The organism is Brevibacterium sp. 'Marine' (assembly GCF_012844365.1).
Classification (GTDB): domain Bacteria; phylum Actinomycetota; class Actinomycetes; order Actinomycetales; family Brevibacteriaceae; genus Brevibacterium.
The window spans coordinates 3,278,738-3,332,693 of record NZ_CP051626.1 but is presented as its reverse complement, the minus strand read 5'-3'; the positions used below and the strand labels follow the sequence as shown (position 1 = coordinate 3,332,693).

The following is a 53,956-nucleotide window of genomic DNA, read 5'->3' as shown; positions in this document are numbered from 1 at the left end:
GGCCGGAATGAGATAGTGCTTCGACGACCCCGCCGTGGCGATGACGCCGACGACCTTGTCGAGGAAGGCGCTCGTCGGCAGCAGATCGAAGACGTTCTTCAGTGCCGCCGGGATCGACGCCTGGAAGATCGGGGTGCCGATGATCATCGCATCAGCGGCCATGAGCTCCCTGGCCACCCGTCCGGTGTCACCGGTGTACTCGGTGAAGTGCCGCCCGTCGGCGAAGATCATGTCCGCCTCGGCGAGGTCGATGACGCTCACCTCGATGGTGGGGTCGTAGGCGGCGACCGCCTCGGCGAGGTGATCGATCACGGTCCGGGTCTTCGTTCCGACGTTCGACCCGGACAGCAGAACCAGCTTCATGACAGGGCCTCCTCGGCGGAGTCGAAAGCGGAGCCGGCGGAGTCGGATGCGGAGCCGACAGTGCCGAACGCGGATCCGGTGGATTCAGCCTCCGAAACCGCGGGCGCGGCAGCGGTGTACTTCTTCACGGCGGGGAGGATCTCGGTACCGATGATCTCGATCTGGTTCATCACGTCCGCATACGCCATCCCGCCGAAGTCGACCTGTGCGAGGTAGCGCTGATGACCGAAGACCTCATGCTGGTGGAGGATCTTCTCGATGATCTGCTGCGGGCTGCCGATGTTCGCGATGGATGCCGGGTCGACGCTCTGCGCGAAGTGCTGCTTGGGCATGCCCTGTCCGTTCGTGCGCTTCATCCCCTCGTTGATGTGCGGATACATCGTCCGCAGCGCCTCCTGCGAAGTCTCCGCCGCGTGGAAGAAACCGGCCGTGGCGATCGGCAGGGTCGCCGGATCGAATCCGGCATGAGCGGCCGCGCGACGGTAGGCATCGACGGTGCCCTTGAACACCGAGGTGGTCCCGCCGAGGTGGGCCATGACCATGGGAACCCCGGCCAGTCCCGCCTTCACCGCGCTCGCCGGTGCCCCGCCGACGGCGCGCCAGATGCGCAGCGCCTGCCCGGTGGGGCGGGGGAGGACCTCGGCGTCGTTGAGCGGTGCCCGGAACTGACCCGACCAGGTCACCTGCTGCTCGCGGTTGATTGTCAGCAGCAGATCGAGCTTCTCCTCATACAGCTCTTCGTAGTCGCGCAGATCGTAGCCGAGGAGTTCGAACAGGCCGACCCGGGAGGCGCGACCGGCGACGAGTTCGGCGCGGCCGCCGGAGATGAGGTCGATCGTTGCGAAGTTCTCGAACACGCGGACCGGATCCGAGGTCGACAGGATCGTCGAGGAGCTGCCGATCCGGATGGTGTCCGTGGCTTGGGCGATGGCGCCGAGGATGACGGCATGGGCCTGCGAGGCGAAGAACTCCTGATGGCTCTCGCCGAGGCTGACGAAGTCGAGTCCTGCTGCCTCGGCGGCTTGGGCATAGCCGATGAACTCGTGGATGCGCTGGCCTGCGTCGACACGTGATCCGTCGTGCGGATCAGGCAGATGATCGCCGAGGCTGTAGACCCCGAACTGCAGTCCCTGACCCCGGTCGAGACCGAATTCGTGCATATAGTTCGGGTGCGGTGACGGCTGGGAATCAGCCGTTCCGGAGGGGCGGTGCGGGGTGGTGTTCAGGTGCGCGGACTCGCTCAAGGTGTCTCCTCGTGACGGCGACGGAAATGTCATTTGCCATGTCAACTGAGACCACCTTGGGATTATTCCCGCGGATTCTCACCGCGCTTCCGACTGGCGTCGTAGAGCTTCTTCATGAGCGCGTGCAGCTGCACCTTCTCGCCTTCGGTGAGAGCATCGTTGAACAGAGATGACTGCTGCTGAAGCTGGGAGGGGAACGCGCGCTCGAGGAGGTCGCGGCCCTTGGGTGTCAGCGAGATGTGTTTGGTCTTCCAGTCCTGTTCGCGGGAGATCAGGCCCTCGGACTCGAGGCGGACGAGCATGCGGGAGATCCCGCCGCCGCTGACGGTCAGTCCTGCGGCGAGTTCGGACTGGGTGATGGGTTCGAAATTCCGGATATGGGCAAGGGCTTCGAACTGAGCGACGGTGAGCCCGAATTGGCGCAGGTGCTGGTTCGAGAGCTGGTTGCTGTTCTGGACGAAGCGAGCCATGCGCAGCCAGATGAGCGTGCTCAGGTCGAGGTCGTCCATCGTGACTCCTTCTCTTCACTGCGCATGGGCTGCTGACGTAGTTGTCGACGCGCTTCGTCCTCACATTACCTGTGTGCGTGTGATGAGGCGCGCACGCCTGTGCGGCCTGGAATGCAAACGGTGGCCACATTCGGACGCTTGCCGGTGGAGGAAAGTGTCCGAACGTGACCACCGTTTGGCCGAGGTGAGAAACTTCCGGCCAGCGGCTCAGGCGTCAGCGGCCACGGCACGAGAGGCGCTCGAGCGCTTGCGCCCCTTGCCTGCCTTGCCGGCGAAGAGGACGCGGTCGACGCTCAGACGGCCGGGACCTGCGGCGGCGATCAGCAGAGCGCCGGCGGCCAGCGCCGCAACGAGCTCCCAGCCTCCCTGATCGACGAACGGGGTGGGAGTGAGATGGACGATGATCAGGGCGCCGATGACGTCTGCTGCCAGCAGGAATCCGACGAGAGGAGTGAGCGCGCCGAGGATGAGCAGCGCTCCGCCGATGAGTTCGATGAACGTGGCAACCGGGGCCGCAATATCGGCCATCGGCACTCCCATCTGCGCAAACGAATCGCTGGTCCCGGCGATGGTCCACTCATTGAACTTCTGCCACCCGTGGGCGATGAAGATCGCGCCGAGGCCGATCCGGGCGATGAGGGTGATGATGTCGCGGGCAGAGGTCGGCAGTCCGGTCGTTGCGTACACGGTGATCTCCAAGATTGGTTGAAAGTGCAATCACACGGTATGTGCCGAACATGGCAAGACGCTGAATACCTTCAGTCCGAGTGTGGTCATTGCGCTGGCCATCCCTGACCGGAGTGGGACAATAGAGGCAAAGACTGTGCCTCGCGGGTGAGCGCAGAGACCGCGAGCAGGCGCACGTACCGGATGTGCTGCCCACGGGCGCAATTGGAATTGAACTGGGAAGAGGGCAAATAGGTGAGCGAAGAGAACGGTGAACTCCTCGGAGCGGGACGCAAGGCTGCGGTCATCATCGCCTCCACCTCGGCGGCCAGGGGAGAGGCCGCGGACACGACGGGTCCGATCCTCGTCGATTGGCTGCGCGGCCGCGGTTATGAGACGCCCGATGCCATCGTCGTCCGCGACGGCGAACCCGTCGGTGACGCACTCAAGCAACTCCTCGTCGACACTCCGGAAGCCGACCGTCCTCGCATCATCGTCACCAGCGGCGGTACCGGGCTCGCTCCCGACGATCGCACTCCGGAGTTCACTGCCGAACTCCTCGAACGCCAGTCCCCGGGCCTCATCTATGCGATGTGGCGCAAGGGTCTCGAATCAACATCCTCGGCGGTGATGAGCCGCGGAGTCGCGGGAGTGCGGGGACGCAGCTTCGTCATCAACTTCCCCGGTTCGAAGGGCGGGGTCAAGGACGGAATCACCGTCATCGACGACCTCCTCGAACACATTCAGACCTCCGTCGAGGACACCACCGACCACGGTCCGCGGGTCTGAGAGAGGAACGCGAACATGCCGATGCGCAAGGCCGTGCGAGCCCGGGTCTATAAGTTCGATGCCACCGGTGAGATCTCGGCCGGCCCGGATTCCCTGGCTGGGGAGGAGCCGCTGGAGATCCAACTCAACGGTGAGCAGTACACCGTGACCATGCGCACCGCCGGGCACGACGTGGAACTCATCGCCGGCTACCTGCTGTCCGAGGCGGTCGTGACCTCGATGGACGATATCGAAGAGGTCAACTTCTCCGCCGGACTCGCCCCCGACGGCAGCCGGAACTACAACGTGGCCCAGGTGCGCCTGGCTCCTGGGATCTGGAATCCCGAGACGGCGCCGGCCCGCAACGTCTACACCTCATCGTCGTGCGGAATCTGCGGAACCGCGGCCGCCGATGCCGTGACGAAGACCTCCGCGTTCCCTCTCATCCCCGCTGCCTTTCATGTCGAGGACCAAGGAGAATACGAGTTCCCTCGGCTGCTCTCCGCGGCTCGGATCGGTGAGCTGCCCGATCGACTGCGGCAGACGCAGGAGATCTTCGACAAGACCGGCGGAGTCCATGCCGCTGCGCTCTTCGCCGTCGGAGACGATCCGAACGCAGAACCCGAACTGCTCGTCGGTCGTGAGGACGTCGGCCGGCACAATGCCGTTGACAAGGTCATCGGCTGGGCCATGGCCAACCGCGGCCTGCCATTGCGGTCGACAGTCCTGCAGGTGTCTGCGCGGGCATCGTTCGAGCTCGTCCAGAAGTGCGCGATGGCCGGCATCCCGATGATGTCCGCCGTCAGCGCCCCCTCGGCGATGGCCGTCGACTACGGCAAGGACGTCGGCGTGAGTGTGATCGGCTTCAACCGCAAGGGCAAGTTCAACGCGTATTCGTACCCGGAGCGGGTGGCCTGACCTCGCCGAAGCGATTGCCTGTAAGAATGGCTTGTCCCGTCCCAGTTGGAGCTCTTTGCCAGTCGCGTTGACTCGGCACGCAAGGCTTCGTCGCCCGACTCAGAAATATTGTGTGCGATCAATGCTTCCGAAGAATTCTCGCTGCCCCATGCGAGTGTTCCAGATCCGAATTCCCTTAAGGCTGGGTCGAATCTCCTTGCTGCGCCTGTATTCGTCTTTAGCGAACCATGAAGCCGTCTCCACTCTGGCTTGTCCGTAGTGGAGTACTTCGTCGATAGCGTGAGAAAGATCCGTATCTTGAGTGCAGAGGATGACGAGGTCAATGTCATCTTCAAGGGAGCGCCTCACAAGACCCAATGCGCACAGTACGTCTACGCCCTTTTCCTCACGCTTGGCAATGAGGAAATTTCCCTGTCCATCGGTGGCCCTGGTGCCATCATCCGCATATTTGTAGGTGTATTTAAGAGGGCGGTGAGTAACGTGAATCGATGGGTCCCGCTCCCACTGTGATTTATGGGCAAGGTTTCGACCATAGAAATCTGGGTCGTGTTTGGCGTTGGGAAGACCTCGATAGACGTCGACTTCTGTGAGAACAGCTTCTGACCAGTCCCTGATGATGGAGTTTCGCCGCTGCGACATTGCGGCTCCTGGATGTAAAAAAGCCTCGCCAGTCCCGGAGGACGGCGAGGAGCTATGTCGATGAGTATTGCACGAAGGTTTCAAAGTGTAAAGCGGTGGGAGAAATTGCCAACGACTGCGGCCGTTCATAACGATCCACCAAGTGCGCATCGTCGAGAGGCGTGGGGGATATCGATCTCTCGGTCTACTCGCCGAGGCGCCCCTGTCGTTCCAGTGCTAGATTCGCTGGCATGGACATCAATGCCGATTCCGCCCGGGCCGACTGCGAAACTGCGACCCCTTCCGCCCACCCCTTGACCATCGCGCAGGCGCGCACCGAATGGGACGTGCAGACGGCCTTCCTCGACTCCTGCTCATACGGTCCGCCGCCTCGGCGCGGGTGGGAGGCGATGCAGCGATCCCTCGACCAATGGCGGGTCGGCAGCGTGCCTTGGCCGCGGTGGGCGGAATCGGTCGACACCAGTCGCGAACTCTTCGGCCGCCTCGTCGGTGTTCCCGCAGATCAGGTGGCCACCGGGGCGGCCGTGTCCCAGCTGCTCGCCCCAATCGCCACGGCACTTCCCGACGGTGCGGAGGTCCTCATCCCCGACATCGAATTCACCTCCGGGGTCTACCCATTCGCCGTCCACGCCGACCGCGGCGTGCGGGTGCGCACCGCGCCGCTTGACACCCTCGCCGAGGCGGTCGACGAGTCCACGACGCTCGTGTCCGTCTCCGCCGCTCAGTCGGCAACCGGCGAGGTCGCCGATATCCCGGCGATCACTCAGCGCGCCCGCGAGGTCGGGGCCCTGACTGTCCTCGACGGGACACAGGCGGCTGGATGGCTGCCGCTGGACGCCGCCGACGTCGACTTCCTCGCTGTCGCCGCCTACAAATGGCTGTGCGCCCCACGCGGGACGGCGTTCCTCACAATGCCGTCGCTGTTGGGAGCCGCGCACGATGACCAACCACGGCGCGCAGCGTTCTTCGACCGACTCAAGCCTCTGGCAGCGGGCTGGTTCGCAGCCGGGGGAGCGGCCAGCTACGGGATGCCGATGCATCTGGCCGACGGTGCCCGCGCGTTCGACATCTCACCGGCTTGGCACTCGTGGGTCGGCACGGCGCCCGCGCTCGAACTGCTGCTCGACGTCGGAGTCGACCAGATCCACACTCACGACCTCGCTTTGGCCAACCGTTTCAGAACCGGGCTCGGCCTAGCGGAGTCGAATTCGGCGATCGTCTCGATCGGCCTGGACATCGCTGACCGGTCCTGGCCCGGTGCCCTCGACCGACTCGACGAAGCCGGAGTGCGGTACTCGCAGGCCGGAGGGAACATGCGCTTCGGATTCCACCTCTTCAACGACGAGGCCGATGTCGATGCGGCGCTCAACGCTGTGACGAGCACTGCGACAGCCTGACGGGTGCCGTCCGAGACCCGAGCGGTCACGATCGGCTGACGAGAACTCAGAGCGCAGCGAGGATGCTTTCCAGCCTGCCCGCAGTCGCTTCGAGCTCCCTAGCTTGTGCCAGCAGCTTCTTGTGTTCGCGCTGCAGCGTCGCCACGGTGTCAGCGGCCGCTGAACCATTCATGCACGGCAGTAGCTCTCGGATCACCGCGGTGCCGAGGCCCGCGTCGATGAGCCTGCGGTAGAGCACGACTCGCTCGACAGCGTCGGTCGGATAGCGACGTTGACCTCCTGCGGTGCGCTTCGGCGCCAGAAGGCCCTGCTCCTCGTAGTAGCGGAGGGCGCGCGGACTGCTGCCAGCGCGACGTGCGGTCTCTCCGATCGACAAGAGCGCCGACGACTGCGGATTCTGTGACATGTGTCTCTTTACCTTGAAGTTGACGTCAACGTCAGATTTTTGCATCGAAGTACCCGCCTGAATCGGCGGGAGATGCGAAAGGAAACACTGCCATGAAGATCAAGCACAGCGTCGTCATTGTCACCGGCGCGAACCGCGGGCTGGGGAAGCAGTTCGCCGCGCAACTGCTCGAGCGCGGTGCGGAAAGAGTCTATGCCGCAGCGCGTAATCCAGAGCTCGTCGATCTGCCCGGGGTCGACGCTATTCGTCTCGACGTCACCGACCAGCAACACGTCGACGACGCGGCTCGCGCGGTCGGCCACGCAGACATCGTCATCAACAACGCAGGATTCTCATCCTTCGCCCGCCTCGTCGACGGAGACCTGAACGACATCAGGCGAGAGATCGAGGTCAACTATTTCGGTGCCCTGCGGATGATCAGAGCCTTCGCTCCGGCCATGCGAAACCGCGGCCGAGGTGCCTTTCTCAATGTCTCCTCCGTCATGGCGTGGCTGGGGTACGAGCACTCGAACTCCTATGGAGCGTCGAAGGCCGCGAATTGGGCGATGTCGAACGGGCTGCGGGAGGAGCTGGCGGGGGCGGGCATCCAGGTCAGCTCGGTACTGCTCGGAAGCACTGACACCGACTTGATGGCAGGGATCGACGTACCCAAGAATCGCCCCGAGGAACTCGTTGCCACCGTTCTTGACCAGTTCGAAGGAGGGGTGAATGAGATCCTGGCTGACGACGCGGCGCAAGGGCTGAAGTCCGGGCTGTCCGACGATCGCGGAAGCTTCGCCGGCTGAAGCGGTCGCTCAGCCGTATCCCCGCCGGTCGCTCAGCCGTCTCCCCGCCGGTCGTTTCCGACCGCCCGGCGGGTCGCCTCGGCGGCGTGATCGAGGAACCCGGCAATCGCCTCCAGTGTCGCGTCATCGAGCCCGGACAGCCCGTTGCCGAGCTCCTCTCCCAAAGGTGCCAGCTGTGCGAACAATTCGGGCAGGCGGGTCGGGTCGACGCGGATGACGACGGTGCGCCGGTCGGTCTCCGAGCGTTCGCGGGCCACCCAGCCCTGCTGCACGAGCCGATCGATGATGCCCGTCGTCGTCGCGGGCGGCAGCGCGAGCATCCGCGCGAGCTCACCGGTTGTCACAGCCTCGTGTCGGTGGACGAGGTTGAAGCACTGCAGATCGATCGGACGCATTCCCAGCCGCGCGCTGAGGTGCTGGCCGAAGATCGCCAGCTGGAGTTCGAGCTCCCGATAGCAGTCGAGGACGCGCCACATCGGGGTCTCGCCCGAATTGATCTCGGGGATCTCGGGAACGGGATCGCTCATGTCCACATCCTCTCAGTCTTCGGCAGGGAAGTCGTGCGCCGCCATCGCCAGACCCACATCCAGTCCAGACCTGCGCACGGCACCCTCTTTCGGTTTCAAGATATTTCGGTTATCGTAATAGTATGTCAGATGGTCTCGACGTCCCGGCCGCAGTCACCCGATCGATGCTCGGGTGGGGTGTCGTCGCCGGTCCCTTCTACCTCGTATTCGGACTCATCTTCGCCCTGACCAGGGACGGATTCGACCTGACCCGCCATTCGCTCAGTCTGCTCAGCCTCGGCGAGGGCGGCTGGCTCCAGATCCTCAACTTCGCCCTCACCGGCATCATGGTCATCGTCGCCGGGTGGGGACTGCTGCGTGCGCCCACCGATCGGTCACGCGGCACCGGCATCGCCGTCATCGTCGCCGGCGCCGCGCTCGTGCTCGCCGCGGTATTCCGCCCCGATCCCATTGCCGATTTCCCTCCAGGCGCCGAGGCGACCGCCACCGCGAGTGGAATCCTGCACCTGGTCATGGGCGCCGCCCAGTTCATCGGCCTGACCGTGGCCGCCCTCATCCTGGCCGGGACCTTCGCCCGTCGCGGTGAACGCGGGCGGGCGCTGGCCTCCCGCATTGTCGGCATCATCGTCATCGTCGCGTTCCTTGCCGGGGCCGCCCTGTCTGCCTCTCCGGTCGGCGTGGGACTGCTGTGGGCGGCGGTCGTCGCCGGTTTCGCCTGGCTGCTCGTCAGCTGCCTCTGGGTCTACCGGATCGTCCCGCACCCCGACGTCTCCCGGCGCTGAACCCCGAACCCTCGGCAATTCGATAACACGGCCATAACGATCGTCCGTCGTCTCTCCGGCGGTGGGCAGCCATCCGGCCACGCCGACCGGGGCAGGGCGGCCATTGTGAAATATCTGCAACATTCAACAATTTCTTCATGTGGCGATCGGAGCGCGAACTCGAGGCTACTCTTACTCTCGGTGCTTTTTCCGTGCCGACGGAACGGGCGCGACCGACAGATACAGACGCATTCCGACCGCAGCTCGCGGCGATGCCGACGACAAGATGGAGTGACGATGACCTACACGCTGCAGGCCGTTGAGAACTCGGATGAGAAGGCCAACCTGGTCAGGCGCCTCCGGAACGGGGCGCTCATCATCATCTTCGCCTCCGTGCTGTGTGGACTGCTGGCCTGGAACGAACCGCACCCGGTGGCGGTGGCGCTCGCCGTCCTCGTCGGAGGTGCCGGCATCCTCGCCATCGACATCGCCTTGGCCTACCGGTCCTCGGTGCGCCGGTCGAAAGGCTGAGTCAGACCCGCACCCGTTCGGCCCCCGTAGCGCTGTGCCACCGCGGTTGCATCACCGCACCTGAGACACCCCGACACCCGCCGTCCGCCTCCGGCTAGCATGCTGAGTTGACGCATGCCGGCGACAGGAGATGAGCAATGGCCGACCACGGCCGGAACCCGGATCAGAAGACCTCTGGCATCGGTCTGCTCACCGTCCTCCTCGGCGCCGTCGCCGCAGGGCCCATCATGCTCTACGGCCTCAGCGCCACGAGCGATTCGATCATCGCCGAGCTCGGCATCTCCGAAGCCCACTTCGGTCTGCTTGCCACCACCTGCTTCGGCGCCGCCGCGATCGGCAACGCCACCCTGGGCCGCCTCGCCGACCGGCATTCCGACCTCTCGCTCATGGCGTTCATCTTCGTCCTCGCCGCGCTCGCCCTTCTGCTCGTGGCCGTGCCCGACGGATTCTGGCTGCTGCTGGTGGCGGCCGCCCTGTCCGGCATCGCCCAATCCTTTCCCAACGGCGTGACCAACCGGATCCTCCTCGAACGCGTCCCCGACACCAAACGCATCGGCTGGGTCGGCATCAAACAGTCCGGAGTCCAGGTCAGCCAGCTCGTCGCCAGCCTCGCCTTCCCCGTCCTCGCGCTCGGCATCGGGTGGCGCGGCGCCGCACTCACCGTTGCGATCATCCCGCTCATCCTGCTCGCGATGACCTGGTATTCCCTGCGCACCACCCCGCTGCTGACCGCTCCGAAACCCTCGACCGATACTCCCGCCGAGGCGGCCGACCCCACCCCAACCGCCCCGAACGACACCCCCGCCGAGGCGGCCCGCCGTGACCCCGAACCGGGACCCGCCCGTCCGGCCAAGCACCCCGGCATGGTGTGGGCCCTGTCGCTGTTCGGGCTCATCAACGGCATCGGTGTGCAGGCGACGAACGTGTACATACCGCTTTTCGCTGTGCGCGAGATGGGCTTCTCCCTCGTCCTCGGCGGCGCCACTGCCGCACTGGCCGGCGTCATCGGCGTCATCGCCCGAGTCACTTGGGCAAGGCGCATGGCCAAGGGCGCTTCGGGCCCCCGCCTGCTGCTGGTCCTGGCCCTCATCGCCCTGGCCGGAGCGGTGCTGTTCCTCATCGCCGACGCGGCCGGGTGGGCTCTGCTCGTCTGGGTGGCGGTGGCCTTCCACGGCATCTCCGCGCTCGGCGTCTCGGTGGTGCTCATGGCCGCACTCATGCGGGCGATCCCGGCATCCTCGATGGTCTCGGCCAGCGGCATGGTCACGGCCGGAATGTTCTTCGGCTTCGCCTTGGGCCCGCTGCTCATGGGCATCATCGTCGGCTCACCCGGCGGCTTTGTCCTCGGCTGGATCACCGTCGGCATCACTTATGTGCTGTGCGTGATCCTCGCGCTCGTCCTCATTCGTGTGAGCTCACGGCGCTGACTTAAATCGCTGCCGCTGCTGACAGCCGCTGACGACAAGCACCGGTGACAGCGCGGCCCCGGCCACTGCCAGCGGCAACTACCCCTCGCCCGACTCCTCGACCACCCGATCGGTGGCCAGCAGAGTCCGGTCGCCGGCCCGCAGGGTGCCCACGCCCGCAGTGGTGATGACATCGGGGATCGCGACGACGCCCGACCCATCGGCCCGGTAACCGCGTGCCAACGACCCCGTGGTCGCATTGTGCACCCGCAGCTTCCCGCCCTCACGCAGATACAGCAGCCCACCGGCCGCCGCCTCGAGGAGCACCGACTGAGGCACCGACACCGGCAGCTCGTTCTTGCCCGTCTCATCGATGACGGTGATCCCCGACTTCCCGAGCGTGACCACAGCCTGCGTGTTCGCATCACCGGCGACCCCGCGCGCATCGTCATCGAGCAGATCGCCGGTGTCCCGATCGAACACCGGTCCGACACCGTCACCGGCATCGAGGCGGATGAAGCCTTCCCCGGTCGCCGCGCCCGCAGCTGCCGTGAGCTTCTCGGCATCCCAATCGTTGTCGGCCAGCGAATGCTCCCACACGGTCGCCCCGTCCTCGCCGGCCACGAGCTTGCCGTCGGTGATGTCGAGAATCAGACCCTGATACTCGCCGAGGTGGCGCACCCCACCCGAACCCCCGCCGTCCGCATCCTCGGCCGGTTCCCCGGTGGCCGGGTCGAGGACGACCGCTTCGTTCGCGGGTGCATCCTCGGCGGCGAAGACCGTGCCGGGTCCTCGCAAGGGTCCGGGTACGTCGACCTGACCCCACGCTTTATTGCCGGTCTCCAAGTCATAGGCGCTGGCGGTGACGTCCTCATCGCAGTCCGTGCTCGACTCGGAATCCGTGAGCACCGCCAGGGGAGTGTCCCCGTCGGCGGTGACGGTGAAGCCGGTGCAGCCGCTCGGGCGCTCGGCCCGCCACAGTTGTCTGCCCTTCGTATTCACCGCCGAATACGTCAGTGACTCCTCGCCGGAACCGGCAGACAGGAAGACAGGGCCGGCTGACTGGACGGGCAGATCCCAACCGGGTTCGACGAGCTCGAGCGGTTCGACGATGAGCGGCAGCTGCAGATCCGAGGTATCGGCCGCTTTGAGATCGGTGCCGACCGTCTCCGGCGAACGGTCGAAGTCCTCCGGTGCAGTGCCGAAGGAACACCCGGTGAGCACCAGTGCGAGCGCCGCCGCTACGGGTGCCAGGCCCGCCAGTGTGCGAGTGCGCATCAGTGTCTCACCTCGGCGGCCTTGCGCATCCGGCGGCGTTCGTGGAGGAACCACCACACCAGCGCGGCCGCGGCGAGCACGCAGATGACGATGATGTCCACGGTCGTCGACGACCACGAACCGACCCACTCCTGCATCTGCGCCAGCGAACTCGTCGACACCACCGACGGGGCCGAGACCAGGCCGTTCGTGATCCAGAAGACCATTCCGATGACGATGAGCAGCAGACCGGTCACCATCGACACGACCGGCAGCCGACGTCCGAAGACCGTGATCGAACCGCCGCGCAGCACCTTCCGCCCGCGGGCACCCAGCCGGGACCAGAGCGCGGCGATGATGAACAGCGGCACCACCATGCCCGCGCCGTAGATGGCGAGCATGAGCCCGCCGAGCACGATATGCCCCTTCGCCGCGGCCAAGGTGAGCACGGCGCCGAGGATGGGCCCCGCGCAGACTCCGGCGATCCCGCTCGTGGCTCCCAGCAGGAACGTCTTCGTCCATCCCGTCGCGGTCGATGATCTGGTGCGGGCCGCCTCGGCGCCGGGAAGATACTTCGCCGGATCGAAACCGAAACCGAAGAACTGAACGATTCCCAGAATGATGAGCACGATCGAGGCGATGCCGACGATGAGGCCGCGATGGTCGGCAAACAGCGACCCGAGCGTGCCCGCGCCCATGCCCAGCGGGATGAGCACGAGCAGCATGCCCAGATAGAAGACGAGCCCATGGCCGATCAGCTTCGATCCGGTGCCGACGGTGGAGCCGAAGAACGCGGGCAGCAGCAGGGCCGCACATGGGCTGAGGAGGGCGAGCACTCCGCCGAGGAAGGCGCTGAGCAGGGTGATGTCCATCAGTTCGATCCCTTCGCTTCTTCGATGGCGTCGACGAAGACGTCCGTCGGCTGCGCACCGACGTACGGCTGCCCGTTGAGCAGGAACGTCGGGGTGGAGAACGCGCCGAGGTCGGTGCCCATGGCCGCGTTCTCCTCGACCGCCTCGGCGGTGGACTTCGCGTTCATGTCGTCGGTGAACCGGTCGACGTCGAGACCGACCGTGTCGGCCGCCTCGGTGAGGGCTTCGGGGGTGAGCTCACCGGGAGAGCGGGGTTCGCCGCCTGCGAAGAGTTCGGCGTGGTACTCCCAATGCCTGTCCTGCAGGGCGGCCGCATACGCGGCCTTCGCGGCCTGCACCGAGGCGGAGCCGAAGACATTGACCTCGCGCCATTCGATGCGCAGATCCCCATCGTCGACGTACTCGAGCATCGTCGGCAGAGTGTCCTTGCTCCAGGCGGCGCAGAACGGGCACTGATAGTCGGAGAACACGACGAGGGTGACCGGGGCATCGGTCGGTCCATCGGCCAGCGGGTCATCGTCCTTGGCCGCGGCGTCCTTGTCGACGTCGGCCTGCTCCGGGTCCTCGACCTCGGTGACGACGGGGTTCGGTTCGGGGGTCGACCCGGCGGTGGGCGCGGAGTCCTCGCCGGTGTCGTTGACGAGGATGGGGGCGATGAGGGAAGCGGCCACGGCGATGACGAGGACGGGGATCCACCACCGGATGTGCACCCTGGGTGCGGCGTGCTTGGCCATCAGGGCTGCCCGTGCCCGTCATCGCCAACCGCGCTGTCCGCGCTGCCGGTGCCGTCCGCCTCGGCGAGGGCAGAATCGACGGCGTCGACGAACTCCTTGGTCGGCTGTGCCCCGAGGATGGGGGTGCCGCCGATGATGAACGCGGGCGTGCTGGTGACCCCGATGGATCGGGCCTCCGCCGAGTTGGCTTCGAGGTCTTCGTGGGCCGTGACCGCGTTCATGTCCTGGTTGAACTGCTGCCCGTCGAGGCCGAGGTCCTCGGCGAGGGTGATGAGTGCGTCCTGTGACAGCGTCGATTCCGACCGGTGCTTGCCGTCGTCGAACAGTGCGTTGTGGAATTCGAGGTAGGCGTCCTGCTCGCCGGCGGCGAAGGCGGCCCGGGCGGCTGTTCCGGATGCCTCGCCGAAGACCGCGAGGTCGCGCATCTCCAGGCGCAGCTCACCGTCGTCGACAAAGTCCATGAGCTCCGGCAGGGTTTCGTCGTTCCAGGTCGCGCAGTACGGGCACTGGTAGTCCGAATACATGATGAGGGTGACCGGGGCGTCGTCATCGCCGACGGCGCGAGTGTCTTCTGCGTCGTGGCGTTCGAGGAAGCTGAAGTCGGGTTCGTCGCTCGTCTGACCGGACTCGCTCGTCTGGCCGGTTCCATCCCCTGAGCCGCTCGTGCCGGACGAGTCGGCAGAACCATCGGATTCCTCAGAGGCGGCTGAGTCGGAGGAGCCGTCTTTGTTGACGACGACCACGCCGATGAGAGCGGCGGCGAGGACGACGATGCAGATGGGCACGAGCCAGAACATGGGGCCGCGTTCCGACCTGAGCACTGATTCCTCCGAAGATCGACGAGCGCCGAGGGCCCACGGGCGGGGAATCGGCAGGGGACGGTGCAGTTCCGATTCTACCGATCGGCTGTTGTCTGTCAGACTCAGGACCTAGAATAGAACACATGTCTGAATGTGATCCTCCGGCGTGGATGGTCCGCTACCGGAACTTCAAAACGCTGTGCTCCTATGTCTGTGGTGAGTTCATCCGCTTCTACCTCACCACCGGCTGTGATCAGATCAGGTATACGCATTCGCAGATCACCGAGGGTCTGCCGAACTATTCGTGCCGCCTGACCTCCGACGACGGTTCGGTTCTGCTGCTGCCGCTCGATGACTGGGTCGAGCGTCTGGACGAGGTCATGCCGCTTGTGCGGATGTGGCTGGGAGAGCATTCGGATCTGACGGGGTGCACGCCGGAGAAGTCGCATTATCAGGGCGACCGCTATTGGTTCACCCGCTGGCAGGAGGCCAACCCGTGGTGAGACCGGAGTGGCGCTGGGACTCGACTGCGGCCAGGTGTGCCACGGTAGAATCCGGACCATGCGCAAACGTGTGATCGTGTTCGTCGTGGCAGCCTTGGCAGTTCTCGGGCTGATCGCCAGCATGCTGGGCGGCGTGCCCGCCTGAGTGGCTCATGTGGCCTCGCGTGCACTGCGAGCCGATGCCACATCATCGACGATGACGACGATATGGCGCAGGCTCGTGATGAGAGTGCCGTAGATGGGCCACGAGGTTCCCGTCAGCCTCCGCTCCTGCGCAATCGCCGTCGACAGCTGTTCGAGGCGATCGTAGATCGGACTGACTTCGGCATCCGGGTCGGCGATCGACCGGCCGGCATCGGCGACGATCGCCGCCCATTCCGTGCGGAAGGCGTCGTCCCAATCGCGTTCCGACGCTGAGGCTTCGCGCAGAGTTCGAGCGAGATTGCGCAGATGCGAGACGCCTTCGTCGGCCCTGAGCAGGATGCTCTCAAAGCCCTCCTTCTCGGTCGAGTCGGCGGTGGGGGACCGGCGCTGCCTCCTCACCCCGATCGCCGTCCGCGGGTTGACACGGCGGCTCTCGCGGGCGAATCGCACGGTCTGCCAGGCGGAGTCGATCTCTCGGCTCATCGCCTCGGTCCTCTCGAACCAGTTCTCGGCAGATTCCGTGTCCCACGAATGGGTGAACTGGTCGGACATGTCGATGAGCACCTCACCCATCTGCCGGTTCACGCTGTCGATATAGCGCTCCGCCTGACGGTCGCGCAAGGGCGGCAGCGCAATGAGGTTGACGGCGATGCCGACGCCCACACCGAGGGCGAGCTCGAGGAGGCGATCGGCGAGCAGCGGCTGCTGCGAATCGAAACCGGCGCCGAGGATGAAGATCGCGGTCGTGGCGATCGCGACCCCTTCGTCACGGATCCAGGAGAGTCTGGCTCCGGCCAGGCCGACGAGCATCGCCAGAGCGAAGGTCCAGAGACTGACACCGAGGTAGCTGCCGATGAGGAAGGAGATGCCGACGCCGATGGCCGAGGCGATGGTCGTCTGCACCCCTCGCGACAGCGACCTGTAGACCGTGGCGTGGACGGTCAGCAGCGCCGTCCACGGAGCGAGGAACGGCATCCGGCTGTCGAAGACCGTGCTGGACAGCCACCAGGCGCCGGTGGCGGCGAGGACGCCCTTGGCGATCTGGAGCAGATCGGTGGCGAACTCCGGGCGTTTGATGTGTCCGAGCGCCGCGTCCAACGCCGACCGGCCGGTCTGAGCGCGGCGGTGAGGTGATCGATCATCGGTCATGGTGAACCTTTCGAGTCGCTGGGTGACTGTCGCGGCAGGATGCGATCAGAGTCGACCTGCGCCGGGGCAGCACTGGCCCCGCGGTGCGTGGTCTCACGCGCCGCGGGGCCAGTGATCCCGGGGAACTCAGGTGAAGATGCTCACGCCTCCGGGGCCGACCAGGCATCCGACGACGATGAGGACGATGCCCCAGAGGAGCTGTTTCCGGAAGATCGCGAAGATCCCGGAGATGACGAGCAGAGCTGCGATTATCCAGAGGACGAATGCCATTGCGGACTCTCTTTTCTTGATCGGTGGCGGAGCCACTGTGTGCATTGCTGTTCCGTCGGCGCCGTGGATTCGGTGCCGGCGGCCGCTCAGCAGCATCGGGGAGGGATCCCCGTCACTGCGGAGCCGGCTGGTGGGTTTTGCGTCCGAAGCTGGACTTCAGAGCTTGGAGACCCGATCGGAGGGCGGCATCGTCATCGATGGACTTCCATGCGATCGGGCAGGAGACGGTGATCGGGATGCGACGGTTGCGGGTGTCTTCGATGGCCAGGCGCATGAGTTCCCGGCAGTGCTGATCGGCATCGGTGGGGTCGATGGCCTCGCAGTAGACGAACATGATCTCCTGCGGCGAGATCGTATAGTGCAGCGAGGCGACGAGGCGGCCCGGCAGATAGAGGTCGAACTTCGCGGCCGCACGGTTGTTGAGAAGGGTGTACACAGCGGTCTCCTTGAGAAGGCAGGCCGACTGTTTGACCTGAGTGAAGTCTAGCGAAGCTCCCCACCGTCGCCAAACCTCGAACGAGGGGCCGGCGCGGCCGGACCTCCGCGGCGTTCAGCCGGTGGCCGCTCCCGGCAGGATACCCGTGGCGACGAGTTCCTCGGCGATGCTGTGGAGCTTCCTGTTCGACCGGGAGCTGGCCGCCGTGAGCACGTGGAAGGCGTCGTGTTCGTTGATCTTGTGGCGCTCCATGAGGATCCCCTTCGCCTGACCGATGAGATCGCGGGACGATACCGCTTCGAAGAGCTGTCCCTGCCTCTGCGAATAGGCCAGCGCCAACGATGCATGTGCCGCCAGCGCCGATCCGATCTCCTCGGAGTCGCGGGTGAACGCGCGTGGTTCGACGGAATAGAGGTTGAGCGCGCCGAGGCTGTCGACCTCGACGAAGAGCTGGAAGGCGAGCATGCTCCGCACTCCTTCGTCGAGGGCACGGGCGGCGAAACCCGGCCACGGCGACGACTCGTCGAAGACGGGTGCGCGCACGATCCGCTCCTGACGAATCGATTCGAGGCACGGGCCCTCCTGGAGCTCGGACTGCACGGCATCCAAACGTTCCGGGATCGGATGCGATGGCGCGCATGACCGGATGCGGCGGTCGCGGCCGACGATGGACAGGGAGGCATAGTCGACTCCCGGAATCACTCGCAGAGCCTCCTGAACCATCATCTCCAGGACGAGGTCGTCGGACTCCTGGGCCATGGAGCGCGCCCATTCTCCGATCTCCGCGGTCAGGGCCGGCGAATCGGCGTCGTTATCGGCTCCCTCAGCCGGGCAGGGCTCGGTGGGACGATCATCGGTGGCTTCGACCTGATTGTCATGCATCGGTGTTCTCGCTTTCGGCGGACTGTCCTGAATCGGCGACCATCGGGGCCAGACGTCGTCACCGTAATCGATGACCCTATTGTGGCTGTCGGATGCGGCGGTGTCGACTTGTGAGGGACAGCGTCGCCGAGGCTGTTCGATCGCGGCCTCCCATGCGGCGGGAAGCGACGAACCTGAGACCCGTCAACGATGGCGCAGCGGTGCCGTTGCGAGTTCGGCGATGCCCTCGTCGGGACCGATCCTGGCCTCAAAGCCCAGGCCGTCGGCAGCTGCCTGCGGGGAGGCGGCGACGTGCCGGACGTCGAAGGACCGGTACCGGCCGTTGATCACCGGTGCCGGGCCGTTCATCACCGTGGCCAGTCGTCGGGCCATGTCACCGATCGTGTAGGTCTGCCCCGAGCAGATGTTGTAGGCGCTCACTCCGAGAGGGTGGTCCCCGACCGCGTCGATCGCGGCGACGTTCGCACGGGCGAGGTCGGTGACGTGAACGAAGTCCCGGAGCTGATTGCCGTCCTCGAAGACCTGCGGCGGCTCTCCGTGTTCGAGCGCCGAGCGGAAGATGGCTGCGACCCCGGAATAGGGAGTGTCCGCCGGCATGCCGGGCCCGTAGGCGTTGTGGTAGCGCAGAGCGATGGCGCGGCCCGATTCCAAGGTGCACCAGGCGGCGGCATAGTTCTCCTGAGCGATCTTCGACGCGGCATAGGCCGTGCGCGGCGCAAAGGGTGACTCTTCGCCGATCAGGTGGGGCTCGACCTCGCCTCCGCAGCGTGGGCACAGCGGGTCGAAGCGGCCCAACCGCAGTCGCCTGTCCTCCCGTGGTGCCGGCGGCACATCGCCGTCGACAGGGCAGGTGTATCGTCCTTCGCCGTAGACGACCATGGACGAAGCCAGCACCAGACGAGTCGTCTGAGTCCGGGCCATCGCCGCCAGCAGGGTAGCGGTGCCGAGATCGTTGTGGGCGGCGTAGCCGGGCAGGTCCTGGGCATCGACGCCGTTGCCGACGGTGGCGGCCTGATGGCAGACGACGTCGACATCGGCGAGCAGCTCGTCGAGGAGGTGCGGATCTCGGATGTCGCCGTGCATCACCCCGGCAGGCGCCTCGGCGGTGGTCCCGTGGGCTTGCGGAAGCATGAGGTCGACGCCGGTGACCTCGTGGCCCGCGGCGGTCGCGGCCTCATGGATGTGGCGTCCGATGAATCCGGCGGCGCCTGTCAGCAGCACCTTCATGGCAGCTCCAGCGGCAGGGTCATTCCGTCCAACGCCTTGGAGCAGTCGCACGGCCGGTCGGTCGACAGGGAGGCGATCACGGTGCGCAGGCTCGATTTCAACCGCTCGGTGTGCTCGGCGAAGACTTCGAAGACCTCGGACTGAGCGACGGCGTGTGAGGCGTCGATGCCCGCGTCGAGGTCGGTGACCAATGCTGTGGTGGCATAGCACAGCTCGAGTTCGCGGGCCAGGATCGCCTCGGGCTGGCCGGTCATGTTCACGATGTCCCAACCCTGTGCGGCATACCACTGGGACTCTGCCCGGGTGGAGAATCGCGGGCCCTCGATGACCACCATGGTTCCGCCGTCGATCGGCGGTTCGCGATCGGCGGCGAGCCCGTCGAGCAGAGCGGTGCGCAGCCGCGGACAGTACGGGTCGGCGAAGGAGACATGGCAGGCGCCTTCGTCGAAGTACGTCTGCTTCCGTCCGTATGTCCGGTCGGCCAGCTGATCGGGGACCACCAGCGAGCCGGGCCCGAGTTCGGGGTTGAGGCCGCCGACAGCGCAGGGCGCCAGCACCTGCCGGACTCCGAGGCTGCGCAGGGCCCACATGTTGGCGCGGTAGTTCACGCGGTGAGCCGGGTATTCGTGGCCCTGACCGTGTCGGGGCAGGAAGGCCACGGTCCGGTTCGTGCCCGCGTGGGCGATGCTGCCGATCGCGACGGGCGCCGATGGTGCCCCGAACGGCGTCTCGACCTCGATCTCCTCGGGATCCTCGAGGAAGGTGTAGAAGCCGGAGCCGCCGATGATGGCGACGTCGGGTGATTCAGTCATCACGTTCTCCTTCGGTTGTTGGTGTTTGTCGTCCCCGGCGCACGCAGAATCGGACTGCGTAGGCCAGGGCGCTGAGACAGCAGAACAGGAGCGTCATCCACAGCCAGCGTTCGAGGAACGGCGCATGAGCGTGTCCGGTGGCAGCCAGGTGGGTGTGCGCACCCTGTTCGATGATGCCGGGCAGGAACACGATGAGCAGCAGTCCGCTGGCGAGCACCGGAACCCGGATGTGGTTGATCACCGGAATTCGGGGACCGGTGTGCGGATCGGTCCGCGGGGAGCCGAGGGCGGCGATGAGCGCCCTGTTCGCCGCGGCGCACAGGGGAAGCAGGACGAGATCGACGACGATCGCCGCACCCACGAACCACACGGCGATGGACTGCCACCACACGTCCGCTCCGAACAATCGGTCCGGGCCCAGAGCAGTCAGTGCACAGCCGGCGATGAGGAAGCACCCGGTCAGCACCAGCAGATGCGGCAGACCGGCTCCGTAGAATCTGCGGAATCGTCCGTGAGAGTTCGGCACATCAGCTCCTGAACTCGATCGAGCGCACCCATTTGGTGTTGTGCACACCGGGCATGGCCGGGACGATGATCCGGGCCGGGAAGCCATGATCGTCAGACAGGTCTGCGCCGTTGACGCGCAGTGCCAGCAGCGAGTCGGGTGCGAGCACCTGATTGCGCTGCAGCGAGGCGGCCCGGAACGCCCCCGACTTCTGCAGCGATTCGACGCGCGCCGAGGACGGTTCGCCGACACCGGCCAGGTCCGCCAGGTCGGCCAGACGCACACCGGTCCAGGTCTGCGTCGTCGACCATCCCTCGACGCACGCGATCGGCAGGTCGGCGGTGTGCTGGGGCATCGCCAGCAGCTGCGCGCGATCGACAACGACATCGTCGGGTCCACCGCTGAGCCGCAGACGCCATGCCTCGCCGGTGTCATCGGGGTCGATCCGGGCGGCGGCGGCCGTCCGATTCACCTGGAAGTCGTTGGGCCCGTCGCCGAGGACGCGCCCTCGGGGCAGCAGCACGGACAGCGGCCGGAATGCGCCGCCGATCGACTGGCCGATGGTCAGCAGCGCAACCAGCGCGGATCCTCCGCCGACCATGGCCAGCGCACCGCGACGACTCATCGTCGGCGGGTCCGGGCGAGCGGCCACCAGTCCGTCGGCATCGGCCGGTTCCGGGTGAGTCTCGGCAAGCGGTGTGCGCAGCTCGGCGCGAAACGACCGGGAACGCAGGGACGAGACCATCGTCGGAAGTTTGAGGCACACATGAGCGACGAAGGCGGCGATGAATACCCACGCACCGTAGTAGTGGGCGACGTAGAAGCTGAACCCGAAGAGGTAGTCGTATTGGATGTTCAGCACGCCGGTGACGAGTTCGAACAGGATGCTGCCGACGAGCAGGAGCAGCGACAGCCGCTCGAGAGCGTGCGCGATCGAGCGCACCGGCGGCCATGCGAAGAGCTTCGGCGTCACCGACCACAGTTTGGCGAGCACGAGCGGAATGACCGCCATGCCGAGCACGACGTGGGTGCCCTGGTTGAGCTGGTAGGCCCAGGAGGGAGAGGTCGGCCATTCGATGGGCGGGGGCCGCAGCCAGCCCACGTTCCCGGGAATGGCCTGCCCCAGCTGCGGTGCATAGGCGAGGTAGGACAGCAGACCGGTCAGTGCGACCACCGGCAGCGCGACCAGGAGTACGGCGCCGAAGACCGAGGTCAGCCACGGTCCGCGCAGGGGGCTGCGCCAGCGCATCGTTCAGGCCTGCCCGTCGCGGGTCAGCTCGGCGACGTGACGGCCTCCATGGCTGTGCAGTCGGCAGCCGTGCAGACCTGCGGCTGCGGCCACGTCGACGATGGCGTCGGCACCGACGCGTGACCAGGCGAATGCGCCGGTGAGCTGTCCTCGCACGCGGAGTCGGATCCTCTCGTGGGCCAGTCCCGTGCCGGGCGCGTCGACCTCGACGAGGACGGATCCTGCCGGGCGCATCAGCTCGCGTATCCGCTGCAGCAGCCGGACCGGATCTCCGCCGATGCCCACATTTCCGTCCGCCAGCAGAGCGTACTGCCAGCTGCCTTCGTCGAGCACGGCATCGAAGATGCTGCCGTGGACGGCGGTCGCGCCGCGTTCCTGGGCCAGCCTCACCGCGACGGGGGAGACATCGATCCCCAGAGCCGTGCCGCCGCGAGCGGCCAGGGCTCCGGCGAGACGTCCCGCACCGCAGCCGACGTCGAGGGTCGGGCCGGTGCAGCGGTCGAGGAACAGCGCATGGTCGGCGGCATCGGGGGCGCCGATCCACTGTTGGACATCCAAACGGATCGTCGTGCCGTCCGCCCTGACCACGTCGCAGTCATGGCCCGACATCGCGGCGTTCAAGGCGTCGAGCGGTGCGAAGTCGATGGTGTCGGTCATGGTTGGATTCCGATCTGTTCACGGTCGGCGGCGTGTGCGACCTCGGCGGCGAAACGGCTGTGCGGGATGAGGGAGGCGACTGCGTGTGCGTCCTCCCACCGATCGACATCGGCCAGGACGGGAACGGCGGCGACCCGAGCGCCCTCGCCCAGGAGCGCCTCCTCGGTGCGTACCCCGGTGTCGGGTCTCGACATCGGCACCGCGCTCAGGCAGGACGACCAGTCGGGCCTGCGCACCGCCAGCACCCACCAGCCTCCGTCCTCGGCCAGGCCGAGCGCGGCGTCGTGGCTGTCCAAGGCCGTTGCCGCAGCCTCGAGGTCGGTGGTGGTGACCTGCGGCGTGTCCATGCCGATCTGGATGACACCGTGCCCGGAGTCGGCATCGTGGTGCGCGGCGATGAGTCGGGAGGCGAAGGAGTCGCCGCGTTGGGCGATGACCCGGTGCCCGGCGCACGCCGAGGCGATGTCGCCTCCTCGGGCCGCCTGATCGAGGTCACCGGTCATCGCGATGACCACGGGCCAGCCCAGGCCGTTCACGACCTCGAGCGTGTCCAGCAGCGACGCGGCGGCGATCCGTGCGGCCGCCTCGTCGCCGATGGCCGCCGCCAAACGGGTCTTGGCCTGACCGGGGACGGGTGCCTTGGCGACCACCAGTACCGTCGGCGCCGCGCTCACCTGAGCACCCCGGCGAAATCGACGATGGTCCGCCACGTCCCCAGCACCGTCCCGGAGACCTTGGATTTCGTTCCCTGTGCGCGCCGCCGGTAGACGATGTCCTTCTCGTGCACGGTCCAACCGGCTCGAGACGCCCGGATCATCAGCTCCAGCGGATAGCCGAACCGGCGGTCTCTGATATCCAAGGCCAGCAGATCGTCCCGACGGCAGACGCGCATCGGGGCCAGGTCATGCACCGCGAAACCGCTGCTGTGCCGTATCCACCAGGCGAGCACGGCGGTTCCGGCCCGTGCGTGCCACGGCCAGCTGTCTCTGGTCTCCGGGCGGCGGCGACCGATCGCCATCGTAGCCGTTCCGCGGCCCACCACGGTGACCAGCTCGGCCAGGTCGCCGGCGTCCATGGACCCGTCGCCGTCGAGCACTGCCACCAAGGGGGTCGTGGCGGCGAGGATTCCGGTGTGCACAGCGGCGCCGTAGCCGGCGACCTCTTCGTGGACCACGTCGGCGCCGAGGCGGCGGGCGACGTCGGCGGTGTCGTCGACCGACCCGTTGTCCACGACGATCACCTCCATGCGCTCGGGGATCGTGCTGAAGACTCCCGGCAGGGCCGGTGCCTCGTCGCGGCATGGAATCACAACAGTGCAGGCAAGCGGCTCACGTGCAAGGGGATCGGGCATAGGGCGACACTACCAGTGTTAGAATGTGAACGTGCCCACACAAGCCTCCTTCCCTTCGCGCAAGGTCTGGGTCGCAGCAGTCGTCAGCACACTCATCGGTGCGGTCGTCGTCGCCGTCGCCATTGCCTGGCCGCGAGTCACCGGAACCGATGTCTTCATCTACTGGCCTCCGCTGAAGGCGAGATGGACGCCGGGCTTCACCCCCACATTGCTGCTTCCCGTGCTGGTGGCACTGGCCGGTCTCCTGGTGTGGCGGCGGATGATCTCCGCCCTGAGGTGGGGCCCTTTCCTGGCCGCGGTCTTCGCCGCATCCTGGCTGTGGACGGCTGCGCTGGGACATGTCGGGGGCACGGAGAGCATCAGCAAGGTGTTCGCCCGTCCGAGCGAGTACTTCGTCGGTGCCAAGGAGGTGCCGTCGATCTCCGGGTTCCTGACCGGGTTCATCGAGCGAGTGCCCCTGGACGCTAAGGATCACTGGCCGATTCACATCGCCGGTCACCCTCCGGGCGCAACGCTGTTCTTCATCGTGCTCGACCGCCTCGGCGTCTCGGACCCGTACACGGCGGGCATCATCGTCCTCACTCTCGGCTGCACGGCAGTCGTCGCGGTTCTGCTGACGGTGCGCACCCTGAGCTCGGAGGCCTACGCACGCCGTGTCGCCCCTTGGATCGTGGCGACCCCCTCGGCGATCTGGATGGGCGTGTCGGCGGATGCGATGTTCACGGCCACGGCCGCCTGGGGGTTAGCGCTGCTGGCGCTGGCCGCGACGGCGTCCCGCCGAAAGCGACTGATCGGCTGCGGTATTCCGGCAGGGCTGCTGCTCGGGCTGTGCGTCTATTTCTCCTATGGCCTGGTGCTGTTGGGCATCCTCGCGATCGCCGTGATCTGGCTGGGCGGCCGGTGGGAGGCTCTGCCGTGGGCTCTCGGTGGTGCGCTGCTCGTCGCTGCGGCCTTCACCCTGGCCGGTTTCCGCTGGTGGGAGGGCTTCCCCGTCCTGGTCACTCGGTACTACGACGGAATCCAATCCAAACGGCAGTACGGCTACTGGGTGTGGGCGAACCTCGGCGCTTGGACCTTCACCATCGGTCTGGCGGTCTGGGCGGCCATTCCCCACGGCATCGCCGAAACCTGGCGGCGCGGCGAGAGGAATCGGCGGGCCGTCGCTGTGCTGGGCAGTGCCGGGTTGTCCACGATCCTGCTGGCGACCCTGTCGAGCATGAGCAAGGCGGAGGTCGAACGCATCTGGCTGCCGTTCACGATCTGGGTGCTGCTGCTGCCGTCGCTGCTGCCGCTGCGGTGGCAGCGCCCCCTGTTGGCGACGCAGTTGGCGTCCGCGATCGCCATCGAATACTTCCTCACGACACAGTGGTGACCGCGCCGCGGTTCGACCGCGACCGCCGACGCCTCCCGACCGCGGCAGGTGTCGACGAGGTGCTCGGCGCCGGTGCCGATGAAACAGAGAAGTTCGAAAGTGATCTCGACAACGGAGCGATTCTGCTTGTGATCGACGAACCCGCTGTCCGTGCGGATTATAAAGGCGAACGCCGGAGACCGTAAGGGGCTGGTCCCGGCCATCGAGATTTGGGACGGTGGATTCTCGGTTCGGCAGAGGCCGCGAAGCAGACACGATTCCTGCTTCGCTGAGCGCCTTGACGAACCTCGAGGAAAGGAGAAGCCGTGACCGCTAAATTCAACACCACGAACCCGGCAACCGGAGAGGTTCTCAAGGAGTTTCCCACCGCCAGCGACGCGGAGATCTCCGCCGTCATCGATGCCTCCGACGCAGCCTTCCAGTCCTGGCGGACGACCGCTGTCCACGACCGCACTGCCCCGCTCGCTCGAGCGGCAGACCTCATGGACGAGCGCAAGTGGGATCTCGCTGAGCTCCTCACAATCGAAATGGGCAAACTGCGGGCTGAGGCTGCAGCAGAGGTCGAACTGGCAGCGAGGATTCTGCGCTACTACGCGGAGGAGGGACCCCTGCTGCTCTCCGACGAACGGCTCGAACCCGCCAGCGGAGGCAGCGCCGTGATGAAATGCGAACCCATCGGCCCGATCCTCGGCGTGATGCCGTGGAACTTCCCCTATTATCAGGTCGCCCGACTCGCCGCACCGAACCTCGTGGCAGGCAACACCATCATCCTCAAACACGCATCGAACTGTCCGCAGTCGGCCCTCGCCTTCGAGCAGGTCATGAACGATGCGCAGCTGCCGTCCGACTGCTATCGCAACGTCTTCGCCGACAACGACCAGATCCAGACGATCATCGCCGACGAACGGGTGCGAGGCGCATCGCTCACCGGCTCCGAAGGTGCCGGAGCAGCCGTGGCAGGGGGCGCCGGGAACAATCTCAAGAAGTCGATCCTCGAACTCGGCGGAAGCGACCCGTTCGTCGTCCTCGACTCCGCGGATCTGGACGCGACCGTCACCGCCGCCGTGAAAGGGCGGATGACGAACTCCGGCCAGAGCTGCATCGCCTCCAAGCGCCTCATCGTGGTCGAAGATCTCTATGACGAATTCGTGGACCTGCTCACGGCGAAGATGTCGCAGTTCGTCGCCGGTGACCCCGCAGACTCCGTCACCACGATGGCGCCGCTGTCCTCCGAGCAAGCCGCACAGGACCTCATGGAGCAGGTTCAGGACGCCATCGATCATGGGGCCCAGGTGCACACCGGCGGGCATCGTGTCGACAGGCCGGGTGCCTTCGTCGAACCCACGGTGCTCACCGGAGTCACGAAGCAGATGCGCGCCTACTCGGAAGAGCTGTTCGGACCGGTCGCAGTCGTCTACTCGGTCGCAGACGAGGATGAAGCGGTCGCTCTGGCCAACGACTCGTCCTTCGGCCTCGGCGGCACGGTCGTCAGCGATGACATCGAGAAGGCCCAGCGCGTCGCTGATCGGATCGACACCGGGATGGTGTGGATCAACCAGGCCACCTGGACCGAACCCGACCTGCCTTTTGGGGGCACGAAGCGCTCAGGGGTCGGACGGGAGCTCGGGGCCGAGGGCATCCGCGAATTCGTCAACAAGAAGCTCATCCGCACCCCATGACAGGGCCGCCCCGGTGCCGACCGGACAACAGCCGGCACCGGGGCGACGGGTGTTCGGCCCTGACGCACCGAGAGGGAGACATGGATCTCAATATTCGCAACCGTGCTGCACTGGTGACGGGGGCGAGTTCGGGCATCGGGCTGGAGACAGCCCGACAGCTCCTCGCCGAAGGAGCCGTCGTCGTGATGACCGGACCCGAACCCGACGAACTCAAAGCCGCGGTCGACGAACTCGCCGAGTTCAAAGAGCGGATCTACGCCCACGACGCCGACATCGCCGATGGCGAATCGGTCGCCGAACTCGCCGCGTACGTCGCCGCCGAGGTCGGCGACCTCGACATCCTGGCCAATCTCGCCGGCATTCACGGAGCCGGCGGCCTGTTCCACGAGATCAGCCAGGAGGGCTGGGATCGAACCATCGACGTCGACCTCATGGGACCGGTCCGTGTCACGCGGGCGTTTCTTCCAGGACTTCGCCGAGGCGGCTGGGGCCGCATCGTGTTCGTGTCCTCCGAGGATGCGGTGCAGCCCTATGACGACGAGCTGCCGTACTGTGCGGCCAAAGCCGGCGTGCTTTCCTTGGCCAAGGGACTCTCGCGGACCTACGCCTCCGAAGGACTGCTGGTCAACACCGTCTCTCCGGCGTTCATCGCAACCCCGATGACCGACGAGATGATGAATGAGCGAGCCCAGCAGAAGGGAACGAGCTTCGATGAGGCCATCGCCTCGTTCCTGCGCGAGGAGCGTCCGTTCATGGAACTCGGTCGCCGCGGCCGACCGGAGGAGGTTGCCAAGGTCATCGCATTCCTCTGCTCGGACGCCGCGAGCTTCGTCAACGGGTCGAACTATCGCGTGGACGCCGGATCCGTCGCAACGATCTAGTCCGCCACAGTGCCCCTGAACCGAATACAGGAACAGCAGAGACGACAGGAAGAGGAGCAACCGACATGGCTGAGTACCGTTATGTGATCATCGGCGGCGGGATGGCCGCTGACTCCGCGGCCCAGGGGATCAGGGAGATCGACGGGGAGGGTTCGATCGCCGTCATCAGCGATGACGTCGACGAGCCCTATACGCGTCCCGCGCTGAGCAAGCGGCTGTGGACCGACGAGAGCTTCGACGAGAGTGACAACTACTTCGACACCGCCGAGGCGACCGGCGCCCGGATCAGCCTCGCCACGGAGGCGACCGAGGTCGACGTCGACGCGAAATCCGTGAGGACGAGCCGCGGCGACTTCACCTATGACAAGCTGCTCTTCGTCACCGGCGGCCACCCGAAGGGCATTGATCTGGACGAAGGTGAGCGGGTCATCTGCTTCCGCGATTTCGCCGACTACCGCCGGCTGCGGGCTCTGTCGGGCCAGAACCTGAGCATCGCAGTCATCGGCGGCGGTTTCATCGGCACCGAACTCGCCGCCGCCCTGGTGCAGAACAAGACCCGAACGACTCTGATCTTCGACGACGACACCCTCGGCGGCTCCATCTTCCCGCCGGACCTCGCCAAGCAGTTCCACGAACTCTATCGCTGCCACGGAGTGACTCTCGTGCCGGGCACGAAGGCCTCGGGAGGGCACGTCGACGGCAATCGAGTGGTGCTCGACTGTGACGGCGGGTCCTATGAGTTCGACGCAGTGGTCGTCGGCCTCGGCATCGAACCGGCGGCCCGTCTCGCAGAGGACGCGGGCCTGGACACAGACGATGGGATCATCGTCGACGAAACGCTGCGAACCTCCCAACCGGATGTCTTCGCCGCCGGAGATGTCGCCCGCTACCCCGACAAGATCCTCGGACGACAGCGTGTCGAACACGTCGACAACGCCACCCAGATGGGCAGGACAGCCGGGCGGATCATGGCCGGTGCGGACGAGTCCTACACCCATACACCGTATTTCTACACGAACGTCTTCGACTTCGGGTACCAGGCGGTCGGGGAACTCGATCCCGGCCTGCGAACCGTCGAAGACTGGCAGAAGCCCCATTCGGATGGAGTGGTGTACTACCTCGGCGAGGATGGACGCGTCCGCGGAGTTCTGATGGTGAATATGGAGGATCGTCTCGACACCGCGCGGGAGATCCTCGCCGAAGACTGGGACCACACACCGGGTGACCTCGTCAAGAGGATCTCGTGAACTGATTCTCCGGGGACGGGCCCGCGGGAGTCGTAGGCTACTCGCTTTCGGGCATTTCCACCATGTCTTGTCGGCCCTGCAGAGTGTGCTTAGACTTCCTGACATTCAGAAGACCCTGTGCGGGAAGCGTCCAGGAGGCGTGTGATGAGTGAGAAGATCGAACTCGGGACGATCAAGACCGATGTGCCGGCACGGTTGGATCGGCTGCCGTGGGCCCGGTTCCACTGGATGGTCGTCGTCGGACTCGGCAGCGTGTGGATCCTCGACGGTCTCGAGGTCACGATGGTCGGCAATGTCGCGGCTCGGATGACCGAAGAGGGCAGCGGCATCGACATGACTGCGGGTCAGATCGGCACCGCCGGAGCCATCTACGTCCTCGGCGCCTGCGTCGGCGCAATCGTCTTCGGCCAGCTCACCGATCGATTCGGACGACGCAAGCTCTTCCTCATCACTCTCGTGCTCTATCTCGTCGCCACGGTCGCCACCGCGTTCTCCTTCTCTCCCTGGTACTTCTTCCTCGTCCGTTTCCTCACCGGTGCCGGCATCGGCGGCGAGTACGCAGCCGTGAACTCTGCCATCGACGAACTCATTCCGGCCCGCGTCCGCGGTCGTATCGACCTCATCATCAACGGCTCCTACTGGCTCGGTGCCGCTGGCGGGGCTGCGACCACCCTGCTGTTCCTCAACACCGACATCCTGCCGAAGATGATCGGCTGGCGTCTGGCCTTCGCCGTCGGCATGCTGCTGGCGATCTTCGTCTTCGTCGTGCGCAAGAACGTGCCCGAAAGCCCGCGCTGGCTGTTCATCCACGGCCAGAACGATGAAGCCGAACGCATCGTCGGTGAGATCGAAGACGGCATCGAGTCGGAGACCTCGCAGACCCTGCCGCCGCCGAAGAAGACCATCACCGTCCGGCAGCGGACGACGATCTCGTTCGTCGAGATCATGAAGGTCGCATTCACGATCTACCCCAAACGCGCGATCCTCTGTCTCGTCCTCTTCGTCGGGCAGGCGTTCCTCTACAACGGCATCACCTTCAACCTGGGCACGATCTTCAACGGATTCTACGGAGTCGCGGCAGCCACCGTGCCGATCTTCATCATCCTGTGGTCGTTGAGCAACTTCGCCGGCCCCGTCGTTCTCGGCAGACTCTTCGACACGATCGGTCGGAAACCGATGATCTCGTTCAGCTACCTCGGGTCGGCGGTCGTCGCCGTCGTCCTCGCACTCGTCTTCAATGCTGAGGTCGGCGGCGAATGGCTCTTCCTCGTCATCCTGATCGTCTGCTTCTTCCTCGCCTCGTCCGGTGCCAGTGCGGCCTACCTCACTGTCAGCGAGATCTTCCCGATGGAGACCCGAGCACTGGCGATCGCGTTCTTCTACGCCGTCGGCACCGCCGCCGGCGGCATCGCCGGTCCGACGCTCTTCGGCGGCATGATCGAGTCCGGTGATCGTTCCCAAGTGGCCTGGGCGTTCTGCATCGGGGCGGCCGTCATGGCGCTCGGCGGCGTGGCCGAACTGATCTTCGGAGTCAAAGCCGAAGGTGCCGACCTCGAAGACATCGCCCGACCATTGACGGCCGAGGACGCTGAGAGTGCCGAAGCCGCCGTGGAGAGCGGTTCTGAGCAGACCGAGCGAGGAGAGCGGCCAGAATCCGCCGCGGCGGCCGAACAGTCGGCGAGCCCCGAGGCTCGAAGCCGAAGAGATCGTCTGCGTCCGGGCCCGGGATCGGCCGGCGTCTATGCACCGTGGCCTTCGGTGTCCTCACGCGACGTCCCGCCCGAAGTCTCGGCCAACGAGGTCAACGGCATCATCGATTTCGTCCGCGACATGGAACCTGTCGGAGAGGTGGAGCTCTACCGTGCGATCGGAGCTCGCCGGTGGGGCCCCGGACGCTTCCGCGCGGCGGTGCGTGAGGCGATTCGGCAGGGAGCCGTCCGTCGCAATCGCCGCGGCAGGCTGGAATACCGAAGCGACCGGTCATAGACCGGTTTCGTCGGTCAGCGAGGCTCGCGGAGGCGGGGGAAGCATATCGATGAGTTCATTGACGGCCTCGGCCAGAATGTCGTGCTGATAGGGCGTGAGGAAGTAGGCCTCGTGGAGGTAGGCGTCGAGTTCGTATTCGGTGAGGTCACCGCCGAGGCTGACATAGTGCAGCCACACTCCGGCAACCGACATGTTCCAGAATTCGACGGCCTCTTTGAGCTTTCTCCGCCTCCTGATCGCTCGCTCGGCTGGGAATGCGATGCCGGAAAGGGAATCGATGCGCTTCGGGTTCTGATCGTCCATTCGTCTGCTGGTTCGGCTCGTGACTTTCGCAGCAGGAGGTTCCTCCTGCCCGGTGTGCCAGTGATCCGGAACCCAGCGACCCTCGCCCATGTTCGGGTCACTCGTCTCGGATCTTCCGGAAAGTGTATGTTCTGTTCCTCGATTGAGGCCAGGGGCGATCTGCGATCCGCCTGCCGCGTCTGAATCGCCGCGAGCGACCACTGCTCACACCTGCCTTCGGTACCTCTACGCAGGTATTTCCGTGAGGCCCCGTCGCCTCTGTCGCATTTGCCGCCCGTCCAATAGCGTGAGCGGGTCAGAAGCGGAATGAGGTGACGATGAGCGAATTCGGCATCGAGGAGGAATTCCTCCTCGTCGATCGACGTTCGCTGCTGCCTGCTCGATCGAAGAGCAGCCTGCAGGAGATCGAGCGTGCGGTGAGTCCGAGCAGCGGAGCAGCCTGTGCCGAATGGCTGCCTGGCCAGATCGAGTTCGCGACTCCGGTCCTGACCACGGCCGACGAGGCGTACGAATCGCTGCACACTTTTCGCCGCAGTCTCTCGGCGGCGGCTCAGGAACGCGGGCTGCTCGCAGTCGGCCTCGGCACGCCGCCTCAGATCCCGGAGGTTCCGGCGGGAGTCAGCGATGGCAGCCGTTACCGTGAATTCGCCCAGCTCGCTCCCGGGATCGCCGCAGACCAGTACGTCAACGGCATGCATGTCCATGTCGACATCCCCGATAGGGAAGCGGGCCTGAGAGCTGTCAACGGCCTGCGCAAGTGGATTCCCGTGCTCACAGCGTTGAGTGCGAATTCTCCCCTCTGGCGCGGAGCCGACAGCGGGTTCGCCAGCTGGCGTTCCATCCATTACCGGCGCTGGGTCGTCTTCGGCATTCCGCCTCACTTCCACGACCTCGATGACCACGATGCGCAGATCGATGCTGCACTGCAATCCGATGTGGTGTCAGACGAGGCGACTCTGGGGTGGCTGGTCAGGCTCTCACCCCGACACAGGACCGTCGAAGTCCGGACCTGTGACATGCAGCTGGACGCCGCGACCACTGTGACCCTCGCGCTGCTCACCCGTGCGCTCGCAGACGTCGCTATGGACGAATCCGGAACGGACGCGGTCACTGCGAATCTGCTGAACATCGCTCATTGGCAGGCTGCGCGTTTCGGTCTCAGGGGAACGTTGTTCGACCCGGAGTCGCAGACAACCGTACCGGCTGCAGAGGCCGTCCGAAAAGCCTTCGACCACGCACGACCTGCCCTGCTGCGCACTGGGGGCGTCGACCGTGTTCACCAGGGACTCTGTCGTCTTCTCAATCGGGGCACCGGGTCCGAAGAACAGCGCCGGGAGGTGGCGAGAAAGGGGGCGGGAGGCCTGCTCGAATTCGCATCACACAGATTGACAGACATTTCTCACGATGAGCCCAGGCACTATGCCGCGACACTCTGAACCGCTTCTGACCCCCCTTGACGGATCCGGGGTGGCTGAACAGACGATTGTGAAAAGGGCAGATTGCTCTTGGCTTCTGAGAAAGCCCGCAGACGCGTTCAGGACTCTGCGACGGTCTCGGATGACAGGCGGAGACGAACTCCTTCCGTACTCGTCACGAGGCGATACAACGCTCAACAGCGATCAGCACAGAAGAGCGCCAACCCATCCCATGGCAATCCCAGGCCTGGGCTCCTGGCATCCATTCTTCAATCTCGGTCCGCGCCCATCAGCGCGGAGACGGAGGCAATCATGAACAACAAGATGAAGATCACCGGTCTGATACTGGCGGGCTACATGCTCGGCAGAACCAAGAAACTCGGCCTGGCACTCACGGTCGCCTCGGCTGTCGCCGGAACCACTGCCGCGAAGAATCGCGATCAGCTTCTGGGCGGGCTCAAGGATTTCGCTGATTCTTCCCCCGAGCTCAAGAGTCTCCAGGAGAAGATCACCGGCCGTCTGGCCGAATCCGGCAAGAGTGCGGTCAAAGCCGTGGCCGCGAAGGGAGTCGACCAGCTCAGCGTCAAGCTTCAGGATCAGACCGAGAAGATGAAGTCGACCCTCGACGACGCCGCCGACTCGATCGACCCCAATGTCGATGACAGCGAGGGCGCGGACGACGAAGAGGACGCTCCCGAGACAGAGGACGAGAACGCTCCCGAGAACACCGAGGAGTCTGAAGCCGACGAGGCGGAGCCGACCGACGATGAGCAGGAGGCCGACGAAGAGACGCAGGTAGAGGAGGAGGCTCCGAAGAAGCCGGCAGCCAAGCGGTCCTCGACAGCGAAGCGCTCTGCGAAGGGCACGCGTTCGTCGAAGTCCTCGACAGCTTCGCGCGGTTCGCGCACGAAGTCGGGCTCCAGGCGCTCGACGACTGCGAAGAAGACATCGTCCTCCCGCTCCGCTGCCAAACCCGAGGAGGCCGAAGATGAGTGATGACTCGATCTTCAGCGGCCTCAAACAGCAGGCTGGAGACTTTGCCAAGACCGTCGGCCGCAAGGCGGTGAACTCCGTCGGCGACAGGGTCGAGAAGATCGCCGACCGCCTCGACGGTGTGGGCGATGCTCCGGCGCCCGCGGCCCAGGCCGGCGCAGAGGAGATCGCCGAGGGCAAGTCACCGGCGAAAGCGGCGTTGTCCGCGGCGACGACCGGTGTCAAGGAGAAGGTCAAGGGTCTGTTCGGCGGCGGCTCGAGCGGTTCGGGCGGCTCCGGTGATTTCAAGTTCTCCAACATCGTGGAGACCGCCGAGGTCGGTGTTCCGCTGAACGTGGCCTACAACGCGTTCACGACGTTCGAGGACTGGCCCGACTTCATGAAGAAGGTCGAGAACGTCGAACGCACCGACGACGTCACCCTCAGCATCAAAGGGCAGGCCGTCTGGTCGCATCGAACCTGGGAAGCCACGATCACCGAGCAGGTCCCCGACTCTCACATCGTCTGGGAATCGACCGGCGAGAAGGGGTATATCAGCGGCAGCATCTCCTTCCACGAGGTCGCGCCCAGGCTGACCCGGATCATTGCGGTGGGCGAGTACCACAAGCAGGGCTTCATGGAAGGTGTTGGTGCACTGTGGTTCACCGTTCCCCGCCGTTTCCGCCTCGAACTGAAGTTCTTCGTCCGCCATGTGATGAGGCAGATCATGGTCGACCCCGACAGCGTCGAAGGATGGCGCGGAGAGATCCGCGACGGAGAACTCGTCACCTCCCACGAGGACGGCCTCGAGCAGGATCAGGCCCAGCCCGAAGATAGCGAGGACGAGCCGACCGAGGACCAGGTCGCGGATGACGACTTCGGCGCGGATGAACCCGACGAATCCGAGGCGGAGGAGACCGAGGCCGAGCCCGCCGAGGGCGAAGCCGAAGAGGAGTACGAGGAGGAGCCGGTCGAGGAGTACGAGGACGAGGGACCGGCCGAGGCAGACGACGCGGAGCCCGCAGAGGACTTCGAGGAGGAGCCGGAGGGCGCTGAATCCGGGGAGCCCGTCGAAGACGAAGAATCTGAAGAACCCGCCGAAGACGATGAGGGACGCGGCTGAGCGCCCTCCGATTGGGAAGTAGGCAAGGACAATGAGCACGAGCACAGTTGAACGATCACGCGGAAGCTACGTCGACCGTCCGTCATCGAGTTCGCTCGCGGACGTCATCGAGATCATCCTCGACAAGGGCCTGGTCATCGATGCATACGTACGCGTCTCACTGGTGGGGATCGAGATTCTCACGATCGACGCGCGCATCGTCATCGCCAGCGTGGACACCTATCTGCGCTTCGCCGAGGCGACGAACCGCCTCGATCTGACCCAGCAGGGCGGACGCGATCTGCCGGAGATGATGGGCGGAATGATGGAGAACGGCTCCAAGGGCAAGACCCAGGGAGCTGTGGAAGGCATCAAAGATGCCCTCACCTCGGATGACTCCGATGACGACTCCGGCGAGAGTTCGAACCAGGAGAAATCGCGTCGCCGGACCAAACGCCCGGCGCGCAGCTCCGCGGAGTCCGAATGAGTGAAGAAGGCGCACCCTTGGCCGATCGGTATCTGTACGGGATCGTACGCGCCGGTGCCGAGCTGCCGAACGGGCCCGACGGAGTGCAGGGCAATGCCCTCGCTCTCGTCGAGTCCGGGGCAGTTGCGGCTGTGGTCACGGAACTCGCGGACAGTGGGATGCTGGGCACTCCCGAAGCTCTGCAGAACCACAGCGTCGTTCTCGACGAGCTGGCCGAGAAGCAACCGGTGCTGCCGCTTGCATTCGGAACTGTCGTCCCCGGAGGGGCCGATATCGCCGAGGAGATTCTCGCTCCGCAGGCTGAGGCCTTCGCCGAGGCGCTCGGACAGCTGTCCGGATGCACGCAGTTCACCCTGAGGATCACCTTCGATCGCGACGCGATACTGCGGGAGATCGTCAGCGGCAACCCCGAGGTCGCCGAGCTGAGAGAGAGGATCAGCGGCACGAGCGAAGACGAGACGAGGAACGAACGCATCCGGCTCGGAGAGATCGTCGTCACGACGATGGAGAGCTGGAGAAGGACCGAAGCTCCTCCGGTCCTCGAGCAGATCCGCTCCGCGACCGTTGAGACGGCGATGCGAGAAGTCGGCCAGGCCGAGGACGTCGCCGAGGTGGCGATGTTGGTCCGCAGGGACGCCCTCGACGAGTTCGACGCCGTCATCGAGGAGTTGGCGGAGGCGAACCAGGAGCGGATGAGATTCCGGCTGATCGGACCGCAGGCACCCTACGACTTCGTCCCCGAGGCATAGGCGACGTCATGGGACTCCTGTCAGCAGTCTTCGGTGCTCCCTTGGCACCGCTCAAGGGAACCGTATGGGTCGCCGAGCAGGTCAGAGGAGAAGCCGAGAAGCGCTATTTCGATCCCGGTGCCATCCGGCGCCAGCTGGAAGAGGTCGCCGGAGCACGCGAGCGCGGATCGATCAGTGATGACGAAGCCGATGCCCTCGAGCGTGAGCTCGTCGGACGACTGCTCGAGGGCCGTCGGCGCAGAACCGAGGAGGACCGATGAGCGAAGAGTCGAGAGCGAACGAAGGGGCGAAAGCAGAGGGCAGCTCTGCAGACGACGGAGGCACGACCACGAAGCGCGCCCGGAAACCGGCGGAGAAGGAGCGCACGACAGCCGGGACGTCCCGCCGGTCGTCCGCAGCGGCGTCGTCCTCACGCGAGAAGGCGACGTCCTCGTCAACTGAGAAGGCGAAGCCGTCCTCGCGCCCGGAGAGTCGGTCCCACAGTGCGACCGATCAGAGGATCTCTGCGGTCAGCGCGGTGAAGAAGGCGATCGAGCAGTTCAGCACCCTCACCGGCAGACCACCGGAGTCCGTGGTCGGCACGAGGTGGAAGGACGACCGGTGGTCCGTACGGCTGGAGGTCGTGGAATCCCGACGCATTCCCGACAGCGCGGATCTGCTGGCCGAGTACGAGATCGAGCTCGATGCGGACGGGGAGCTCATGGCCTATGACAGGAAGGATCGCTACGTTCGCGGCCGGCCGAGCGAGTGATCGAAAGGGCGATATGAGCATCATGAATCAGCCGAACGATGCGATGCAGCCGCAGCGCAGCCAGGAGGGCACGCTGCTGCACGTCGTGGAGACGCTGCTGGACAAAGGTCTGGTCCTCAACGCGGACATCATGGTCTCCGTGGCCGGTGTCGAGCTGCTGGGGATCCGGATCAGGGCCGCCCTGGCCTCCTTCGAGACCGCGGCCCGCTACGGTCTGGACTTCCCCGCGGGCACGGACCGGGAGACCGTCGCGTGGAAGGAAGCAGTCGAACAGAAGGACACCTGCCCCGAATGCGGAAAGCGCTCCGCACTCGCGCAGCTGATGAACGACTACTGCCCCTGGTGCGGCTGGCAGAGTGCGCGTTCGAAGCGGATCGAGGCCGGGGAACCGGCGCAGCTGAACTCCGCGGACGACGACATCTCCGCGGAGCAAGCCGCCGGCTCGTCCGCCGATGCGGGCACTCCCGCCGCCGGCTCATCCGCCGACGATCGCTGAGGCAACCATGTCCGCAGACGCGATCATGCAGCCCACACGCGACCCGCGGGCAACTCTGCCCGATCTCATCGAGGTGCTTCTCAACAAGGGTGTCCATCTCAACCTCGACCTCATCATCTCGGTCTCGGACATCCCGCTCATCGGAATCAATCTGCGTGCCACGATCGCGGGGATCGAGACGATGATCGAGTACGGGATGATGCAGCAGTGGGACCGCGACACCCGGGAGTGGGTCCAGAGAGCAGTCCGCACGCATCTGCCGTTGGCCTCCGACGAGGAGATCCTCGCCAAGATGGCCGGAGGGCACTATCAGGACAACTTCTATCGGACGTGGCGGCCCGGCAGCGCCTACCTCACCACTCAGCGTCTCATCATCCATCGACGTGACCCTGCAGAGACACTGTGGCAGACGCGCCTGGACGCGATCGCCTCGGTCTCCGCGCTGCGCGAGCCCTCCATCGGAGGTGCGGAGCGCACGCGCATCCTCGTCGGGCTCAACGACGGCAGCGAGGCGATCGTTTCGGCCCTCGAGCCCGATCGCCTCATCTCGCTGGTCCAGGCTCGGCTCGACCGGGCCGACGACGCCTCATCCTCGACCCCGGAGGCGACGACGGCGGGGGACCGGCCTCTGAGAGAGGGGCGGATGTGGTTTCTCGAGACCCTGTCGTCCGGGAGCGCGTGGCGCGGCGGGCAGGCGCAGCTATCGAACACGGAACTGACCTGGAGGTCGCCGATGGACGGCCGCGCCCGAGTGCGGATCTCCCGTGGACAGCTGAAGGCCTGTCGCCGGGAAGAGCACAGCAACCCCACCGACGACGGACAGACCCTCATCCTCGAGACCGGGGATTCGACCATCACGCTGGCCGCAGACGATGCCGGCGCATGGTCGAGAGCGCTCGACGACTGGCGAACAGGAGCACTTGATGACAGGGGCACCGTGCCGCTCGAGGAGCCCACGCGGCCTGACAGCAGCCGCGCCGAACGTGCGGAAGAAGGAGCAGAAACATGACGCTCAACGTCAACGAGGAGAGCCTCAAACACGGGGTTCTCACCCTCGTCGTCACCCTCGTCGAGGTGATTCAGGAAGCCCTCGAGACCCAAGCCGTGCGCCGGATGGAAGGCGGGGACCTCACAGAGGACGAACAGAACCGCCTCGGCGAGGCCCTTCTCGAACTCGATGAGGCGATGGACCAGATCAAGGACCAGCACGGGATCACCGGCTCCGTCGACGATCTGCACCGAGGTCTCGACGATGTCGTCGATGAAGTCGTCGACAAGCTCATCAATCCGGCAAGATGGGCCGAGGAGAACGGAAAGGGCGTCGAATGAACGCCGAAGGCGACATGCTCTACGTCTACGCCATCGTCGCCGGCGACGACTACGCTCCTGCCGTCACGGGCATCGACGGTAACGCGCTCCACATAGTCGGACGCGACAGGGGACCGAGGGCCGTGGTCCACCGCCACACCCGAGGTCCCTTCGACGGGCCGGACGATTCCGTGCGTCGGTGGGTGCTCGAACACAGCGAAGTCATCGATGATGCCTGGCAGAACTCACCGGCCCTCCTCCCGGTCTCCTTCAACGTCATCGTCCGCTCGGACCCGGAGACCGAGGCGACGGCGACCCAACAGCTCGAACATTGGCTCGACGACTCCGCGGAGACGTTGTCGGCACGACTCGAGGAGCTGCGCGACACCTCCGAGCTGCGCGTCGAACTGTCCCTGGACGCAGGCCTGCTCGACGAGGTCGACGCAGAGGTCGGCGAAATGAGGACGGAGATGGAGAGCCGTCCTGCAGGAGTGCGCCGACTGCTCGAGAAGCGAGTGGAGAAGACGGAGAAGGAGATCGTCGATCGAGCGGCCGACAGGATCTATCCGGAGATCAGGGCCAGGATCGCTGCCCACTGCCTCGACATCGAGGAACACCGCTCCACGAGCCGCGAAAGCGGATTGACACCGGTGATCATGGCCTCGTGCCTGGTGAGAAGCACAGAGATCGCGGCGCTGGGAGCCGAGCTCACCGCGCTCAGAAAAGCCCAGCCCGCTCTGTCCATCCGCTTCCTCGGCCCGTGGCCGCCGTATTCCTTCGCCGACGTCTCCATCAGCGAGGAGCGGAACCCGAGCAGTTCTGCATCAGACGAGCCGACGCCGAACCCGCAGGGGGAGACAACATGAGAGTCGCAGTCATCGGAGCCACCGGCAACGTCGGTACAGCGGTCCTCGAGGTGCTCGGGCGCGCGCCCGACATCACCTCGGTGCTGGGGATCTCCAGACGGATGCCCGACATCGAGGCCGAACCGTATTCCGGGTGCGAATGGAGAGCGATCGACATCGCCGCCGCGAGCAGCGAGGACACGGCCCACCGCGATCTCACAGAAGCGCTGACCGGTGCCGACGCCGTCATCCATCTGGCCTGGCTGATCCAGCCCAACAGCGACCGAGATCTGCTCCGACGCGTCAATGTCGACGGCACGGCCCGCGTGGCCGCAGCCGTCGCGGCGGCCGGCGTCCCGCATCTCGTCGTGGCGTCCTCGGTCGGCGCCTACTCTCCCGATGACAGCATGGACATGCACGATGAGGCGTGGCCGACCGAGGGGATCCGCTCCTCCCACTACAGCGTGGACAAAGCCGCCCAGGAACGCGTACTCGACGACTTCTGCGCCGACCACCCCGAGGTCGTGGTGACCCGGCTGCGCCCTGCACTCATCTTCGGTGCCCCTGCTGCCTCGGAGATACAGCGGTACTTCCTCAGCACCTGGATGCCCGTCCAGCTGCTGCGCGCGGGCCGGCTGCCGTTCCTGCCGCTGCCCGCGGGACTGCGCGGCGTCCAGGCAGTGCACTCGACCGATGTCGCCCGCGCCTATGTCGCCAGTGTCCTCCGACGCCGTTCGGGCGCCTTCAACATCTGCGCCGATGGTGTGCTCGAACCGAAGGATCTGGCCGAACTGCTCGACCACGGCAGACACGTCCCGGTGCCGAACGGCGCAGTGCGCGCGGCTCTGAGCATGGGCCACAGCAGCTCACTGGTCGCCGCCGATGCAGGATGGCTCGACATGGGACTGCACGTGCCGCTGATGGACAATGCGCGCGCACGGCGGGAACTCGACTGGGAGCCGGAGTACAGTGCCATGGACGCCGCGCGTGAACTGCTCAAAGGCATGGCCGACGGTGAGGGGGCCGCTTCCGTTCCGCTCCGTCCACGCGATGTCGAACATACGCGGCTGCGGGCAGCGGACGATACGAGCAGCGGGCACGAAGCACCGGGTGCGGACGAGGAGCACAGTGAGGTCGACATGGACCTCTTGGGGCTCTATCTCAGCGATCATCTCACCGGGGCCACCGCCGGAGCGGAGAGGATCGAACGGATGGCGGCCGACTTCGTCGACACTCCCGTCTTCGCGGCTCTGTCCGAGCTCGCCGCGGAGATCCGCGGAGAGCATCTGTACGTCCAGCACCTCATCGGCGAGCTCGGTCTCCGGCGCCGTCCCATCGCCGAAGCGGTGTCGTGGGTCGGCGAACGGGTCGGCAGGCTCAAGGCCAATGGTTCGCTGCTCAAGCGCTCGCCCATGACCCTTGTGCTCGAAGCCGAGCTGATGCGCAGCGCGGTCATCGGCAAACTGGGGATGTGGCAGACGCTCGACGACAACGCCGAGGGACTCGGCCTGGATGCCGAACAGTTCCGTGAGTTCGCGCAGAAGGCAGAACACCAACGCGAAGTGCTCGACACAGTGCACAGCTATGCTCGGAGCCGAGCGTTCCGCCGGGGTCTGGCTGTCTACGATCAGGCCTCGGGAGTCAGCCCTGTGCGGGGCGACTGAGACCCCCGCTCATCCGTCCCCGGCGGAGGTTCTGCCGACGGGGGTGGAGCGGGGACACGGAAGCCGACTGCCCGATGGGAGCCGTCGCACAACGGAGGTATGGCAGTTCGTCGATCGCACCTGTCTGTGTCATCCGCTGGTTCCTCATCGTCGGTGGTGGCTGAACTGACAGCGTGACAAAGTGCAGCGCCGGTGTCAGCGGCCGTACGAGACTCACACTTCATCGCCGCTGAGGATATGCGCAGCCGCGCAACGAGAACTTCGCCTCCGTCAGCGGTCCGGAACGGCAGCGGTGTCTGAGGCACCCGTCCGGGGCAGCCGCCCCCTGGACACCCCTCGGGAGCACTCAGCATGATGAGTGTCCCGCACCCGGAGAGTCGGTCAGCCGCCCGTTCCCGCTGCGGGAGAGCAACCGACACGCACACTGACACGAGGAGACGATGACGATGACGACAGCACGTGAGCTGATGAGTCCGGGCGCGAGGTGCGTCGGCGAGAACGAGACACTCGAAAAGGCTGCGCAGCACATGCGCGAGGACGGTTTCGGATCCCTTCCGATCTGCGGAGAGGACCACCGACTCAAAGGGATGATCACGGATCGTGACATCGTCGTGAAGTGCATCGCCGAGGGCGGAGATCCGAAGACGGCGATAGTCGGGGACCTCGCCCAGGGCAAGCCGGTGACCATCGGTGCCGATGACAACGTCGGCGAGGCTCTGCAGACGATGAAGGACCACCAGGTCCGCCGACTTCCCGTCATCGACGGGCACGAACTCGTGGGCATGCTCGCTCAGGCCGATGTGGCTCGCAGCGAATGGGACACCCGCATCGGCGACCTTGTGGAGAAGATGTCCGAGTGAGATCGGTGGCTAGTCGAGTGCGCCCTCATGCTTATGCCCGACGCTCTTGGGCAGAGTCTGCATCTGGGCACCGATCTTCGGGTCGCTGTCGATGTACTTGCGCGCGATCGGGCAGGAGACGGTGATGGGGATCCGGCGGTTGAGTGAATCGTCGAGCGCCAAGCGCAGAAGTTCGCGGCAATGCCGTTCCGAATCGAGGGGCTCAATGGCCTCGCAGTAGACGAACATGATCTCGTCCGGTGTGATCGTGTAGTGAAGCGAGGCGACGAGCTGTCCGGGAAGGTAGAGATCGAATTTGGAAGCGTCGCTGTTGTTGAGCAGAGTGTACACAGTGGTCCCCTTGAGTTCAGGAAGGAGGCCATCTGCTTGACCGACTTTCAGCGTAGCCCAGAGCCGCACCGGACAACAAGTAGCAGGTCGAAGAGAATGAAAAACCGGGCGTGCCCGATCAGTCGGTCACCATGCCCGGCAGCGCACCGGTGCGGACGAACTCCTCGGCGACCTCACGCAGCTTCGTGTTCGTCTTCGAGCTCACCTTCGTGAGCAGCAGGAACGCCTCGTGCTCACTGATCTTGTGCCGTTCCATGAGGATCCCCTTGGCCTGGCCGATGAGATCTCGCGAGGCCACTGCCTCGTAGAGCTGACCCTGCTTCTGCGCGTTGGCCAGAGCCAGAGAGGCATGGGCAGCCACCCCGCTTCCGATGTCCTCCGACTCCTGGTCGAAGGCGCGGGGCGTCTTCGAGTACAGGTTGAGGGCGCCGAGGCTGTCGGTCTCGACGAAGAGCTGAAAGGCGAGCATGCTCCTCACCCCCTCCGCGACCGCGCTGGAGGCGAACCGGGGCCAGGGAGTGGGATCGGTGAGATCGGGGGCCCGGACGATGCGATGCTCGCGGATGGAGTCGAAGCACGGTCCTTCGTGCAGCTCCGACTGCAGAGCGTCCAGTCGCTCGGGGACCATGTCTGAGGGAGCTCGGGACCGAATGATGTCATCGCGGCTGACGATCGAGAGCGACGCGTAATCGACCCCCGGGATGATTCGCAGCGCTTCGTCCACCATCACCTTGAGGACGAGGTCATCGGGTTCGAGCACGAGGGAGCGTGCCCACTCGCCGATCTGCGCCGTCAGTCGATGCCGTTCGGCCTCGGGATCGGTCGGCGCGGGAACTGCAGCCGCATCGCTGGGTATTCCAACGTGGTCGTCGGCCGGTTCTGTCGAGGTCTCATTCATCAGAGATGCCACTCCAATCGTGTCTCAGGTGTCGACCCTCGGATCGCTGACTTCAGTATTCGTCCGCGCCGGGATCGTCGTCAATGGGCTCTGACAGCGGTTTCTCGTCGTGACCCTCCCGCGACTGATGGTCATCGCTCTGGACGTGTGAATCGCCGCTGTACGGCGCTCGCGGCGGATCCGACTGAGCATCGATGAGTTCGTTGACGGCCTGTGCGAGGATGTCGCGCTGCAGACTCGAGATCGCGTACGAAGAATTGATGTACGCTTCGAGTTCGTATTCGCCCACGCTGCCGCCGATGCTGAAGTAGTGCAGCCAGATGTCATTGACGGACATTCGCCGGTCGTTGACAGCCTCGGCCAGCTGACACCTGAGCTGTTCGTCGGGACCGCTCTCCGGCTCGCCGAAGGATGGGGTATCAGGAGGCGGTCCCGTCATCGGTCTCTGCTCTCTCCTCCACGCGACGAGGCGGTGACCTCCTCTGCGTCGGAGGGCAGGTTCTGACTGCTCGCACGAGTCATGCCGATGAGCCGTGCCGACAGAGCCGTTGACCGGACGAGCGGAACGCTGAGCACCGAACGGTTCGGCGGAAGGGCGATCGCAATTGCCCGGCCATCGCTCATCATCGCAGAGTCGACTTCAGCTCGTCGATCCGTCCAGTGAGACCGGCGATGTCGAGGCCCTGACTCTCCTCACGCAGTTCCCGAGACTGTTCGGGACAGAGGATGCCGGATGCGATGAGTCGGGAGATCGGTGTGTCCGGTCGATCGTATTCGCGTCGCCGCTCTCCGGCGGGAGTGAGACGCCAGCCCACCGGGTTCTTCACGGGCATGAAGTAGTTGAGGCGGTCGGCCAGGGCCGACCACAGCTCGTTGACTCTCGCGATCGCGGCATCGATGTCGTGCGGCGTACCGAGCGGAAGGTCAAGGCCGCTGAACGTTCGATCGGGCACACGAGATCCCTGCCGGAGATCGCTCGTGCAGTGGTATTCGATGAGGTTGTCCCCCGCCCACGTCTCGATGGCCCTGTCTGCGGCCGTTGACGGCAACAGGACTCCGGTGACGATGAAAGGCACTGCACGGACCATCTGCGCGAGCATGTCGACGATCTGCGTGCCGGGGGCGAAGGTCCTCGTGTGCACCCAACCGATCTCGACGTCGGTGAATGTCACTGTGGTGCAGTCTCTGCCTGTCGGGGTCGTGATCGTCAGCAGTTCGACGAGGAAGTAGCCGGGTTCGGGCTCGAGGAGCGAACGCATGTGCTGCCGGGGGAGCGAAGCACGCATCCCCGCCCCGGTGCCGGTCAGCCACGAGATTTCGTGGTCGTCTGCCTTGGCTCCGCGCAGGTACCGATCGATCGTCGCCGCGGAGATATCGAGCAGTTCCCTTCGCACCGAGGGCGAATAGCCGTGTCGTCCCTCACGGAGGTGGCCGTGTCTCTCCAAGGAGTCGAGGCAGTCGGACATCGCCGCCTCGAGGTACTTGCCGCAGGGGCGGCCGGACGACTTCCACACCAGTTCGAGAGCCCGCTGGGCGCGGGGGGAGAACTTCTTCGGTTTGAGGCGGCGGCGATCGACGACGGCGTCGAGGGAAACCCCGGCCCTGATCTGGTGGAACTGGCTGCGCAGCTGGTGGCGCGCGTGATCGCGAGTCCAACCAGTGGCCTCAGTGACCGTATCGAGGATCGTGCCCTTGTCCTTGCGTGACGATGCCTCGTAGGAGCGCGCATAGGTGCGGGCCAGTTGGATGGGCGAAGTCATGATGTCATCCTCCGGATCGGATCGAGGAGCCGCCAGGGACTCCCGTGCTGCCAGTGACGCTATTGAGGGCGGGGTGCGTGCGGAAGGGTCTTTACAGATCTGCAGGACTCGTCTAGAGGACTCGAGTGACCTCCGGGATCCTCAACCCCACGCACCGCAGCGGCCAAGCAGGGGTGTCTCGGCCCACGGCGGAGATTCGCTCCTCAGGCCTTTCTTTAGCTAAGCTAACGAACATGACGTCGCGAAGTCGCACCACCACCGATGACCTCTACACGCGCACCGCCGAGGATGCGACGAGGGCCGTGATCGCGAGCTATTCGACCTCTTTCGGACTCGCGGTCAGACTGCTCGGGGCCAGGAACCGACACCATATCCGCAACATCTACGCTCTGGTCCGCATCGCCGATGAGATCGTCGACGGTCTGGCCGCCGAGGCGGGCCTGGCCGAGCCTGAACAGCAGGAGATGCTGGGCGGGTTCGTTGCCGCCACCCACGCGGCGCTGAGCAGCGGAGTCAGCGACAACCTCGTCATCCACGCCTTTGCGCGGACCGCCCGCGCAGCCGACATCGGCGCCGAGCTCATCGACCCCTTCTTCGCCTCGATGCGAGCAGATCTCGATCGCGCGGACACCGCCTCCGATCTCGGGACCGAGGAGGGGCAGACGTCGCCGGTCCGCGGCTTCGATGCGAAAGAACATGCCGAGTACGTCTTCGGGTCCGCCGAGGTCGTCGGACTCATGTGCCTCAAGGTCTTCCTCATCGATCTCGACCGCACCCCCGCTGAGGTCGCGCGGCTCGAATACGGTGCTCGGCAGCTGGGAGCAGCGTTCCAGAACGTCAACTTCCTGCGCGACCTGGCCGACGACGATCAGCGCCTCGGCCGCAGCTACCTCACCCCGGGACACCGGCTCACCGAGGCCGAGAAAGCCGAGTGGGTGAACACGATCCGGCAGCAGCTCGCCGCCGCCCAGGATGCCATCACCGGACTGCCGAAGGACGCACGCACCGCGGTCCGCTGCGCCTGTGCGCTCTTCACCGCACTGACCGACAGGATCGCCACGACCCCCGTCGCCGAGCTCTACCGGCAGCGGGTGCGGGTTCCGAACGCCGTCAAGGCTCGACTGACAGCTCACGCACTCATGACCGCAGCCCGCGAGGGGCGGAAGTGAACAGGCGGTTCGGCTCTGCTGCCGGCAGCAGCCCGCGCACCGGTGTCATCGGCGGGGGAGCCGCCGGGCTGGCCACGGCGATCCTCCTCGCCCGCGAAGGGCACTCGGTCGACCTGTTCGAGAAGAACCCCCGCCTCGGCGGGCGCATCGGCGTGTTCGAGCGTGAGGGCTTCCGATTCGACACTGGGCCCTCCTGGTATCTCATGCCCGAGGTCTTCGAACACTTCTTCGCTCTCGTCGGCACCAGCGCCGACGCCGAACTCGACCTGCGCACGCTCGATCCCGGCTACACCGTGTTCAGCCCACCGGGTCCGGCCGATGCGATCTCGGGCGCCCCTGGGCACACTCGAGCACTCACGATCCCGCACGGCAGGTCCCGAGTCCTGGAGACCTTCGAGAACGTCGAACGCGGCACGAGAGACGCCCTCGACGACTACCTCGACTCGGCCGAGCACACGAAGGAACTCGCGCTCGCCCACTTCCTCTACAACCCCTTCACCTCACCACGCTCCCTGCTCCATCGGGACATCCTCGGCGCGCTCCCGAAACTCGTCCGGCAGCTGGGAACGTCGCTGACCGACTTCGCCGAAGCCTCGTTCCACGATCCGGTGCTGCGCCAGATCCTCCAGTACCCCGCGATCTTCCTCGGCACCGATCCGCGACGGGCACCGGCGATCTACCACCTCATGAGCACCCTCGACCTCGACCAAGGTGTCAGTTACCCGATGGGCGGGTTCCATACGATCATCGACGCCCTCATCCGGTTGGCCGACCGGTCCGGGGTGCGCCTGCACACCGGCACAGCCGTCACGCACATCGACACCGAGGCAGCACCTGGCCGCGGCCGAACCGGACGCCGGGTCACCGGCCTGCGCTGGACCGACGAGGCTGGACACGCACACAGGCATTCCGCCGATGTCGTCGTCTCCGCCGCCGACCTCCACCACACGGAGACGCAGCTGCTCGACCCCGTGGACCAGAGCTTCCCGGAACCCTCGTGGACATCGGTGACGAGCGGTCCCGGCGCGGTGCTCGTCTTCCTCGGCATCGAGGGCGAGCTCGAGGCGCTGCCGCATCATTCGCTGTTCTTCACCGAGGACTGGGAGGCGAACTTCGACGCGATCTTCGGGTCGACGCAGAAGATCGCCTCACCGGCATCGGTCTATGCCTGCCGACCCAGTGCCACCGACCCCACCGTCGCGCCGCCCGGGCACGAGAACCTCTTCCTCCTCATCCCCGTCCCCGCCGATGCGGGGCTCGGAGCCGGGGGCGACGACGGCGGCGGGGACCCGCGGATCGAGGCGGCCGCCGACCGTGCGATCGACCAGATCGCCCGGTGGGCCGACATCCCCGACCTGCGCCGGCGGATCAGAGTGCGCAGAACCCAGGGCCCGACGGACTTCGCCGAAGGATTCAACTCCTGGCTCGGCGGGATGCTCGGACCTGCGCACACACTGCGACAGAGCGCGATGTTCCGACGACAGAACTCTTCGAAGGCAGTCGACGGGCTGTTCTACGCCGGTGCCACGACGGCGCCCGGGGTCGGCGTGCCGATGTGCCTCATCAGCGCCGAGCTCGTCCTCAAACGCCTCCGCAGAGACTTCGGCCCGGGACCGCTGCCGATCCCCGCACAGTGAGGGGCTTCGGGCCGGCAGTCAGCGCCCGGTGCCTGCTCCTCGCCTGAGTCTCGTTGCCCCACTCCTGCGCAGTGCGCCGAGGAGCCCCCGACGGAGCAGACCGCGCCGAGGCGGCGACCAGATCTCGGTTCCCTCCACCCGCCAACCGGCGAGCAGTTCGTTCGCGGCCATGAACCCCGTCGTCGCCGCCCGTTCCATGAGCGCCACGGGCGCCTCGCAGGCGACGGCGTCACCGGCGAGCACGAGTCCGGGAAACGCGGTGGCCACGCCGGGGCGGTCGTTGTACGCCCGCGTGTCGGCCAGCGCGCAGTCGTCGGCGATGAGCAGCTCCTGGGCGATGATGGGACTGTCGGCCGTCTCGGGGTAGACCTCGTGGAGGTCGGCCAGCAGTTGGCGTGTCACGGCTTTCCGGTCGATGTCTTCGGACTCGAACATCGCTCGCGCGCTGCCCCGATGCGCGGTGCCGAGCGCATAGGCGTGGAGTTCGACGACGGAGCCGCCGTGTGCGCGCCGCCATCTCTCGGCCCCGGCCTCGAAGCGTTCGAGGACCGAGATGTTGTCGAGCAGAGCGTAGCCGGTCGTGCCGAGGAAGGCCGGGCGGCTCGGATTAACTTCGTCTTCCAGCCACAGTCTGAGCACCGCGAACGGGGGCGCGTTCCGCTGCGAGGTGACACTGCTCAGCCACCGCTTGCGAGTACCCGTGCCCGCGGCCGGTGAGCCGGCGGCTGTCGCGGGTCCGAGCGTGTCGGTGTCGATCGAATCCTCGAGTCCGGCCAGCAGCGTCCGCGTGCTCCGCGGATCGGCGGCGAGCACGAGTGCATCGCTCTCGAGCGTCCCGCTCGTCGTCTCGACGCGCCACCCGTCCGTGCGATCCGGAGGACGGAGCGCGGTGACCGCGGTGTCGGTCTCGATCTTCACCCCCGCCTCGGCGAGGTATTTGCTCAGGGGCGACCACAGCGCGGTGTCGTAGTCGTCGTCGGGGACGTCGAAGAGCAGCCCTTCGGCCGAACCCGTGAAGTACGTGTGGAACATCGCGACGAGCTCCCCGGCGGAGAAGTCCGCAGGGTGGGCGAAGAAGGAGCGGGCGAAGACCTCGAGTGCGAGATGCCGCGCCCCGACCGGGAACCGCAGCCGGTCGAGGAACTGCTCGGCCGACTCTCCGTCGTAGCGGCGATAGGAGTCCGGGAAGTCGACGTCGATGAGTTCGAACGCCGTCGCCAGGTCGACGTCGGCCAGACCACGCAGCGGGAAGGACGGGCTGGTGAGCACGAATCCCGCGAGGCTGAGCGGGGGAGTCCGCGGAATCCGGGCGAAGGAGTCGCGCAGACCGTCCCGGCCCACGAGCGGATAGTCCGTGACCGGGACCAGACGGTCCAGGCCGGGATCGGCGCGTGCGAGCAGGCTGCGGAGGTTGTAGTACTGGCGGAAGAAGGCGTGGAATCCGCGGCTCATCGTCCGCTCCCCGTCGAGACTCCAGGCCCGGACCCGTCCGCCGAGGCTGGACTCGGCCTCGACCAGGTGCACGTCGGCCCCGTGCTCGGCGAGGACCGCGGCGGTGGCCAGCCCGGCGATGCCGCCGCCGACGACGGTCACCCGCTTGGGCCGGACCAGACGCGGACGGCCCGGGTGGGAGGGGGTGAGGATCGCGTGCCGGTCACGGGGGCGCGATTGCGCGGTTCGACGGTTCATGTGCTCTCCCCTCCAGAAGCCACAGCATGCCTGTTCAGTCGCCACTGCCAGAGCATGAGGACGGCAGTGATCATGGCGAAGCCGAAGCCGAAGTCCTCGATCGGGATGTCCCACGGGAACCGGATGCCGCTGAGCCCCTGCGGGTTGTAGATGACGATGGGGTCAGACAGCTTCGTCAGCCAGCCGTCGACGAAGCACTGGAAGACCAGGCAGATGCTCAGCGCCGCCCAGTACTTCGCCCGGCCGAAGATGCCTGAGCGGAAGACGAACAGCTCGAGGCCGACGACGAGGATCATCCCGATGACGGTCATGATCGTGTACTCGGGCACGCTCATCGTTCGCCGCCTCCTTCGGATTCGGGCCGCCGGTCAGTGCGCTCGTGTGGCCGGGACTGGCTTGCGGGCCGAGGCGAACTGTCTGTGCGCGGCAGGCTTCCCCGCCTGACGCGCCTGCGCACAGCGGTGAGCACGGTGCCGACCGCCTCATAGCTGAGCAGGGCGCACAGGGGGATGACGATGAAGAACACGAGCTCCTCGAGCGGCAGGTTGCCGAGGTGGATGCCGGTGACGAATCGCGGGTTGTAGACCCAATGGTCACGGGCGATGGCGACGACATCCCAGAGGCAGAAGATGACGATGACGGGCACGAGCGCCCACAGCACGGTTCTCCACCGGCGGTACACCCGCGCCCGGAAGAACAGCTCGAGGGGCAGGGTGATGAGGACGCAGGCACCCATGAGGAGCAGATACTCGAAGGCGCTCACGACTGTCTCCTCCCCGGGCCGGAGCCCTCGTCGAAGGCCAATTGGAGTCCACGCAGCCGGTAGCCCGAGATGACGCTGTCCCAACCGATCTCCGGTTCGGCGGTCAGGCGCGGGCCGCGGTCGAGGAGGCGGTGGACGAGTGCATCGGTCTCGAACAGCGCCAGCGATTGCCCCGGGCACTTGTGTGCCCCGTCGCTGAAGCTCATGCCGACGGCGGGGACGGCTTCGGCGGTGTGCCGCACGGGGCACAGAGACTGAGGGTCGGACCCCACCGCCTCTTCATCGGTGTTCGTCGCGCGGACGCAGACGTCGATGAGGTCCCCGGCGGGGATCGTCACAGTGCGATCCGGTGCCGTGACGTCGATGTCGGCCTGCGCACGTCGGTAGAGGTGGCCGACGACCGGTTCGAGACGGATGATCTCTTCGAGGATCTCCAGCCGCCGCGGCCGGTCGGCCGCGAGGTACTCTGCTGCGAGCTCGCCGTCTGAGAGCAGATGCCAGCACGCCATGGTGATGAATTCGCGGGTGGTGACCATCCCGGCCGTGCCGTAGGTGACGCACTCGACGAGGATGTCCGACGTGCTGTGTCCGGCCCCGATGAGATGGGACAGGACGTCATCGCGCTGCCTGCGGCGCCGAGCGCGAAGGGCCGGACGGACGTCGGCGAGGTAGAACCGAGCGATCGGGATGAGGCCGTTGACCGCAGCCTGCAGCCATTGCCTCCGGGTCCGACCCCAACCGGGGGCGGCGAGGTCGACCGGCGGCTGGGTGAAGAATCCCTCGAGCCGCCGCGACATGCCCGCGATGGAGGATTCGGTCAGTCCCACGACTTCGGAGGTCACGGCGACGGAGAAGTGCAGAGCCACCTCGTCGAGGCGGCACCGGCCGGCCGCGGCAACCCGGTCGACCGTGTCCTGGGCGAGAGCATCGATGCGCTGGCCGTACCTGTCGGCGACGACGGCGGGGGCGAAGAAGCGGGCGAGCTCTCGGCGCTGTGAGTCATGGGACTGCCCGTCGGAGATGAGGATCGGGTGGCGGCGGAAGACGCCGCGGGGGATCCGCTCCGCAGTGAATCCGGCCTGAGTGGTGAGGTGTCGGGCCCGCAGCACCTGGCGGGCGGCGTCGAAGGAGCGAATGCGCCAGAGGTCGGGACCGTGTTCGAGGGGCACCTGCTCGACCGGGGGACCGGCCGGCTCGTCGAAGGGCATCGCCCGTCGGCTCGGACGGTGCCGATCGGCCCCGCTCATGCGCACCTCAGACTGCTGGCGGAGGTGAGGTCGGCGAGTCTGCTCGTGAGCGCCTGCGGCAGTTCCGCCTCGGCGATGAGCCCGGCGATGGTTTCGCAGTGCTCGGCGATCATCGATTCGACGAACGCCCTCGCCCCGGACTCCTCGATGACCTGCCGCAGCCGGAGGCCGCCCTGGGCGTCAAGTGCCCGGTCGCCGAAGAGATGGGCGACCTCGGACCAGGCTGGATGGGCCCTGGCCGTGTTGACGAGCAGAGTCTCCTTGCCTTCGCGGAGGTCGCTGAGCACGGATTTGCCGGTCTCCTGCTCATCGCCGAAGAGTCCGAGGACATCGTCTCTGAGCTGGTAGACGGTGCCGATTCGGCGGCCGATGGCGCGCAGCCGCTCAACCAGGCAGTCGTTGCTTCCGGCGAGGACCGCGGCGATGGACAGCGGGGCTTCGAATGAGTAGGCGGCGGTCTTGCGTCCGATCATCGTGAGCACGTCACCGGAGTCGGCCTCGTCGAGGTGGAGGCTCAGCCACACATCGGACTGCTCTCCGGCGACGCTCTCAGCGATCGTCTCATCGTAGATGTCGAGCACGGCGCGTCGGCGGCGGGTGTCGAGGTCGAGGCGCGCCAGGAGGGACTGGGCTTCGCTGAGCATGAGGTCACCGGCGAGCAGGGACGAGGCGATCCCCCACGTCTGCGCCGCGGCGCTCGTGGCTCCGAGGAGCATGGCCTCGGAGGAGAACTGTCCGGTGATGTTCATCTCTCCTCGGCGCACGGTGTCGTTGTCGATGACATCATCGTGGATGATCAGGCCGATGTGGAGCAGCTGCATCGCGCCGGCGGCGTCGATCGCGGCCTGCGCTGCCGTGCCTCCCAGGCCCTCGTGGGCATCGATGAGCAGGCGGGGCCTGATCAACTTTCCGCCCAACGCCATCCTCGACAGCGCTGCCCAGAGCTGCTCGTACTGCTGAGTTCGGACTCGAGAGCGTCGCCGAGCAGCGGCGAGGACTTCGACGAGGCGGGATTCGACGGTCAGGACGCTCTCCAATTTCTTTAGCCAGGCGAGAGTTCAATCTAACACGTCAGCGGTATGCTGTCAGCGTGCCGTCCGCAGACCCGAAGGCAGCTGGGCTGACCTACTTCTCGAATGAATCGGAGTTCTCCGATCGCTCGGCCCTGTCCGCATCCGAGATCGCGGAGTGCACCGCACTCATGGAGGCGCTGCGGCAGTGGCATGAGGCCGAACGCGTCCTCGCCGAGGCGTCGCGACGCTACATGCAGCTCAACGACAGCGATATGCGCACCATCCGCCTGCTCATCCGCGCGCAGCGGCAGGGGCTCGTCGTGACCCCCAAGGACATTGCTGCGGCCGTCGGCATCTCCAGCGCCTCGACGACGAAGCTCATCGATCGCCTCGTCGCCGGTGGGCACCTGGTTCGGATTCCGCATCCCCACGACAGGCGCACCACCAGCATCGAGGTGACTGAGGCGACAGCCCAGGCCGCGCATGAGGCGGTCGGCCGCCAGCACGCGCGGCGCTTCGAGGCGATCGCTGCCCTGGACAGCCAGGAGCGCGAGACCGTGCTGCGGTTCCTCTCCGCCATGACCGAAGCCGACCGTCCGCAGGGCGTACTGGCCGACAACGCGAGGGACCGGCCGGGACAGGACAGGGCATAGCACTTGACACGGCGCTCCTCTCGCTTTCGGTCCCTCGCTTCGACGACCGCACCTGGAGCCGACGGTCAGGGGGTGGGCTGTCCGCCGTTGACGTTGAGGGTCTCACCGATGACGTAGCTCGATTCCGATGAGGTCAGGAAGACGTACGCGGGAGCCAGCTCCGTCGGCTGACCGGCCCGACCCAGCGGAGTGTTCTTCCCGAAGTGCGGCAGGGCGTCCTTCGGCTGTCCGTCCGAGACCTGCAGCGGGGTCCAGATCGGCCCCGGTGCCACGGAATTCACCCGGATGCCCTTCGGAGCCAGCTGAGTGGCCAGCCCCTTCGTGAAGTTGTTGATCGCCGCTTTCGTCGATGCATAGTCGATGAGGTGGGCGGACGGCGAATATGCCTGCACGGAGGTGCTGTTGACGATCGTCGACCCGGGCTCGAGATGTTCGAGCGCGGCCTGGGAGACCCGGAACATCGCGTGGATGTTCGTCCGGAACGTGTCCTCCCACTGTTCGTCCGTGAGGTCGGCGATGTCTTCGACGGCGATCTGTCGGCCGGCATTGTTGACCACCGCATCGAGTCCGCCCAGCTCCGCGGCCGCCCGGCGGACCACCTCGCGGCAGTAGTCGGGGTCGGACAGGTCGCCCGGCAGCGGCACGGCCTTGCGACCGGCCTGGCGGATGACCTCGCACACGTGCTGAGCGTCCTCCTCCTCGGCGGGCAGATAGGACAGAGCGACATCGGCTCCCTCACGGGCGAAGGCGATCGCGACCGCGGACCCGATGCCGGAGTCCGAGCCGGTGATCAGTGCCCTGCGGCCGCGGAGCCTGCCGGTGCCGGTGTAGCTGTCCTCACCGCGGTCCGTGCCGGGAATGAGCTCGGCGTCGAGACCCGGTTCGGGCTGATCCTGCTTCGGCGGTGAGATC

General features: G+C 66.1%; 63 protein-coding genes (2 of these 63 cut by a window edge). 30 read left to right on the top strand and 33 right to left on the bottom strand.

All coding sequences use genetic code 11. The annotated features are described in order from the left end of the window. The 4 genes from HF684_RS15000 to HF684_RS14985 form a co-directional block, all read right to left on the bottom strand. Window positions 1-363, bottom strand: the 5' portion of a protein-coding gene (locus tag HF684_RS15000) for an NADPH-dependent FMN reductase (protein WP_169253120.1). 204 nt of this gene lie to the left of the window's left edge; only the first 363 of its 567 coding nucleotides appear in the window; it begins with the start codon at window positions 361-363; the stop codon falls past the left edge of the window. Continuing rightward, window positions 360-1,607 carry an LLM class flavin-dependent oxidoreductase gene (locus HF684_RS14995; RefSeq protein ID WP_248278969.1) on the bottom strand — a complete coding sequence of 416 codons (1,248 nt, stop codon included), beginning with the start codon at window positions 1,605-1,607 and terminating at the stop codon, window positions 360-362. Before HF684_RS14995 ends, HF684_RS15000 begins: the two co-directional genes overlap by 4 nt. Window positions 1,608-1,669: 62 nt before the next feature. Further along, window positions 1,670-2,116, bottom strand: coding sequence for a MarR family transcriptional regulator (locus HF684_RS14990; RefSeq protein ID WP_169253119.1), 447 nt, complete (start codon window positions 2,114-2,116; stop codon window positions 1,670-1,672). Between the two features lie 207 nt (window positions 2,117-2,323). Further along, a complete protein-coding gene (locus HF684_RS14985; RefSeq protein WP_169253118.1) occupies window positions 2,324-2,803 on the bottom strand; it encodes a DoxX family protein in 480 nt (159 codons plus the stop codon). A gap of 234 nt (window positions 2,804-3,037) precedes the next feature. Between HF684_RS14985 and HF684_RS14980 the strand changes: the two genes are divergently transcribed. Then, a complete protein-coding gene (locus HF684_RS14980; protein ID WP_169253117.1) occupies window positions 3,038-3,571 on the top strand; it encodes a MogA/MoaB family molybdenum cofactor biosynthesis protein in 534 nt (177 codons plus the stop codon). A 15-nt stretch (window positions 3,572-3,586) separates the two neighbouring features. Next, the gene (fdhD, locus tag HF684_RS14975; protein WP_169253116.1) at window positions 3,587-4,468 is read left to right on the top strand and encodes a formate dehydrogenase accessory sulfurtransferase FdhD; all 882 of its coding nucleotides are present in this window, start codon (window positions 3,587-3,589) and stop codon (window positions 4,466-4,468) included. 99 nt (window positions 4,469-4,567) lie between these two features. On the opposite strand, the gene HF684_RS14970 is transcribed toward fdhD, so the two are convergent. Beyond that, window positions 4,568-5,107, bottom strand: coding sequence for a hypothetical protein (locus HF684_RS14970; protein WP_169253115.1), 540 nt, complete (start codon window positions 5,105-5,107; stop codon window positions 4,568-4,570). Window positions 5,108-5,337: 230 nt separating this feature from the next. On the opposite strand from HF684_RS14970, the gene HF684_RS14965 reads away from it, so the two are divergent. Then, window positions 5,338-6,504 carry an aminotransferase class V-fold PLP-dependent enzyme gene (locus HF684_RS14965; RefSeq protein WP_169253114.1) on the top strand — a complete coding sequence of 389 codons (1,167 nt, stop codon included), beginning with the start codon at window positions 5,338-5,340 and terminating at the stop codon, window positions 6,502-6,504. A gap of 46 nt (window positions 6,505-6,550) precedes the next feature. Here HF684_RS14965 and HF684_RS14960 read toward each other — a convergent pair whose 3' ends face one another. After that, window positions 6,551-6,910, bottom strand: a complete 360-nt coding sequence (locus tag HF684_RS14960) for a MerR family transcriptional regulator (RefSeq protein ID WP_211168010.1) — start codon at window positions 6,908-6,910, stop codon at window positions 6,551-6,553. Between the two features lie 92 nt (window positions 6,911-7,002). On the opposite strand from HF684_RS14960, the gene HF684_RS14955 reads away from it, so the two are divergent. Continuing rightward, complete coding sequence (locus HF684_RS14955; protein WP_169253113.1) at window positions 7,003-7,695, top strand: SDR family oxidoreductase; 693 nt, start codon at window positions 7,003-7,005, stop codon at window positions 7,693-7,695. A gap of 32 nt (window positions 7,696-7,727) precedes the next feature. On the opposite strand, the gene HF684_RS14950 is transcribed toward HF684_RS14955, so the two are convergent. Then, a complete protein-coding gene (locus tag HF684_RS14950; protein ID WP_169253112.1) occupies window positions 7,728-8,222 on the bottom strand; it encodes a MarR family transcriptional regulator in 495 nt (164 codons plus the stop codon). Between the two features lie 122 nt (window positions 8,223-8,344). Here HF684_RS14950 and HF684_RS14945 point away from each other — a divergent pair, with 122 nt between their 5' ends. The 3 genes from HF684_RS14945 to HF684_RS14935 all read left to right on the top strand — a co-directional run bounded on the left by HF684_RS14945 (window position 8,345) and on the right by HF684_RS14935 (window position 10,941). Beyond that, a complete protein-coding gene (locus HF684_RS14945) occupies window positions 8,345-9,004 on the top strand; it encodes a DUF998 domain-containing protein (protein ID WP_211168009.1) in 660 nt (219 codons plus the stop codon). 276 nt (window positions 9,005-9,280) lie between these two features. Then, window positions 9,281-9,514 (top strand): hypothetical protein, encoded by a 234-nt coding sequence (locus HF684_RS14940; RefSeq protein WP_169253111.1) that lies wholly within the window; start codon window positions 9,281-9,283, stop codon window positions 9,512-9,514. A gap of 137 nt (window positions 9,515-9,651) precedes the next feature. Then, complete coding sequence (locus HF684_RS14935) at window positions 9,652-10,941, top strand: MFS transporter (protein ID WP_169253110.1); 1,290 nt, start codon at window positions 9,652-9,654, stop codon at window positions 10,939-10,941. 78 nt (window positions 10,942-11,019) lie between these two features. On the opposite strand, the gene HF684_RS14930 is transcribed toward HF684_RS14935, so the two are convergent. From HF684_RS14930 to HF684_RS14915, 4 genes are read right to left on the bottom strand one after another with little or no spacing between them, the layout of a single operon-like run. After that, entirely contained in the window at window positions 11,020-12,198 is a 1,179-nt protein-coding gene (locus tag HF684_RS14930) for a hypothetical protein (RefSeq protein ID WP_169253109.1), read from the bottom strand. Further along, window positions 12,198-13,049 (bottom strand): cytochrome c biogenesis CcdA family protein, encoded by an 852-nt coding sequence (locus HF684_RS14925; protein WP_169253108.1) that lies wholly within the window; start codon window positions 13,047-13,049, stop codon window positions 12,198-12,200. The genes HF684_RS14930 and HF684_RS14925 overlap by 1 nt, the downstream gene beginning before the upstream one ends. Continuing rightward, on the bottom strand, window positions 13,049-13,783 hold the full coding sequence (locus HF684_RS14920) for a thioredoxin domain-containing protein (protein ID WP_169253107.1): 735 nt from the start codon (window positions 13,781-13,783) through the stop codon (window positions 13,049-13,051). Before HF684_RS14920 ends, HF684_RS14925 begins: the two co-directional genes overlap by 1 nt. Then, a complete protein-coding gene (locus HF684_RS14915) occupies window positions 13,783-14,604 on the bottom strand; it encodes a thioredoxin domain-containing protein (RefSeq protein WP_169253106.1) in 822 nt (273 codons plus the stop codon). Before HF684_RS14915 ends, HF684_RS14920 begins: the two co-directional genes overlap by 1 nt. A gap of 122 nt (window positions 14,605-14,726) precedes the next feature. On the opposite strand from HF684_RS14915, the gene HF684_RS14910 reads away from it, so the two are divergent. After that, a complete protein-coding gene (locus HF684_RS14910) occupies window positions 14,727-15,086 on the top strand; it encodes a hypothetical protein (protein ID WP_169253105.1) in 360 nt (119 codons plus the stop codon). 7 nt (window positions 15,087-15,093) lie between these two features. Continuing rightward, complete coding sequence (locus HF684_RS14905) at window positions 15,094-15,231, top strand: hypothetical protein (protein ID WP_169253104.1); 138 nt, start codon at window positions 15,094-15,096, stop codon at window positions 15,229-15,231. Between the two features lie 5 nt (window positions 15,232-15,236). Here the strand turns inward: HF684_RS14905 and HF684_RS14900 are convergent, their stop codons facing one another. From HF684_RS14900 to HF684_RS14850, 11 genes are all read right to left on the bottom strand, one after another. Further along, window positions 15,237-16,379, bottom strand: coding sequence for an aromatic acid exporter family protein (locus HF684_RS14900; RefSeq protein ID WP_169253103.1), 1,143 nt, complete (start codon window positions 16,377-16,379; stop codon window positions 15,237-15,239). Between the two features lie 126 nt (window positions 16,380-16,505). Beyond that, window positions 16,506-16,649 carry a GPGG-motif small membrane protein gene (locus HF684_RS14895; RefSeq protein ID WP_169253102.1) on the bottom strand — a complete coding sequence of 48 codons (144 nt, stop codon included), beginning with the start codon at window positions 16,647-16,649 and terminating at the stop codon, window positions 16,506-16,508. Between the two features lie 112 nt (window positions 16,650-16,761). Beyond that, on the bottom strand, window positions 16,762-17,085 hold the full coding sequence (locus HF684_RS14890) for a hypothetical protein (protein WP_169253101.1): 324 nt from the start codon (window positions 17,083-17,085) through the stop codon (window positions 16,762-16,764). 114 nt (window positions 17,086-17,199) lie between these two features. Beyond that, window positions 17,200-17,967 (bottom strand): GAF and ANTAR domain-containing protein, encoded by a 768-nt coding sequence (locus HF684_RS14885; RefSeq protein ID WP_169253100.1) that lies wholly within the window; start codon window positions 17,965-17,967, stop codon window positions 17,200-17,202. A 183-nt stretch (window positions 17,968-18,150) separates the two neighbouring features. Continuing rightward, window positions 18,151-19,194, bottom strand: a complete 1,044-nt coding sequence (locus HF684_RS14880; protein WP_169253099.1) for an NAD-dependent epimerase/dehydratase family protein — start codon at window positions 19,192-19,194, stop codon at window positions 18,151-18,153. Further along, the gene (locus HF684_RS14875; protein WP_169253098.1) at window positions 19,191-20,006 is read right to left on the bottom strand and encodes an S-methyl-5'-thioadenosine phosphorylase; all 816 of its coding nucleotides are present in this window, start codon (window positions 20,004-20,006) and stop codon (window positions 19,191-19,193) included. The genes HF684_RS14880 and HF684_RS14875 overlap by 4 nt, the downstream gene beginning before the upstream one ends. Continuing rightward, window positions 19,999-20,532, bottom strand: coding sequence for a hypothetical protein (locus HF684_RS14870; RefSeq protein WP_169253097.1), 534 nt, complete (start codon window positions 20,530-20,532; stop codon window positions 19,999-20,001). The genes HF684_RS14875 and HF684_RS14870 overlap by 8 nt, the downstream gene beginning before the upstream one ends. 1 nt (window position 20,533) lies before the next feature. Then, window positions 20,534-21,760 (bottom strand): molybdopterin-dependent oxidoreductase, encoded by a 1,227-nt coding sequence (locus tag HF684_RS14865; protein ID WP_169253096.1) that lies wholly within the window; start codon window positions 21,758-21,760, stop codon window positions 20,534-20,536. A 3-nt stretch (window positions 21,761-21,763) separates the two neighbouring features. Continuing rightward, window positions 21,764-22,417, bottom strand: coding sequence for a methyltransferase domain-containing protein (locus tag HF684_RS14860; RefSeq protein WP_211168008.1), 654 nt, complete (start codon window positions 22,415-22,417; stop codon window positions 21,764-21,766). After that, a complete protein-coding gene (locus HF684_RS14855; protein WP_169253095.1) occupies window positions 22,414-23,091 on the bottom strand; it encodes a DUF2064 domain-containing protein in 678 nt (225 codons plus the stop codon). The genes HF684_RS14860 and HF684_RS14855 overlap by 4 nt, the downstream gene beginning before the upstream one ends. Continuing rightward, complete coding sequence (locus tag HF684_RS14850) at window positions 23,088-23,768, bottom strand: glycosyltransferase family 2 protein (protein ID WP_169253094.1); 681 nt, start codon at window positions 23,766-23,768, stop codon at window positions 23,088-23,090. Before HF684_RS14850 ends, HF684_RS14855 begins: the two co-directional genes overlap by 4 nt. 31 nt (window positions 23,769-23,799) lie before the next feature. On the opposite strand from HF684_RS14850, the gene HF684_RS14845 reads away from it, so the two are divergent. From HF684_RS14845 to HF684_RS14825, 5 genes are all read left to right on the top strand, one after another. Next, the gene (locus HF684_RS14845; protein WP_248278968.1) at window positions 23,800-25,140 is read left to right on the top strand and encodes a hypothetical protein; all 1,341 of its coding nucleotides are present in this window, start codon (window positions 23,800-23,802) and stop codon (window positions 25,138-25,140) included. Between the two features lie 305 nt (window positions 25,141-25,445). Then, on the top strand, window positions 25,446-26,819 hold the full coding sequence (locus HF684_RS14840; protein WP_169253092.1) for an NAD-dependent succinate-semialdehyde dehydrogenase: 1,374 nt from the start codon (window positions 25,446-25,448) through the stop codon (window positions 26,817-26,819). 80 nt (window positions 26,820-26,899) lie between these two features. Next, window positions 26,900-27,700 (top strand): SDR family oxidoreductase, encoded by an 801-nt coding sequence (locus HF684_RS14835; protein WP_169253091.1) that lies wholly within the window; start codon window positions 26,900-26,902, stop codon window positions 27,698-27,700. Between the two features lie 65 nt (window positions 27,701-27,765). After that, window positions 27,766-28,947, top strand: coding sequence for an FAD/NAD(P)-binding oxidoreductase (locus tag HF684_RS14830; RefSeq protein WP_169253090.1), 1,182 nt, complete (start codon window positions 27,766-27,768; stop codon window positions 28,945-28,947). A 144-nt stretch (window positions 28,948-29,091) separates the two neighbouring features. Continuing rightward, entirely contained in the window at window positions 29,092-30,933 is a 1,842-nt protein-coding gene (locus tag HF684_RS14825; RefSeq protein ID WP_169253089.1) for an MFS transporter, read from the top strand. Here the strand turns inward: HF684_RS14825 and HF684_RS14820 are convergent. Beyond that, window positions 30,928-31,236 carry a hypothetical protein gene (locus HF684_RS14820; RefSeq protein ID WP_169253088.1) on the bottom strand — a complete coding sequence of 103 codons (309 nt, stop codon included), beginning with the start codon at window positions 31,234-31,236 and terminating at the stop codon, window positions 30,928-30,930. The genes HF684_RS14825 and HF684_RS14820 overlap by 6 nt on opposite strands. 317 nt (window positions 31,237-31,553) lie before the next feature. Between HF684_RS14820 and HF684_RS14815 the strand changes: the two genes are divergently transcribed. The 13 genes from HF684_RS14815 to HF684_RS14755 all read left to right on the top strand — a co-directional run bounded on the left by HF684_RS14815 (window position 31,554) and on the right by HF684_RS14755 (window position 41,885). Next, on the top strand, window positions 31,554-32,672 hold the full coding sequence (locus HF684_RS14815) for a YbdK family carboxylate-amine ligase (protein ID WP_169253087.1): 1,119 nt from the start codon (window positions 31,554-31,556) through the stop codon (window positions 32,670-32,672). 291 nt (window positions 32,673-32,963) lie between these two features. Continuing rightward, window positions 32,964-33,647, top strand: coding sequence for a hypothetical protein (locus tag HF684_RS14810; protein WP_169253086.1), 684 nt, complete (start codon window positions 32,964-32,966; stop codon window positions 33,645-33,647). Next, on the top strand, window positions 33,640-34,746 hold the full coding sequence (locus tag HF684_RS14805; protein WP_169253085.1) for an SRPBCC family protein: 1,107 nt from the start codon (window positions 33,640-33,642) through the stop codon (window positions 34,744-34,746). The genes HF684_RS14810 and HF684_RS14805 overlap by 8 nt, the downstream gene beginning before the upstream one ends. A gap of 31 nt (window positions 34,747-34,777) precedes the next feature. Then, window positions 34,778-35,212 (top strand): gas vesicle protein GvpJ, encoded by a 435-nt coding sequence (gene gvpJ, locus HF684_RS14800; protein ID WP_169253084.1) that lies wholly within the window; start codon window positions 34,778-34,780, stop codon window positions 35,210-35,212. Further along, entirely contained in the window at window positions 35,209-35,961 is a 753-nt protein-coding gene (locus tag HF684_RS14795; RefSeq protein ID WP_169253083.1) for a GvpL/GvpF family gas vesicle protein, read from the top strand. Before gvpJ ends, HF684_RS14795 begins: the two co-directional genes overlap by 4 nt. An 8-nt stretch (window positions 35,962-35,969) precedes the next feature. Next, window positions 35,970-36,221: a gas vesicle protein GvpG gene (locus HF684_RS14790; RefSeq protein WP_039206887.1), complete on the top strand. Its 252-nt coding sequence runs from the start codon at window positions 35,970-35,972 to the stop codon at window positions 36,219-36,221. After that, window positions 36,218-36,712, top strand: coding sequence for a gas vesicle protein (locus HF684_RS14785; protein ID WP_169253082.1), 495 nt, complete (start codon window positions 36,218-36,220; stop codon window positions 36,710-36,712). The genes HF684_RS14790 and HF684_RS14785 overlap by 4 nt, the downstream gene beginning before the upstream one ends. Before the next feature lie 22 nt (window positions 36,713-36,734). Continuing rightward, window positions 36,735-37,208 carry a gas vesicle protein gene (locus HF684_RS18955; RefSeq protein ID WP_169253081.1) on the top strand — a complete coding sequence of 158 codons (474 nt, stop codon included), beginning with the start codon at window positions 36,735-36,737 and terminating at the stop codon, window positions 37,206-37,208. Between the two features lie 7 nt (window positions 37,209-37,215). Next, window positions 37,216-38,217 (top strand): gas vesicle protein, encoded by a 1,002-nt coding sequence (locus HF684_RS14775; protein ID WP_211168007.1) that lies wholly within the window; start codon window positions 37,216-37,218, stop codon window positions 38,215-38,217. Continuing rightward, on the top strand, window positions 38,214-38,537 hold the full coding sequence (locus HF684_RS14770; RefSeq protein ID WP_167198780.1) for a gas vesicle protein K: 324 nt from the start codon (window positions 38,214-38,216) through the stop codon (window positions 38,535-38,537). Before HF684_RS14775 ends, HF684_RS14770 begins: the two co-directional genes overlap by 4 nt. After that, complete coding sequence (locus HF684_RS14765; protein WP_169253080.1) at window positions 38,534-39,382, top strand: GvpL/GvpF family gas vesicle protein; 849 nt, start codon at window positions 38,534-38,536, stop codon at window positions 39,380-39,382. Before HF684_RS14770 ends, HF684_RS14765 begins: the two co-directional genes overlap by 4 nt. Then, the gene (locus HF684_RS14760; RefSeq protein ID WP_169253079.1) at window positions 39,379-41,025 is read left to right on the top strand and encodes an NAD-dependent epimerase/dehydratase family protein; all 1,647 of its coding nucleotides are present in this window, start codon (window positions 39,379-39,381) and stop codon (window positions 41,023-41,025) included. The genes HF684_RS14765 and HF684_RS14760 overlap by 4 nt, the downstream gene beginning before the upstream one ends. Window positions 41,026-41,471: 446 nt before the next feature. Further along, window positions 41,472-41,885 (top strand): CBS domain-containing protein, encoded by a 414-nt coding sequence (locus HF684_RS14755; RefSeq protein WP_169253959.1) that lies wholly within the window; start codon window positions 41,472-41,474, stop codon window positions 41,883-41,885. A gap of 9 nt (window positions 41,886-41,894) precedes the next feature. Here HF684_RS14755 and HF684_RS14750 read toward each other — a convergent pair whose 3' ends face one another. From HF684_RS14750 to HF684_RS14735, 4 genes are all read right to left on the bottom strand, one after another. Further along, window positions 41,895-42,215 (bottom strand): hypothetical protein, encoded by a 321-nt coding sequence (locus tag HF684_RS14750; protein ID WP_169253078.1) that lies wholly within the window; start codon window positions 42,213-42,215, stop codon window positions 41,895-41,897. Window positions 42,216-42,333: 118 nt separating this feature from the next. Next, entirely contained in the window at window positions 42,334-43,113 is a 780-nt protein-coding gene (locus HF684_RS14745) for a GAF and ANTAR domain-containing protein (RefSeq protein ID WP_248278967.1), read from the bottom strand. Between the two features lie 52 nt (window positions 43,114-43,165). Continuing rightward, window positions 43,166-43,552, bottom strand: a complete 387-nt coding sequence (locus HF684_RS14740; RefSeq protein WP_169253077.1) for a hypothetical protein — start codon at window positions 43,550-43,552, stop codon at window positions 43,166-43,168. A gap of 184 nt (window positions 43,553-43,736) precedes the next feature. Beyond that, window positions 43,737-44,873, bottom strand: a complete 1,137-nt coding sequence (locus HF684_RS14735) for a hypothetical protein (RefSeq protein WP_169253076.1) — start codon at window positions 44,871-44,873, stop codon at window positions 43,737-43,739. 233 nt (window positions 44,874-45,106) lie between these two features. On the opposite strand from HF684_RS14735, the gene HF684_RS14730 reads away from it, so the two are divergent. Continuing rightward, on the top strand, window positions 45,107-46,042 hold the full coding sequence (locus HF684_RS14730) for a squalene/phytoene synthase family protein (protein ID WP_169253075.1): 936 nt from the start codon (window positions 45,107-45,109) through the stop codon (window positions 46,040-46,042). After that, entirely contained in the window at window positions 46,039-47,679 is a 1,641-nt protein-coding gene (gene crtI, locus HF684_RS14725; RefSeq protein WP_169253074.1) for a phytoene desaturase family protein, read from the top strand. The genes HF684_RS14730 and crtI overlap by 4 nt, the downstream gene beginning before the upstream one ends. 18 nt (window positions 47,680-47,697) lie before the next feature. Here crtI and HF684_RS14720 read toward each other — a convergent pair whose 3' ends face one another. From HF684_RS14720 to HF684_RS14700, 5 genes are read right to left on the bottom strand one after another with little or no spacing between them, the layout of a single operon-like run. Continuing rightward, window positions 47,698-49,368 carry an FAD-dependent oxidoreductase gene (locus HF684_RS14720; protein ID WP_169253073.1) on the bottom strand — a complete coding sequence of 557 codons (1,671 nt, stop codon included), beginning with the start codon at window positions 49,366-49,368 and terminating at the stop codon, window positions 47,698-47,700. Then, window positions 49,365-49,703: a lycopene cyclase domain-containing protein gene (locus HF684_RS14715; protein WP_101555732.1), complete on the bottom strand. Its 339-nt coding sequence runs from the start codon at window positions 49,701-49,703 to the stop codon at window positions 49,365-49,367. Before HF684_RS14715 ends, HF684_RS14720 begins: the two co-directional genes overlap by 4 nt. Next, complete coding sequence (locus HF684_RS14710; protein ID WP_169253072.1) at window positions 49,700-50,131, bottom strand: lycopene cyclase domain-containing protein; 432 nt, start codon at window positions 50,129-50,131, stop codon at window positions 49,700-49,702. Before HF684_RS14710 ends, HF684_RS14715 begins: the two co-directional genes overlap by 4 nt. Then, on the bottom strand, window positions 50,128-51,378 hold the full coding sequence (locus HF684_RS14705; protein WP_248278966.1) for a cytochrome P450: 1,251 nt from the start codon (window positions 51,376-51,378) through the stop codon (window positions 50,128-50,130). Before HF684_RS14705 ends, HF684_RS14710 begins: the two co-directional genes overlap by 4 nt. After that, window positions 51,375-52,415: a polyprenyl synthetase family protein gene (locus tag HF684_RS14700; RefSeq protein WP_169253071.1), complete on the bottom strand. Its 1,041-nt coding sequence runs from the start codon at window positions 52,413-52,415 to the stop codon at window positions 51,375-51,377. The genes HF684_RS14705 and HF684_RS14700 overlap by 4 nt, the downstream gene beginning before the upstream one ends. A 53-nt stretch (window positions 52,416-52,468) precedes the next feature. On the opposite strand from HF684_RS14700, the gene HF684_RS14695 reads away from it, so the two are divergent. Further along, the gene (locus HF684_RS14695) at window positions 52,469-53,044 is read left to right on the top strand and encodes a MarR family transcriptional regulator (protein WP_169253070.1); all 576 of its coding nucleotides are present in this window, start codon (window positions 52,469-52,471) and stop codon (window positions 53,042-53,044) included. 65 nt (window positions 53,045-53,109) lie between these two features. Here HF684_RS14695 and HF684_RS14690 read toward each other — a convergent pair whose 3' ends face one another. Next, window positions 53,110-53,956, bottom strand: partial view of an SDR family oxidoreductase gene (locus HF684_RS14690; RefSeq protein WP_169253069.1) — the 3' portion only. 47 nt of this gene lie beyond the right edge of the window; 847 of the gene's 894 nt are visible here — the last part of the coding sequence; its start codon lies beyond the right edge, outside the window; its stop codon occupies window positions 53,110-53,112.

What these genes read in the sequence shown, in the direction of transcription:
- HF684_RS14910 (WP_169253105.1), top strand. Translation starts at nt 14,727, where the DNA reads ATGTCTGAATGTGATCCTCCGGCGTGGATGGTCCGCTACCGGAACTTC.
- HF684_RS14950 (WP_169253112.1), bottom strand. Translation starts at nt 8,222, where the DNA reads ATGAGCGATCCCGTTCCCGAGATCCCCGAGATCAATTCGGGCGAGACC.
- HF684_RS14785 (WP_169253082.1), top strand. Translation starts at nt 36,218, where the DNA reads ATGAGCGAAGAGTCGAGAGCGAACGAAGGGGCGAAAGCAGAGGGCAGC.
- HF684_RS14940 (WP_169253111.1), top strand. Translation starts at nt 9,281, where the DNA reads ATGACCTACACGCTGCAGGCCGTTGAGAACTCGGATGAGAAGGCCAAC.
- HF684_RS14965 (WP_169253114.1), top strand. Translation starts at nt 5,338, where the DNA reads ATGGACATCAATGCCGATTCCGCCCGGGCCGACTGCGAAACTGCGACC.
- HF684_RS14935 (WP_169253110.1), top strand. Translation starts at nt 9,652, where the DNA reads ATGGCCGACCACGGCCGGAACCCGGATCAGAAGACCTCTGGCATCGGT.
- HF684_RS14955 (WP_169253113.1), top strand. Translation starts at nt 7,003, where the DNA reads ATGAAGATCAAGCACAGCGTCGTCATTGTCACCGGCGCGAACCGCGGG.
- HF684_RS14830 (WP_169253090.1), top strand. Translation starts at nt 27,766, where the DNA reads ATGGCTGAGTACCGTTATGTGATCATCGGCGGCGGGATGGCCGCTGAC.
- HF684_RS14790 (WP_039206887.1), top strand. Translation starts at nt 35,970, where the DNA reads ATGGGACTCCTGTCAGCAGTCTTCGGTGCTCCCTTGGCACCGCTCAAG.
- HF684_RS14820 (WP_169253088.1), bottom strand. Translation starts at nt 31,236, where the DNA reads ATGGACGATCAGAACCCGAAGCGCATCGATTCCCTTTCCGGCATCGCA.
- HF684_RS14730 (WP_169253075.1), top strand. Translation starts at nt 45,107, where the DNA reads ATGACGTCGCGAAGTCGCACCACCACCGATGACCTCTACACGCGCACC.
- HF684_RS14735 (WP_169253076.1), bottom strand. Translation starts at nt 44,873, where the DNA reads ATGACTTCGCCCATCCAACTGGCCCGCACCTATGCGCGCTCCTACGAG.
- HF684_RS14880 (WP_169253099.1), bottom strand. Translation starts at nt 19,194, where the DNA reads ATGAAGGTGCTGCTGACAGGCGCCGCCGGATTCATCGGACGCCACATC.
- HF684_RS14930 (WP_169253109.1), bottom strand. Translation starts at nt 12,198, where the DNA reads ATGCGCACTCGCACACTGGCGGGCCTGGCACCCGTAGCGGCGGCGCTC.
- HF684_RS14765 (WP_169253080.1), top strand. Translation starts at nt 38,534, where the DNA reads ATGAACGCCGAAGGCGACATGCTCTACGTCTACGCCATCGTCGCCGGC.
- HF684_RS14960 (WP_211168010.1), bottom strand. Translation starts at nt 6,910, where the DNA reads ATGTCACAGAATCCGCAGTCGTCGGCGCTCTTGTCGATCGGAGAGACC.
- HF684_RS14900 (WP_169253103.1), bottom strand. Translation starts at nt 16,379, where the DNA reads ATGACCGATGATCGATCACCTCACCGCCGCGCTCAGACCGGCCGGTCG.
- HF684_RS14825 (WP_169253089.1), top strand. Translation starts at nt 29,092, where the DNA reads ATGAGTGAGAAGATCGAACTCGGGACGATCAAGACCGATGTGCCGGCA.
- HF684_RS14875 (WP_169253098.1), bottom strand. Translation starts at nt 20,006, where the DNA reads ATGACTGAATCACCCGACGTCGCCATCATCGGCGGCTCCGGCTTCTAC.
- HF684_RS18955 (WP_169253081.1), top strand. Translation starts at nt 36,735, where the DNA reads ATGAATCAGCCGAACGATGCGATGCAGCCGCAGCGCAGCCAGGAGGGC.
- HF684_RS14860 (WP_211168008.1), bottom strand. Translation starts at nt 22,417, where the DNA reads ATGACCGACACCATCGACTTCGCACCGCTCGACGCCTTGAACGCCGCG.
- HF684_RS14715 (WP_101555732.1), bottom strand. Translation starts at nt 49,703, where the DNA reads ATGAGCGTGCCCGAGTACACGATCATGACCGTCATCGGGATGATCCTC.
- fdhD (WP_169253116.1), top strand. Translation starts at nt 3,587, where the DNA reads ATGCCGATGCGCAAGGCCGTGCGAGCCCGGGTCTATAAGTTCGATGCC.
- HF684_RS14720 (WP_169253073.1), bottom strand. Translation starts at nt 49,368, where the DNA reads ATGAACCGTCGAACCGCGCAATCGCGCCCCCGTGACCGGCACGCGATC.
- HF684_RS14795 (WP_169253083.1), top strand. Translation starts at nt 35,209, where the DNA reads ATGAGTGAAGAAGGCGCACCCTTGGCCGATCGGTATCTGTACGGGATC.
- HF684_RS14755 (WP_169253959.1), top strand. Translation starts at nt 41,472, where the DNA reads ATGACGACAGCACGTGAGCTGATGAGTCCGGGCGCGAGGTGCGTCGGC.
- HF684_RS14895 (WP_169253102.1), bottom strand. Translation starts at nt 16,649, where the DNA reads ATGGCATTCGTCCTCTGGATAATCGCAGCTCTGCTCGTCATCTCCGGG.
- HF684_RS14885 (WP_169253100.1), bottom strand. Translation starts at nt 17,967, where the DNA reads ATGCATGACAATCAGGTCGAAGCCACCGATGATCGTCCCACCGAGCCC.
- HF684_RS14705 (WP_248278966.1), bottom strand. Translation starts at nt 51,378, where the DNA reads ATGAGCGGGGCCGATCGGCACCGTCCGAGCCGACGGGCGATGCCCTTC.
- HF684_RS14805 (WP_169253085.1), top strand. Translation starts at nt 33,640, where the DNA reads ATGAGTGATGACTCGATCTTCAGCGGCCTCAAACAGCAGGCTGGAGAC.
- HF684_RS14815 (WP_169253087.1), top strand. Translation starts at nt 31,554, where the DNA reads ATGAGCGAATTCGGCATCGAGGAGGAATTCCTCCTCGTCGATCGACGT.
- HF684_RS14850 (WP_169253094.1), bottom strand. Translation starts at nt 23,768, where the DNA reads ATGCCCGATCCCCTTGCACGTGAGCCGCTTGCCTGCACTGTTGTGATT.
- gvpJ (WP_169253084.1), top strand. Translation starts at nt 34,778, where the DNA reads ATGAGCACGAGCACAGTTGAACGATCACGCGGAAGCTACGTCGACCGT.
- HF684_RS14970 (WP_169253115.1), bottom strand. Translation starts at nt 5,107, where the DNA reads ATGTCGCAGCGGCGAAACTCCATCATCAGGGACTGGTCAGAAGCTGTT.
- HF684_RS14865 (WP_169253096.1), bottom strand. Translation starts at nt 21,760, where the DNA reads ATGCGCTGGCGCAGCCCCCTGCGCGGACCGTGGCTGACCTCGGTCTTC.
- HF684_RS14775 (WP_211168007.1), top strand. Translation starts at nt 37,216, where the DNA reads ATGTCCGCAGACGCGATCATGCAGCCCACACGCGACCCGCGGGCAACT.
- HF684_RS14920 (WP_169253107.1), bottom strand. Translation starts at nt 13,783, where the DNA reads ATGGCCAAGCACGCCGCACCCAGGGTGCACATCCGGTGGTGGATCCCC.
- HF684_RS14770 (WP_167198780.1), top strand. Translation starts at nt 38,214, where the DNA reads ATGACGCTCAACGTCAACGAGGAGAGCCTCAAACACGGGGTTCTCACC.
- HF684_RS14760 (WP_169253079.1), top strand. Translation starts at nt 39,379, where the DNA reads ATGAGAGTCGCAGTCATCGGAGCCACCGGCAACGTCGGTACAGCGGTC.
- HF684_RS14810 (WP_169253086.1), top strand. Translation starts at nt 32,964, where the DNA reads ATGAACAACAAGATGAAGATCACCGGTCTGATACTGGCGGGCTACATG.
- HF684_RS14990 (WP_169253119.1), bottom strand. Translation starts at nt 2,116, where the DNA reads ATGGACGACCTCGACCTGAGCACGCTCATCTGGCTGCGCATGGCTCGC.
- HF684_RS14835 (WP_169253091.1), top strand. Translation starts at nt 26,900, where the DNA reads ATGGATCTCAATATTCGCAACCGTGCTGCACTGGTGACGGGGGCGAGT.
- HF684_RS14745 (WP_248278967.1), bottom strand. Translation starts at nt 43,113, where the DNA reads ATGAATGAGACCTCGACAGAACCGGCCGACGACCACGTTGGAATACCC.
- HF684_RS14945 (WP_211168009.1), top strand. Translation starts at nt 8,345, where the DNA reads ATGTCAGATGGTCTCGACGTCCCGGCCGCAGTCACCCGATCGATGCTC.
- HF684_RS14925 (WP_169253108.1), bottom strand. Translation starts at nt 13,049, where the DNA reads ATGGACATCACCCTGCTCAGCGCCTTCCTCGGCGGAGTGCTCGCCCTC.
- HF684_RS14740 (WP_169253077.1), bottom strand. Translation starts at nt 43,552, where the DNA reads ATGACGGGACCGCCTCCTGATACCCCATCCTTCGGCGAGCCGGAGAGC.